This window comes from Niallia sp. Kr1 (assembly GCF_050389805.1).
In the GTDB taxonomy this organism is placed as follows: Bacteria; Bacillota; Bacilli; order Bacillales; family Cytobacillaceae; genus Bacillus_BD.
The window spans coordinates 37,501-95,171 of sequence record NZ_CP130945.1 but is presented as its reverse complement, the minus strand read 5'-3'; the positions used below and the strand labels follow the sequence as shown (position 1 = coordinate 95,171).

General features: G+C 37.8%; 49 protein-coding genes and 1 pseudogene (2 of these 50 only partly in view). 4 read left to right on the top strand and 46 right to left on the bottom strand.

Going from position 1 to position 57,671, the window contains the following annotated elements; all coding sequences use genetic code 11:
• The 38 genes and pseudogenes from folP to Q5760_RS00230 form a co-directional block, all read right to left on the bottom strand.
• Window positions 1-645, bottom strand: the 5' portion of a protein-coding gene (gene folP / locus Q5760_RS00415; RefSeq protein ID WP_428912464.1) for a dihydropteroate synthase. It extends 126 nt beyond the left edge of the window; 645 of the gene's 771 nt are visible here — the first part of the coding sequence; it begins with the start codon at window positions 643-645; its stop codon lies off the left edge, out of view.
• Window positions 646-946: 301 nt separating this feature from the next.
• Window positions 947-2,245 (bottom strand): group II intron reverse transcriptase/maturase, encoded by a 1,299-nt coding sequence (gene ltrA, locus Q5760_RS00410; RefSeq protein WP_428908596.1) that lies wholly within the window; start codon window positions 2,243-2,245, stop codon window positions 947-949.
• Window positions 2,246-2,819: 574 nt separating this feature from the next.
• Window positions 2,820-3,746, bottom strand: coding sequence for a cysteine synthase A (gene cysK, locus Q5760_RS00405; RefSeq protein ID WP_428910352.1), 927 nt, complete (start codon window positions 3,744-3,746; stop codon window positions 2,820-2,822).
• A 110-nt stretch (window positions 3,747-3,856) separates the two neighbouring features.
• A complete protein-coding gene (gene hslO / locus Q5760_RS00400) occupies window positions 3,857-4,735 on the bottom strand; it encodes an Hsp33 family molecular chaperone HslO (protein WP_428910351.1) in 879 nt (292 codons plus the stop codon).
• A 97-nt stretch (window positions 4,736-4,832) separates the two neighbouring features.
• Window positions 4,833-5,618: a type III pantothenate kinase gene (locus tag Q5760_RS00395; protein WP_428910350.1), complete on the bottom strand. Its 786-nt coding sequence runs from the start codon at window positions 5,616-5,618 to the stop codon at window positions 4,833-4,835.
• 315 nt (window positions 5,619-5,933) lie between these two features.
• A complete protein-coding gene (gene ftsH, locus Q5760_RS00390) occupies window positions 5,934-7,904 on the bottom strand; it encodes an ATP-dependent zinc metalloprotease FtsH (protein ID WP_428910349.1) in 1,971 nt (656 codons plus the stop codon).
• 126 nt (window positions 7,905-8,030) lie between these two features.
• Window positions 8,031-8,579 (bottom strand): hypoxanthine phosphoribosyltransferase, encoded by a 549-nt coding sequence (gene hpt, locus Q5760_RS00385; RefSeq protein ID WP_428910348.1) that lies wholly within the window; start codon window positions 8,577-8,579, stop codon window positions 8,031-8,033.
• A gap of 77 nt (window positions 8,580-8,656) precedes the next feature.
• Window positions 8,657-10,057: a tRNA lysidine(34) synthetase TilS gene (gene tilS / locus Q5760_RS00380; protein ID WP_428910347.1), complete on the bottom strand. Its 1,401-nt coding sequence runs from the start codon at window positions 10,055-10,057 to the stop codon at window positions 8,657-8,659.
• A 144-nt stretch (window positions 10,058-10,201) separates the two neighbouring features.
• Window positions 10,202-11,215, bottom strand: a complete 1,014-nt coding sequence (locus Q5760_RS00375; protein ID WP_428910346.1) for a serine/threonine protein kinase — start codon at window positions 11,213-11,215, stop codon at window positions 10,202-10,204.
• Window positions 11,184-11,918: a VWA domain-containing protein gene (locus Q5760_RS00370; protein ID WP_428910345.1), complete on the bottom strand. Its 735-nt coding sequence runs from the start codon at window positions 11,916-11,918 to the stop codon at window positions 11,184-11,186. The genes Q5760_RS00375 and Q5760_RS00370 overlap by 32 nt, the downstream gene beginning before the upstream one ends.
• Window positions 11,919-11,978: 60 nt before the next feature.
• Window positions 11,979-14,453: a stage II sporulation protein E gene (spoIIE, locus tag Q5760_RS00365; protein WP_428910344.1), complete on the bottom strand. Its 2,475-nt coding sequence runs from the start codon at window positions 14,451-14,453 to the stop codon at window positions 11,979-11,981.
• Window positions 14,454-15,102: 649 nt separating this feature from the next.
• Window positions 15,103-15,594, bottom strand: a complete 492-nt coding sequence (locus Q5760_RS00360) for a S1 domain-containing RNA-binding protein (protein WP_428910343.1) — start codon at window positions 15,592-15,594, stop codon at window positions 15,103-15,105.
• An 85-nt stretch (window positions 15,595-15,679) separates the two neighbouring features.
• Window positions 15,680-16,105, bottom strand: coding sequence for an FtsB family cell division protein (locus Q5760_RS00355; RefSeq protein ID WP_428910342.1), 426 nt, complete (start codon window positions 16,103-16,105; stop codon window positions 15,680-15,682).
• Window positions 16,106-16,119: 14 nt separating this feature from the next.
• Window positions 16,120-16,751 (bottom strand): annotated as a pseudogene (gene yabQ, locus Q5760_RS00350) (spore cortex biosynthesis protein YabQ).
• Window positions 16,748-17,050, bottom strand: coding sequence for a sporulation protein YabP (gene yabP / locus Q5760_RS00345; protein ID WP_428910341.1), 303 nt, complete (start codon window positions 17,048-17,050; stop codon window positions 16,748-16,750). The pseudogene yabQ and the gene yabP overlap by 4 nt, the downstream one beginning before the upstream one ends.
• A gap of 89 nt (window positions 17,051-17,139) precedes the next feature.
• Window positions 17,140-17,406 (bottom strand): RNA-binding S4 domain-containing protein, encoded by a 267-nt coding sequence (locus Q5760_RS00340; protein ID WP_428910340.1) that lies wholly within the window; start codon window positions 17,404-17,406, stop codon window positions 17,140-17,142.
• A 15-nt stretch (window positions 17,407-17,421) separates the two neighbouring features.
• Entirely contained in the window at window positions 17,422-18,879 is a 1,458-nt protein-coding gene (gene mazG, locus Q5760_RS00335) for a nucleoside triphosphate pyrophosphohydrolase (protein WP_428910339.1), read from the bottom strand.
• Window positions 18,866-20,494, bottom strand: a complete 1,629-nt coding sequence (locus Q5760_RS00330) for a putative polysaccharide biosynthesis protein (RefSeq protein ID WP_428910338.1) — start codon at window positions 20,492-20,494, stop codon at window positions 18,866-18,868. The genes mazG and Q5760_RS00330 overlap by 14 nt, the downstream gene beginning before the upstream one ends.
• A 289-nt stretch (window positions 20,495-20,783) precedes the next feature.
• Window positions 20,784-21,320: a stage V sporulation protein T gene (gene spoVT / locus Q5760_RS00325; protein WP_428910337.1), complete on the bottom strand. Its 537-nt coding sequence runs from the start codon at window positions 21,318-21,320 to the stop codon at window positions 20,784-20,786.
• Window positions 21,321-21,488: 168 nt separating this feature from the next.
• A complete protein-coding gene (gene mfd, locus Q5760_RS00320) occupies window positions 21,489-25,025 on the bottom strand; it encodes a transcription-repair coupling factor (RefSeq protein WP_428910336.1) in 3,537 nt (1,178 codons plus the stop codon).
• Window positions 25,026-25,145: 120 nt separating this feature from the next.
• Window positions 25,146-25,376: an anti-sigma-F factor Fin family protein gene (locus tag Q5760_RS00315; protein WP_428910335.1), complete on the bottom strand. Its 231-nt coding sequence runs from the start codon at window positions 25,374-25,376 to the stop codon at window positions 25,146-25,148.
• 89 nt (window positions 25,377-25,465) lie between these two features.
• Window positions 25,466-26,023 (bottom strand): aminoacyl-tRNA hydrolase, encoded by a 558-nt coding sequence (pth, locus tag Q5760_RS00310; protein WP_428910334.1) that lies wholly within the window; start codon window positions 26,021-26,023, stop codon window positions 25,466-25,468.
• Window positions 26,024-26,252: 229 nt separating this feature from the next.
• The gene (locus Q5760_RS00305; RefSeq protein ID WP_428910333.1) at window positions 26,253-26,897 is read right to left on the bottom strand and encodes a 50S ribosomal protein L25/general stress protein Ctc; all 645 of its coding nucleotides are present in this window, start codon (window positions 26,895-26,897) and stop codon (window positions 26,253-26,255) included.
• Window positions 26,898-27,100: 203 nt separating this feature from the next.
• The gene (locus tag Q5760_RS00300; RefSeq protein ID WP_428910332.1) at window positions 27,101-28,057 is read right to left on the bottom strand and encodes a ribose-phosphate diphosphokinase; all 957 of its coding nucleotides are present in this window, start codon (window positions 28,055-28,057) and stop codon (window positions 27,101-27,103) included.
• A 17-nt stretch (window positions 28,058-28,074) separates the two neighbouring features.
• Window positions 28,075-29,448, bottom strand: a complete 1,374-nt coding sequence (glmU, locus tag Q5760_RS00295; RefSeq protein WP_428910331.1) for a bifunctional UDP-N-acetylglucosamine diphosphorylase/glucosamine-1-phosphate N-acetyltransferase GlmU — start codon at window positions 29,446-29,448, stop codon at window positions 28,075-28,077.
• A gap of 222 nt (window positions 29,449-29,670) precedes the next feature.
• Window positions 29,671-29,961, bottom strand: a complete 291-nt coding sequence (gene spoVG / locus Q5760_RS00290; protein WP_428910330.1) for a septation regulator SpoVG — start codon at window positions 29,959-29,961, stop codon at window positions 29,671-29,673.
• Between the two features lie 222 nt (window positions 29,962-30,183).
• The gene (locus tag Q5760_RS00285; RefSeq protein ID WP_428910329.1) at window positions 30,184-30,558 is read right to left on the bottom strand and encodes a RidA family protein; all 375 of its coding nucleotides are present in this window, start codon (window positions 30,556-30,558) and stop codon (window positions 30,184-30,186) included.
• Between the two features lie 35 nt (window positions 30,559-30,593).
• A complete protein-coding gene (gene purR, locus Q5760_RS00280) occupies window positions 30,594-31,418 on the bottom strand; it encodes a pur operon repressor (protein ID WP_428910328.1) in 825 nt (274 codons plus the stop codon).
• 61 nt (window positions 31,419-31,479) lie between these two features.
• The gene (ispE, locus tag Q5760_RS00275; RefSeq protein WP_428910327.1) at window positions 31,480-32,349 is read right to left on the bottom strand and encodes a 4-(cytidine 5'-diphospho)-2-C-methyl-D-erythritol kinase; all 870 of its coding nucleotides are present in this window, start codon (window positions 32,347-32,349) and stop codon (window positions 31,480-31,482) included.
• A 344-nt stretch (window positions 32,350-32,693) separates the two neighbouring features.
• Window positions 32,694-32,873, bottom strand: a complete 180-nt coding sequence (locus Q5760_RS00270) for a small, acid-soluble spore protein, alpha/beta type (protein WP_428910326.1) — start codon at window positions 32,871-32,873, stop codon at window positions 32,694-32,696.
• A 353-nt stretch (window positions 32,874-33,226) separates the two neighbouring features.
• Entirely contained in the window at window positions 33,227-33,490 is a 264-nt protein-coding gene (gene veg, locus Q5760_RS00265; RefSeq protein ID WP_428910325.1) for a biofilm formation stimulator Veg, read from the bottom strand.
• 415 nt (window positions 33,491-33,905) lie between these two features.
• Window positions 33,906-34,775 (bottom strand): sporulation peptidase YabG, encoded by an 870-nt coding sequence (gene yabG / locus Q5760_RS00260; protein ID WP_428910324.1) that lies wholly within the window; start codon window positions 34,773-34,775, stop codon window positions 33,906-33,908.
• 88 nt (window positions 34,776-34,863) lie between these two features.
• Window positions 34,864-35,742, bottom strand: coding sequence for a 16S rRNA (adenine(1518)-N(6)/adenine(1519)-N(6))-dimethyltransferase RsmA (rsmA, locus tag Q5760_RS00255; protein ID WP_428910323.1), 879 nt, complete (start codon window positions 35,740-35,742; stop codon window positions 34,864-34,866).
• Entirely contained in the window at window positions 35,735-36,295 is a 561-nt protein-coding gene (gene rnmV / locus Q5760_RS00250) for a ribonuclease M5 (protein ID WP_428910322.1), read from the bottom strand. The genes rsmA and rnmV overlap by 8 nt, the downstream gene beginning before the upstream one ends.
• 226 nt (window positions 36,296-36,521) lie before the next feature.
• The gene (locus Q5760_RS00245; protein ID WP_428910321.1) at window positions 36,522-37,700 is read right to left on the bottom strand and encodes a ubiquitin-like domain-containing protein; all 1,179 of its coding nucleotides are present in this window, start codon (window positions 37,698-37,700) and stop codon (window positions 36,522-36,524) included.
• 394 nt (window positions 37,701-38,094) lie between these two features.
• Window positions 38,095-38,862 (bottom strand): TatD family hydrolase, encoded by a 768-nt coding sequence (locus Q5760_RS00240; RefSeq protein ID WP_428910320.1) that lies wholly within the window; start codon window positions 38,860-38,862, stop codon window positions 38,095-38,097.
• A gap of 161 nt (window positions 38,863-39,023) precedes the next feature.
• Window positions 39,024-40,988, bottom strand: coding sequence for a methionine--tRNA ligase (gene metG, locus Q5760_RS00235; RefSeq protein ID WP_428910319.1), 1,965 nt, complete (start codon window positions 40,986-40,988; stop codon window positions 39,024-39,026).
• Window positions 40,989-41,436: 448 nt separating this feature from the next.
• A complete protein-coding gene (locus Q5760_RS00230; RefSeq protein ID WP_428910318.1) occupies window positions 41,437-41,595 on the bottom strand; it encodes a YvrJ family protein in 159 nt (52 codons plus the stop codon).
• A 159-nt stretch (window positions 41,596-41,754) separates the two neighbouring features.
• Here Q5760_RS00230 and Q5760_RS00225 point away from each other — a divergent pair, with 159 nt between their 5' ends.
• The 3 genes from Q5760_RS00225 to Q5760_RS00215 all read left to right on the top strand — a co-directional run bounded on the left by Q5760_RS00225 (window position 41,755) and on the right by Q5760_RS00215 (window position 43,189).
• The gene (locus Q5760_RS00225; protein ID WP_428910317.1) at window positions 41,755-42,345 is read left to right on the top strand and encodes a sigma-70 family RNA polymerase sigma factor; all 591 of its coding nucleotides are present in this window, start codon (window positions 41,755-41,757) and stop codon (window positions 42,343-42,345) included.
• A 3-nt stretch (window positions 42,346-42,348) separates the two neighbouring features.
• A complete protein-coding gene (locus tag Q5760_RS00220; RefSeq protein WP_428910316.1) occupies window positions 42,349-42,564 on the top strand; it encodes a hypothetical protein in 216 nt (71 codons plus the stop codon).
• A 331-nt stretch (window positions 42,565-42,895) separates the two neighbouring features.
• A complete protein-coding gene (locus tag Q5760_RS00215) occupies window positions 42,896-43,189 on the top strand; it encodes an AbrB/MazE/SpoVT family DNA-binding domain-containing protein (RefSeq protein WP_428910315.1) in 294 nt (97 codons plus the stop codon).
• Window positions 43,190-43,215: 26 nt separating this feature from the next.
• Here the strand turns inward: Q5760_RS00215 and rsmI are convergent, their stop codons facing one another.
• The 6 genes from rsmI to holB all read right to left on the bottom strand — a co-directional run bounded on the left by rsmI (window position 43,216) and on the right by holB (window position 47,505).
• Window positions 43,216-44,091, bottom strand: a complete 876-nt coding sequence (rsmI, locus tag Q5760_RS00210) for a 16S rRNA (cytidine(1402)-2'-O)-methyltransferase (protein ID WP_428910314.1) — start codon at window positions 44,089-44,091, stop codon at window positions 43,216-43,218.
• 147 nt (window positions 44,092-44,238) lie between these two features.
• Window positions 44,239-44,514 carry a GIY-YIG nuclease family protein gene (locus tag Q5760_RS00205; RefSeq protein WP_428910313.1) on the bottom strand — a complete coding sequence of 92 codons (276 nt, stop codon included), beginning with the start codon at window positions 44,512-44,514 and terminating at the stop codon, window positions 44,239-44,241.
• On the bottom strand, window positions 44,504-45,247 hold the full coding sequence (locus tag Q5760_RS00200; protein ID WP_428910312.1) for a tRNA1(Val) (adenine(37)-N6)-methyltransferase: 744 nt from the start codon (window positions 45,245-45,247) through the stop codon (window positions 44,504-44,506). Before Q5760_RS00200 ends, Q5760_RS00205 begins: the two co-directional genes overlap by 11 nt.
• A 55-nt stretch (window positions 45,248-45,302) precedes the next feature.
• Window positions 45,303-45,665, bottom strand: a complete 363-nt coding sequence (gene yabA, locus Q5760_RS00195; protein ID WP_428910311.1) for a DNA replication initiation control protein YabA — start codon at window positions 45,663-45,665, stop codon at window positions 45,303-45,305.
• Window positions 45,666-45,678: 13 nt separating this feature from the next.
• A complete protein-coding gene (locus Q5760_RS00190; protein WP_428910310.1) occupies window positions 45,679-46,506 on the bottom strand; it encodes a PSP1 domain-containing protein in 828 nt (275 codons plus the stop codon).
• On the bottom strand, window positions 46,507-47,505 hold the full coding sequence (gene holB / locus Q5760_RS00185; protein ID WP_428910309.1) for a DNA polymerase III subunit delta': 999 nt from the start codon (window positions 47,503-47,505) through the stop codon (window positions 46,507-46,509).
• A gap of 502 nt (window positions 47,506-48,007) precedes the next feature.
• Between holB and Q5760_RS00180 the strand changes: the two genes are divergently transcribed.
• The gene (locus Q5760_RS00180) at window positions 48,008-56,224 is read left to right on the top strand and encodes a GH36-type glycosyl hydrolase domain-containing protein (RefSeq protein WP_428910308.1); all 8,217 of its coding nucleotides are present in this window, start codon (window positions 48,008-48,010) and stop codon (window positions 56,222-56,224) included.
• 52 nt (window positions 56,225-56,276) lie between these two features.
• Here the strand turns inward: Q5760_RS00180 and tmk are convergent, their stop codons facing one another.
• Together tmk and Q5760_RS00170 are read right to left on the bottom strand one after the other, a co-directional pair.
• Window positions 56,277-56,912, bottom strand: a complete 636-nt coding sequence (gene tmk / locus Q5760_RS00175; protein WP_428910307.1) for a dTMP kinase — start codon at window positions 56,910-56,912, stop codon at window positions 56,277-56,279.
• 21 nt (window positions 56,913-56,933) lie between these two features.
• On the bottom strand, window positions 56,934-57,671 hold the 3' portion of the coding sequence (locus Q5760_RS00170; protein WP_428910306.1) for an aminotransferase class I/II-fold pyridoxal phosphate-dependent enzyme. The gene runs 723 nt beyond the window's last position; 738 of the gene's 1,461 nt are visible here — the last part of the coding sequence; its start codon lies beyond the right edge, outside the window; the stop codon is at window positions 56,934-56,936.

Sequence of the window (57,671 nt, the reverse complement as noted above, 5' to 3'; positions counted from 1 at the left end):
TGTTCCCTCCATCCGTTCATTTACCGGAAGATTTAGTACATTACCAATCATTCTTTTACGTGATGGTCCAAGTAAAACCGGATAGCCAAGACCTACAAATTTATCTAAACTCCTCATCATTTCTATGTCATACGCATCCTTTGCAAATCCGATCCCTGGGTCTAAGATGATTTGTTCATCTTGGACACCTGCTTTTTTTACAATGGAAATACTTTCAAAAATGTCATTCACACAATCCCTGAAGAAAGACTGATATTCCTGATTATCACGATTATGTTGAAGAATAATCGGTACTTGTAACTCTGCAGCTACCTTTCCCATATCGGCGTCTGCCTTAGCTCCCCAAATATCATTGATAATATGCGCACCAGCCTTTATCGATTCCCTAGCTGTTTCTGCCTTAAAGGTATCAATGGATAAAGGTACGCTAACGGCATTTGAAACAGCTTCAATAACTGGAATTACACGGCTAAGCTCTTCATCTACAGAAATAGGTGTGTAGCCTGGGCGAGTAGATTCTCCACCAATATCAATCAAGTCTGCCCCATTTTCAACCATCTCTAACGCATGTTTAATTGCTTGATCGATTCCATTATATTTACCCCCATCTGAAAAAGAGTCAGGGGTTACATTCAAAATTCCCATAATTAATGACTTTCGTCCATAATCAAGTGTATAAGACCCGCATCGAATTATTTGTTCTGACAATATGAGCTCCTCCAAATTTCTACAAATTTAGTCATTATCTTTATTCTTATTATGATAATATAAATAGGTTTAAAAAAACAATTGGTTATATTATGGAATTGTAGAGTAAGAAACTGATTTCAAAGGGATAGCTTTTGCTATCTCTTTTACTTTCAGCTCCTCCTCATCAAACCGTACGTGAAGTTTTCCTTCATACGGCTTTCCGACGTTCTTCTTTCCTTGGCTTTACAGCGTCTAACTAGCTAATTTTCACTAATATATGTTTCACTTCTTTTCTTACATCCTTTAAATTTCCATGTTTCTTACGATTATTTCTCTTTTTGTTATGAAATAAGGTAAGTCGTTCTAATACATACCAGTCGATTCTATTTAGCCATTTCTTTGCGTGAGCCGAGATAAGATAGTAATTCTTGAAACCTTGCAGTTTCCTATTTAGCCCTTTTACTAACTCTCTGATATCCAAGTATAATTTATTCCTTGGTTCTGTATAGGCTTTAATCTTAGAACGCATTTTCTTCATCGCATTCCTCTTAGGTATATGTGACATGACATATAACGTGTTTCCACCTTTTCGTCTGATTGGAAACTTCCGATTATGAAATCCTAGAAAATCGAAACCATCTATGTCATTCCACAGATTAACTAGTCTCGATTTATTTCTATTAATAGTAAGGTCAAGTTTCCTCATTATTGATTGGATGACCTTTATACTTTCAAGTGCTTGTTGTTTGGTTTTACACATAATGACGAAGTCATCCGCATACCTTATGAGTTCACCCAAGTCTTTGAACTTCTTCTCCCAAAGCATATCCATTGTATTTAGGTAGATATTAGCTAAAAGAGGTGAAATTACACCACCTTGCGGTGTACCAGTAATTGGATTTCTTATTTTGCCTTCCTCCATTATGCCTGACTCTAGCCATTTTCGAACAAGCTTTAAAACCCGTCGATCACTAATCCTTTGTTCTAATATTTTCATCAACTTGTATTGATTAATATTATCGAAATATCCTTGGATATCGACGTCTACTACCCAAAAACATTTCTTACTGGCTTTTCTTATCTTTGCCATCGCTTGATGGGCATTTCGCTTTGGACGAAAACCAAACGAACAGTCATGAAAGTCAGCCTCGAATATTGGTTCAATAACCATTTTCGTTGCCATCTGTACGACCCGATCTTTAATAGTTGGAATTCCTAATGGACGTTTCTTTCCATCATCCTTTGGAATATAGGTTCTTAGGACTGGACTAGGGTGATAACGCTTCTCCTTTAGTTCCAAATAGAGCTCGTTCATAAATTTCTTTTCCCCGTACTCCAAGACGATTTGTTCAATCGTCTGTCCATCGACACCTCCACTTCCTTTCTTTCGCTTCACACGTTGCCATGCCTCCCATAGAATATCAGGACGATAGATTTTGTCATATAAAGCGTGAAATCTTCGAGTTGGACATTCCTTGGCACAAAGATATAACGTCTTCCAGAGTTCTTGAGCTTTTACTTTATTGGTGTAGTTAGTCATTTTCCTGACATTCACTGACTCTTACCTCCTTCTGACATATGAACGAAGTAGGGTAATGGCTTGCGCCGTCCTTCCCTAGACAATGTTGTGTTGTCATTGTCATTAATGGTACTATGACCCCCTCCGACTCCCTCTCATCCATCCACCACTTCGTTTGCACTTATAGGTTTCTGCTTTACTTTCGTTAGAAAGTGACAAGGAGGGTATCCCCAGTTCCGCTAACTACTTTACTAACATGTCGCTCCCCATACCCCGAGAGATTCATCGGTGCTGCTATTCCAAGATCTTCACACCTTCCATGGTCTTCGCCCATTATCCCAAGGCTCGACTTCTCTTTGGCTACCGTAGGTAGGTTCTTTTGACGAGACGGCAGGATTCACTTTATGTTACAACCTGTTAGTTTGCTCGCACTCCGCTAGGGAGTTACTTTGTCACAGGGCTTCAACCTTAGAATTTCTTCACCAGTTGCCTGTCAGCTACTGAGCGTCTTGGTACTTACTCAGGTTGGACTTTCACCAACTAGCAATTAACGGCTTGCTGGGCACGCACATAAAAAAAGACTCTCTGTAATAGAGAGCCTTGTAATGAATTAGTTTTCGAATTGGAATAATGCTGTACTTAGGTAACGTTCACCGTTATCAGGGATAATCGCCAAAACCTTTTTACCTTTACCAAGTTGTTTTGCAACTTGTAGGGCAGCGTGAACAGCAGCACCTGCAGAAATACCACCTAAAATTCCTTCTTCTTGACCTACGCGACGGCTAGCTTCAAATGCCTCGTCGTTGGTTACTTTAATTACTTCTTCATAAACTTCTGTATTAATTACTTTTGGTACAAAACCCGCACCAATTCCTTGAATTTTGTGACCTCCTGGCTTACCACCAGATAAAACTGGCGAATCAGCTGGTTCAACAGCATAAACTTTAATTCCAGGGAACTTTTCTTTTAAAACTTCACCAGCACCTGTAACCGTTCCGCCTGTACCAACACCTGAGATAAATGCATCTAAACCATCAGGAAATTGTTCGACTAGTTCTTTACCTGTCGTTTGACGATGGATCTCAGGATTTGCAGGGTTTTCGAATTGTTGTGGCATAAAATATCCATGCTGTTCAGCAAGTTCATTCGCTTTCGCAATTGCACCTTTCATTCCTTCTGCTCCAGGAGTTAAAACAAGTTGTGCTCCATAGGCACGTAAAAGGTTACGACGCTCTAAACTCATTGTATCTGGCATTACTAAGATAGCTTTATATCCTTTTGCAGCAGCAACCCAAGCTAGACCAATTCCAGTGTTTCCACTAGTTGGCTCAACAATCGTATCGCCTGCTTTTAATTTTCCGCTTTGTTCTGCAGCTTCGATCATTGCTAATGCAATACGATCCTTTACACTGCTTCCAGGGTTCATATATTCTAATTTCAAATAAACGTCTGCACTATCAGTATCCACAATATGATTTAACTTAACAACAGGAGTTTCCCCAATTACTTCTGTAATTGAATTGTATACTTTTGCCATGCGAAAAAGCACCCTTTCTATTCCGAGTATTTATATTGGTTTAATTCAAATTTAGCAGTATTTTTATGAATTGTCAATCAAATAATTGGGAAAATGTTCATATTTCAATACTACTTTGATTCGTCTTTAAACGCTACTAACTCTTCAATAGAATATAAATACTTTTCATTACAAAAATGACAGTGAGCTTCTGCTTGGCCATCTTCATCAATCATCGCCTGGATTTCCTTTTTACCTAGACCGATAATCGCATTACCAAACCGCTCTTTAGAACAAGTGCATGTAAAGGAAACAGGCATCTTCTCAAGAAATTTAATTTCTTCCTTACCTAACACCTCAAGTAGAATATCTTCAGGAGACAAACCCTTTTCAATTTGCTTTGAAATTGGTGGAATTTCGCTAAGTCGTTTTTCAATTTTTGAAATGGTTTCATCCTCAGTACCTGGCATTAATTGAATGATAAAACCACCAGCTGCTAATATAGAATTATCAGGATTAACGAGTACCCCTACACCAACTGCTGAAGGTGTCTGCTCTGAAGTAGAGAAATAATAGGTAAAGTCCTCACCTAATTCTCCTGAAATAATGGGAACTTGCCCTGTAAAATAGTCACGCAATCCAATATCCTTTACTACGGATAAAGTTCCATCAGTTCCAACTGCTCTACGGACATCTAATTTCCCATGCGCATTTAAATCGAAATGAGTTTGTGGATTAGAAACATACCCACGAACCTCTCCTTTTGCATTACTATCCACTAAAATATGACCAATAGGTCCGCCACCTTCTATTTTGACTGTCAGTTTGTTATCATCTGTTAGCATGGCACCCATCATAACCGTAGCAGTCATCGCTCTCCCTAGGGCAGCAGAAGCAGTCGGCCATGTATAATGGCGACGTTGCGCTTCTCCTACCGTATCTGTGCTTCGGACCGCATATGCACGTACCTGTCCATTATAGGCAAGTGCTTTTACTAAGTAATCTCCCATCAAATAACTCCTTTCAAATAAAAACTGGCACTGGAGCTAGACATCAGTCCAACTTCAAAGCCCTTTCCTTCTTAACGTAGTTCAAAAATAAAAAGACTTATTTATTTTTTAGGGTTTCCATATTCCTTTTATAAATAAGTTGTAAGCCCTTTAAAGTTAGAAAAGGATCTACAATATTAATGACACTGGATTCTTCTGCAATTAAGCTTGCCAATCCGCCTGTCGCAATAACAGTCGGTGTCTGATCACACTCTTCTGTCATTCTTTTGACAACCCCTTCAACTTGTCCTACATATCCGTAAAATATTCCTGACTGCATCGCTGAAACGGTATTTTTCCCAATGACACCATTTTCAGGTCGAGCGATCTCAATTCTGGGAAGTTTCGCTGCACGAGTATATAATGCCTCAGTAGAAATACCCACTCCCGGGGCAATAGCACCGCCCATGTACTGTTTATGCTCATTGATATAACAGTATGTTGTAGCTGTACCAAAGTCGACAATGATAAGAGGACTGCCATATTCATGAATAGCGGCAACAGCATTAACGATTCGGTCTGCACCTACCTCACGAGGGTTGTCATATTTTATATTTAATCCAGTCTTCACTCCTGGTCCAACAATTAATGGATTTATGTGAAAATATTTCTCACACATACTTTCTAAAGCGGTCATGATTGGAGGAACAACTGAAGAAATGATAATTCCGCTAATATCTGAAAAAAGAAGATTTTCATGTTCAAATAAACTTTTAATCGTCATAGCATATTCATCTGCTGTTTTGCTTCGATTTGTTTCAATTCTCCAATGATACTGTAATTCATCTTCCTCATAAACGCCTAGAACTGTATTGGTGTTTCCAACATCAAATACAAAAATCATACTATTCACCACATTTTCTAGATTGATTCAAATACTGCAAACATCATATCATAAAGAACACTGAATTGTATAATTTAGGGCACAGAAAAGGGGAGCGTCTTTGGAATAAAAGACCTTTTGTTCCTGTGAAGAATATTCAAGGAAGCATTTCCTTAGCGCCCCCCGATAAAGTAAACTCAAGCCATACGGCGGTGACCAGGAGTAGTTACACTTATACCGGTACGATCAAGAACAGGGCAAGCATGTAACGAAAATAGGGGGTAGTCGCTGGAGCTAGACACACAGAAAAAGCGCTCAAACATGAGCGCTTTTCTCTTACGAACGATCATTATTCTGATCTTCGTCCTTTTCTTCCTTTGATTCTGATGAAGATGGATTGTCTATTGCTTGATCCTCATCTTTTTTTGTAATATTTACTTTCATATTATCATTAGAAGCATTTATCACATCTTTGTTACCACGATCCGGAAGTGTCCCATGATCTGCTAAGTGTCTAATTTGTTCTGCATCTAACGTTTCTACTTCTAATAATGTCTTCGCGATAACGTCCAACTTATCACGGTTCTCTGTAAGAATCTTACGAGCCTTTTCGTAACATTCTTTAATGATTCGTTGAATTTCAAGATCAATTTCATAGGCAATCGCATCTGAATAGTTTTGCTCATTATGGAAATCGCGACCTAAGAATACTTGACCTTGTGATTGACCAAATTGAAGCGGTCCTAATTTATCACTCATACCGAATTCTGTTACCATTCGTCGCGCAATACCTGTAGCACGTTGGAAGTCATTATGAGCTCCTGTACTTACTTCACCAAATACAATATCCTCTGATACACGCCCACCAAGAAGTCCTGTAATCTTATCAAGAAGTTCAGGCTTTGTCATGAAGTAACGATCCTCTTTAGGTAGCATAACGGCATATCCACCAGCTTGCCCACGAGGGACAATCGTAACTTTTTGAACAATTTCTGCATCATCGAGCATTAATCCAATCACAACATGTCCTGCTTCATGGAAGGCTACAATATTTCTTTCTTTTTTCGAGATCACACGGCTCTTTTTGGCTGGCCCTGCAATGACACGGTCTGTTGCTTCATCAATATCGGTCATATCAATTTTCTTTTTGTCTGCACGTGCTGCAACAAGGGCCGCTTCGTTTAGTAAATTTTCAAGGTCTGCACCAGAAAAGCCTGGTGTACGTTGAGCAATTGCTTTTAAATTTACATCATCTGCGAGTGGTTTGTTACGAGCATGTACTTTTAATACCGCTTCACGACCTTTTACATCTGGACGGTCTACTGTAATTTGACGGTCAAAACGACCAGGACGTAAAAGAGCTGGGTCTAGAATGTCAGCACGGTTTGTCGCAGCAATAATAATGATTCCTTCATTGCCACCAAACCCGTCCATTTCAACAAGCAATTGGTTTAATGTCTGTTCACGCTCATCATGTCCGCCACCAAGGCCTGCACCACGTTGGCGACCAACAGCATCGATTTCATCTATGAAAATGATACATGGCGCATTCTTCTTAGCTGTTTCAAATAAATCACGTACACGAGATGCACCGACACCAACAAACATTTCAACAAAGTCCGAACCACTTATTGAGAAGAAAGGAACGCCAGCTTCTCCTGCAGTTGCCCTAGCTAATAATGTTTTACCGGTACCTGGAGGTCCCACTAGTAATACGCCCTTAGGGATTCTAGCCCCAAGTTCAACGAATTTCCGAGGGTCCTTCAAGAAGTCAACAACTTCAACAAGTTCTTGTTTCTCTTCATCCGCCCCTGCAACATCTTTAAAGCGGACCTTTTTCTTATCTTCGCTGTAAAGTTTTGCCTTACTTTTACCAAAGTTCATTACACGACTACCGCCGCCTTGAGCTTGGTTCATGATAAAGAAGAAGAAAATTATAAGAATGACAAATGGAATAAAGGATGTAAAGATTGTTACCCATACACTTGTTTCTTTTGCAGGTAATTTTTCAACCTTTATATTGCCAGCTAATCCATTGATTCGTTCATTCTCGCTGTCTGTATTGGAAACATAGGTAATAAACTGCCTACCTTCTTCATATCCTTCAAGCACTCCACGAACCTCTAACACACCGCGTTCAGGTTGTGTGGTCAGGCTTGTTACCTCACCATTTTCCAGTTTTTCAATAAATTCATTGTAAGATAAAGTTTCATTTGGCTGATTTCCGCCATTAAAGAAACTTACAACTCCAATGATGACTAAAAAGATTAATAAATAAAAGATGGTATTACGGAAGATCCGATTCATCCCTTACCTCCTCCCACGGTCAACAAACTATACTGTATAGTACCATAGAAAATCGAATTATTACAAGAATTTGCACTTCAATAGACTGTAAAACACTTTTTTAATATATATAAGATAAAAATGCCATTATTCTTCTGTACTGCTGTATATTTTAGGTTTTAACACTCCAATATATGGTAGATTACGATACCGCTCAGCATAATCTAGACCATAACCTACAACAAATGCATCTGGAACCTCAAAGCCAACATAATCTGCTTTAATATCAGCCTTGCGTCCGGTAGGTTTATCTAATAATGTAACGATTTTAACGGACTTTGCTTTTCGATAATGAAATAATTCAACTAAATAACTTAAGGTTAAACCGCTATCAATGATATCTTCTATGATGAGAATATCACGACCTTCAACCTTTGTATCCAAGTCTTTAATAATCTTTACTTCACCAGATGAAACGGTTGATCTTCCATAACTTGAAACATCCATAAAATCCATTTCAAGGTATGTGTCCATTCTTTTTAAAAGATCACCCATAAAAAGGGTTGCACCCTTTAAAATACCGATAGCAAGTGGAAAACGATCTTTATAATCATGTGACAGTTGCTCTCCTAGCTGTGCTACCTTTTGCTGAATTTCCTCTTCTGAAATTAATATCTTTTCAATATCATTTATCATCTTACGTAAAACCCCCTAAATCATCACTGCTATTATATGTACTTGTTAAAAGAATAACCTTGTCAATTATACATTCTTTATTCACTGGGGCTATTACCATTTGACCTTTTATGATAAGTCAGCAATAGATACTCCTCTTCATCACTAAAAACGTCTGCATCATGGTATTTTTTTAAACCTGGTAGCCAAAGAATGCGATTGTTGCGATCTGTTATTACAGGCCAGCTTTCTCTATCAAGGATCGGAACTTTATGGTCTATAAAAATTCCCTTAAGCTTTTTCGTCCCTTTCATCCCTTTTAAACTCATTCGATCTCCCTGTTCTTTTGTTCTAATGATAATAGGGAAATCAACATCCCTTCTCATCAATAGGATGCTGTTAGAATTTGTTTTAACAGGTGTTTTCATACATTGAATTGAGATACAGTTGCCATTTGGTAATACACACTCTCCAGGCTCTGTAAATTCAAAACGGTAACTTGTACAGGGATCTAACGAATATTGAAAGTGGCATAATCGGTAGGAACGAATAACCTTTAGTCCTAAGGGGAAGTCCAATTTCCCAGAGGGATTCGTACTATCAATCAGCGTAAAAATGGAATCAATATGTACAGCGGATAGCGCTTGTGGCTTTTCTAGATAAAGGTAGTTTAATATTAGTTGAATCCCTCTTCTTTGTAAAGACAGTGGCATTCTCTGAAATTCGTCAATATCAATCGTTACCCTATTAGGTTTCTTCTCTTTCCATACTGTATTCATTTTTTCCTTTGTTAATTCCTGAAGATATTCCTCGTCTTGCTGCAAGTCCTCGCTAAAACGCCTGAAATGCTCATGAACATTAGCGTTTTCCTTTTTTAAAAATGGTAATACATATTTTCTGAACCGATTACGAAGATAAATGTCTCTATCATTACTAGGGTCATAACGAGGTTTTAAGTTATGCTCTTTACAATACTGTTCTATTTCATCACGACTAAGACATAAAAACGGTCTGATGATCGTTCCATTGTGGAAAGGTCTAGTGAATGGGATCCCTGCTCTCGCAGCACCAGAACTTCCTCTCGTTAATCTCATAAGAACCGTTTCTATTTGATCATCACCATGATGGGCTAAAACTAAATGAGTTAACTCATATTCCTTCATAACCTCGGCAAAAAATTGATATCGACATTCCCTTGCTGCTACTTCTGCACTTTTTCCAGTCTCCTTCATATATTTAGGGACATTCATTCTTTTCATTGTAAATGGAATCTTATTTTTTTGACAAAATTCCTCTACAAATTTTGCATCTTGAAAAGACTCCTCTCCTCTAAACATATGATCTACATGACCTACGAATAAGAAAAAATCCTGTTGTTTTTTCAAAAGATAGTTTAACAGCGCTAGGGAATCTGGTCCACCTGAAACCCCAACAAGAATCCTCTTTCCTGAAAATGCAAACCCTTTTTGTTTTAAAAACTGGTCAACCTTGACTTCCATTTTATTCTTCTTCCTTAAAATCAAATTAACAATATTTTATTCCCTGTTAATAAGGATAACAGTTTCTTATCAAAAAACAAAAGATTAATGGTGATTTTTCTTAATATCTTTTAAGGAAATTTAAGAACCACCATAAACCTTCATCTATATTAACTCTCCAAAAATATAAAAGGCATAAAATAACATGACAATTACAAGAATTAATACGGTTTCCATCGAGCGCCCTTTCCTTTTCCTTTGCCCATGCCTTACCTGACTACCCCTTACATGATTATTTGTTGCGGCTTGTACGTTACTCCTTTTTCCTGTATGTCTTGTTTGTCTTGAACCTGTCTTCGTCCTTGATTGGGCGGTTCCATGGTGAATGTGCTGCAGAAATTCCTGCCTCATTTCCCCAGCACTTTGATAATGACCTTGTAAGGCTTTTAAAATAACCGGCTCAAATTTACTTAATAGCTTACTTTGCTCGATTTGCTTTTGTAATTGAACCAAACCACCTTGAGTTTTATTAAATCGTTTTGGATAGGCTGTGTTAATCATAACCATAGCAACAGCAAATAAATCATAACTGGGCTCAGCTTTCCTTGAACCAAGTCCCCAATACCCTCTGTCATAAAATTCAGTGAATTCCTTAATAGCTCTTCCTTGGAGTGTCGTACCCCCAACATCAATACATCGAATTCGTGGAGTGGGACCTGTAACAATTAAATTTTCTGGCTTCAAGTCGCCAAAGACCCACCCATTTTGATGAAGCTTCTCCAAATCTGCTAGTAATTGCAACATAAGGACAGGTAACCAAGAGTGTCCCTTTTGACTAATAAAGTCTAAAAAGTCAGGTCCCTCAATATATTCCATCACATAAAAGGAAATTTGACTGCCATTTACCTGCCAATCATCTACATCCAATAAAGAAGGTCCAAGGGCTGATCCTTGGACCTTTGCAAAGGATTTGAGCACATTTACCTCGGATGTAACGGACATCCCATTATCGCTCATTTTTAAAGCAACATGCCCATGGTTATTCCTTGCAAGAAAGACAATCCCATTTGCTCCAAATCCTAATTCTTTTAAAATGGTGTATCGATTTTTATGCCATTTCCCCTGGATGACAGTCCCCGGTATTACATTAAACGGATTCTTCGAAGAATTCATCATCACGAGATAGCAAGCTCCTTAATGAACGTTTTTTCTTGAAATAACTAATCGCTTCATTAATCGCTGGACCTGTTGGTGTAATTCCACCTGTTGTTAATTTAGAAAAAATTCCTGTTAATGATTCTAGCCTTGGAGTCCAATCTAATAATTTTTCAACTTCACTCTTTTTCCCAGGAAATACAAAGACAGAAAAACGATTTTCACCGCTTCTAGCATTTAAACTTAGAGATAAATCCAGTAGCGCTTCTTTAACGGTTGGAAGTTTCTCTTTCATACTTGCACTTGTGTCTACCAGAATGAGAACTTCTACTTCAACGGTTTCGCCAAGTTCATCGACGACTTCCATTACTTCGCCTCTTTTTTCTGGTGGGAGATCTTCAATGGTCTGTGATTTGCCGAGGATTTGTTGTAATTCTTTGTTTACAACACCTTGAAGGGTTTGTGTCATTGCTTTTCTTGTAACCATTTGAACGGTTTGCGATAATTTTTGGGCATATACCACTTGGCTAACTCCACCACCAGCCATCGCAATTCCTTCAATCTCTTTAACACCTTGCTCATCGATTACATCGTGTTCCATAACCCCAATGACATTCACCGTAATGCCCATCTCTTTTGCAAGAGCAGCCGCTGCAACAGGATCTTCTCCTTGATTCGAACACCCATCAGTTATTAACAAGATTTGCTTTAACGTTCCAGTCTTCATTGAGTTCCCCTCCAAATCTGAAATGTTACCATTTTCGACCATTAAGAGGGGATTTATACATTAATTTGCCTTTTGTCTAAACTGTGGTACTGGAATAGAAGTCCATTTTGGAATATTGTGTTTGATTTGGGCTACGACAACTGTCATATCATCTTCGATAAAGCCAGATCTTGAGCGAATAACTTCCTCCATGATTAAGTCAGCAATTTCTTGCGGATCATTGGTTTTAAGCTCTTTAATTTTTCGCTTCATCCATAAATCATAGTTTTCTACATGTTTCGGACCCTCAAACACTCCATCACTCATCATAATCAATAAATCGCCAGCCTTTAATTGTTCACTAACAACATCCACCTCAAAATCATCAATAATTCCCATAGGTAGATTACTTGCGTGAATCTTGATAACCTTATCTCCTCTTTTTACAAAGCTAGGAATAGAGCAAATCTTCAGGAATTTTGCCGATGCATTTTGTAAGTCGATCATTGCCAAATCTAACGTTGAAAAGATTTCATCTGTCGTTCGAAGGGATAACACTGAATTCACAGACTTAATTGCAACCTTTTCATCAATTCCTGACTGTAAGATTTTTTGTAAAAGTTGTAGCGTTTCCTGACTTTCAACATGTGCCCTTTCACCATTTCCCATTCCATCACTAATCGCAACAGCATATTTTCCGCAACCAATTTCATTCATTGAATAGCTGTCACCTGAAATAAAGCCTCCGTCCTTTGCTGCATGAGCCACTCCTGTTTCAACTGTATAGGCTTTTGCAGATCGGAAGGTAACATGATAAAACCCGTTTGGATATTCCGAGTATTCTTCTGAGCTAACTAAAATAGTTTCTCCTAAAATATCAGATAACATGGGTGCAATTAGTTTTTCACACTCACCGTGTCCTTCATAATTAGGAATGGTCATATCGATATCTATATTTCCTTGTTCAAGACTGTAAATCTCAATATTTTCTATTTCAATCCCAAACTCCTGTAGTGCCTCATGAATTTGTTCTTCTTGTCGGTAGTGATTCTCTCGTTCCTTTTGAATCTCATTCGCGAAATTACCCATTACCTCTGAAACTCCTAGTAATTGATCGGCAACAAGGCGTCTTGATTCCCGGACCTGCTTTTTCAATCTCTGATTAGCTTGATAGAATGTTAATTCCTGCCCCATTGTTTCGATTACTTTTTTCGGTTTAACACAATGGGTATCCCATTCTCTAAATAATACCTGTGAAATATTTCCTTCTTTTTGCTCCATTTCTAGCATAATTTCTTTCATATAGTCATAGGTTGTATTAAAGTTTCTTGTCCAGCATTGCTCCTTACGATGACAGAGTTGACAAGTTCTTTCGGTCACATTACTCAGGAAGTAATCTAACTCTCTTTCATCATCTCCCCAATCATTTGGTTCATTTTGATTAGAGAAACTATGCGACAATGCCTCAAAGACATTTGAAAATTGTTCCACCCTTTGAGCCGTTATATCGCGCATGTTCCGCATATATTGCTGTTGTTCTTGGGAATATTCTATCGTCCCTGGAATATACTTGGCTAATTTCGATGTAATGCCTTTCGGAGTAATTAATAACAGCAATACTGCTATAGTTGTTTCTAACAAAGTATTAACTAATATCGCTGTTCCATCTCCATACATGGCCATTAACAATGTGGCAATATAGAGTCCAATGGACACACCTATCTTTTTCCCCTCTTTTAAAAGACCTCCTAGCAATCCCGCAAAAGCTAATAAACTCATATGAGTAAAACTAGCAACCGTAGATAAACTAAAAATAAGGCCTGTAACAACCCCAACTGTTGATCCTACCGTTGCCCCCGCTACAAAGGCAAATAGAATGACAAGATAACGAGAAAATATATGGTCAATTGATAAGTCATACACGGTCCAGCCAATTGTGCCCGTCATGACAGACGCTAATAAAATAATTAAACAAACAATTTCTTCCGTTTTAAAGGATTGTCTTCGTTTTGAGATGGTTAAAAGTGGTAGACTTTGTATGAAAATGAGGGTTAATATAAAGCCTAAACTTGATTCGACGCCAGCCATCATCAACTCATACATCGTAAATGAATCTGAGAACAAATATCCTTCTGCTAAACCTCCCAATAATAATACAACTAATACATAGTAGGGAATCATCCTTACCTCATTTGTTAGCCACCTCTTCGTCCCTCGATATAATAATAAGAAAAGGATTGTGACGACAAATGTGGATATGGCAGCTTGAATCGATAGAGTTGCTGCCCCCGCAATCAACCCAACTAGGACAAGTGGTGCTTTATCCCTTCTAATTAAATAGACTGCCGCAAAAAACGGCACACTAAATGGCGTTAATTGTGCAAGAATAAGGGATCGTCCAAGTAAAAAGGATAAAAAAAGCAGGATATAGCCCTTTTTTAGAAAAAAGTTTTCCATCTTCGCCTGGAAGTTTTTAAAGGGATTCTCTATTTTAAATGGTTTTATAAAATCAACTTCCCTGATTGGTTCAATGAAGTTCCGTTCCACCTTTTCCACTATAGCTACACTCCTTATACTGGTATTTTTAATCATTATATAGTTGTCCACTTCAAAAATTTGTCAAAATGGCAGACAAGCCCTTCAGTTTCGTTCGACTCATTTCTAGTAAAAGCGGAAAAATGCAAGCTTATTGTAGAAATATAAACATAAAGTGAGTAAGAAAAGCGCAAGCGCCTTACTCACCCCCGATAAAGAAAACTCTCCGACTGGCATGCTGTAAGTCGGAGAGTAGGAGTAGTTGGACTTATGCCGGTACGGTCAAGCACAAGACAAGCAAGCATGAAGATTGTTCTTTAATCTTCTTGACGGATTGACAGAAAAGTATAGACGACTGCCCAGGAACTCAGGTCTAGACGATTAATTCTAGAAGCGTTCTTTGCCTTCAGAATTACTTGACTTTTGACCCTAGTCCCTAGAAGCCGACACTAGACAAGCTTGTGACCTCGAGGGGGATGGCTGCTTGCGCTAGACACCAATCTAACTTCAAAAACTTATGCTTTCTTAATATTAAAAAGGGTGACAGGCATCTCCCAGTGTATGAAAGATTCCTGTCACCTTAAAAAAATAAGGCAAGCTCTTCTTTAGAGCTTGCCTTTAGTGGGAATACCTGGATAAATCCTGCTTATATGATTAAATCAGCAACAAGTTACCCTCTTCTTGCGCCTCTTCCTCCACGCTTCGATTCAGTATGACGCTTCAGAGAAGATAATCGGTCTTCGCTATCTTTCAAAAAGCGTGCCATTTTCGATTCGAAATTTTCCTTTGGAGCACGGTTGTTATCGTTTGATCTTCCCGAACCATGGCGTGGACGACCTGAATGGCCTCCTCTTGAATCACCGCGATCGCCTCTGTCGTTTCTAAAAGATCTTTCAGGTCGATCAGATCTTTCTGGTCTTTCTGGGCGATCTTTTGCCTTTTTAATAGATAGACCGATTTTCCCGTCTTTTTCTACATTAATGACCTTGACTTCAACAACATCGCCAACCTTTAAGTGATCATTAATATCCTTAACATAATTGTCTGCGACTTCACTAATGTGAACGAGTCCGGTTGAGCCTTCTGGCAGCTCCACAAATGCTCCAAAATTAGTAATACCGGTTACCTTTCCTTGTAACTTGCTGCCTACTTCGATTGACATAAAAAAGTGCTTCCTCCTTAAAAATATGCAGAATAATACCTATACTATATTATACAGAATGAAAAGAAATAGTGCAATACAGCGCCTAATTTGTAGGTTTTTCCTTTTTTTCTTTTTCTTCCTTCTCTTCATCCTCTTCCTTTTCATTTGGAAGGGTAAAAATAATTTCATCTTCATCCGATAGGAAATATTCTTTCCTCGCTAGCTTAGCAATATAATCATCATCATTTAATTTAACAATTTCCTCTTTTAAAAGAACCTCTTCTTTCTTTAAAGAGGAAAGCTCTTGTTGGACTCTTTCTCTTTCAGCCTTTTTTTCAGCTAATGTCGAGTGTTGTGAAATGAGTGTGGAAACCATAATATAGGTTATGATGGCAGCAAGAATAAAAAATACGGTTAAACGTCTATATAAAAACTTTTTTCTCCTTGCCACACTAATTTTACTCTCTTCATGCTGTAAAGCGAAGTCTGTTTGAAGTTTTGCAATATTTTGGTCCTTGTTCTCACTCACCCCTACAACCCTCCCTACTCTTTTTTCTTTCTCCATCTAGAAATGATCTTATTAATAGAGTTCTTGATTGATTGTAAAAATCCTGCCAATTTATTATATAACTTCTCGACGGATTTTTTAAGAGGTTTTGGGGATAGTTTCCAAAAAAGCAACAAAAACCACATGATAATCTTTAGAACTTGTCGTATAAGCCGCCAAATCACCCATAAAATCCATTTCAATAACTTATAAACCCCATTACCAACCATAACAATAATAGATATAAGCATCGTAATAAGTGATTGGATCGGTCTATAAATTAATGCTAAGAAAAGTCTTACGGTAAATTTATATGAAGATATAGCAAAAGTGATTAGTTTCTCTAGTATCTTTAAATACAGTCTCTTGAACAGACTCTGATAAGCGGCAAAACCACACAATAAAGCTAGGATATATAAAATCTCCATTCACCCTGGTTTACATGGAATAACACAAAAAAAATGAGCAGCCCCTGAAAGACCCAGAATAATATATCGTTCATAAAGGTTAGCCAGTTTTTCCTTTTACTCCTTTGTAAAAAACGATTATAGGTATCCAAGGCTGCACCAAAAAAGGTTCCCATGCCGATCATTACCAACATGGTCAAAAATTGAGTACTAAGTGTCATCGAAATAACTTGCTAAAGAAACCTTTAGCCTTTTCTCCGCTATGGTCATCAATATAAACCAGGTCAAATATCTTTCCTTTAATGGAGACAACACCCTTGTCCACATCAAGATTTTTCATCGTCAGATTTTCACCTTTAATGGCCAGAAATCCCATAACGGTTTCTAAAAGGAATTCTTCATTATCAAAACTTTCGACTTGTTTGACCCCAGTAATTTCTAAAAGTCGTCTACCCCTCATCACGACATCGTGTTCTTGAACAGTACCCTTCGTAGAATTACTTTCATAATATTGACTCATGTATTCATCCCTCACAATCACATTGTACAACCCTTTGTAAAAGTTTATGAGGGACACGGAAAAATAGAACAAGAAATGAGTTCGCTACCCTATGACTCTGCTGGTACACGTTCTTCCTTTACAATGGAGTACATCTCTTGAGCTTCATCCTTTTTAGTTGTTTCTTGGAGTTTTTCTACTTTGACTGTAACCACTTTTTGTCCAAACCGAATTATTAATTCATCCCCGACTTTAATGGTTGTGCTTGCTTTGGCTTCATTTCCATTTACGAGAATTCTTCCTTGGTCTGAAACTTCCTTTGCCACCGTTCTCCGTTTAATTAATCTTGATACTTTTAAAAATTTATCTAATCTCATTCCTTCACGTCCTTCCTAATAACCTAGCCTCTTTGCCTCATCCCAATAGGAGTCAAGCTCCTCTAATGTAAAGTCTTTGAAAGACTTTCCGCTCTTCATTACTTTTTGTTCTACGAAGTGGAAACGATTGGTGAATTTTTTGTTCGTCATGAATAATGCTTCGTCTGGATTGATGTCATAAAAACGAGCAATATTAACAAACGCAAATAAAATATCTCCTAATTCTTTTATCGCATTCTCACTAGATGGATCATGAGAAATTTCCTCTTTAAACTCTTGAATTTCTTCTGTTAATTTTCCCCAAGCCCCACTAACATCTTGCCAATCAAACCCTACCTTTGCAGCCTTTCTTTGAAGTTCAAAGGCACGAATTAGGTTTGGAAGAGATTTTCCTACGCCATCTAAAATCGATTCCCGTTTAACCCCTTTTTCCTCTTGTTTAATCTCATCCCAGTTTTTCACGACGTCCTCTGCTGTATTTGCGACTGCGTCACCAAAGACATGGGGATGACGCCGTACCATCTTAGCAGAAAGACCTTCAATCACATCTTCAATCGAGAAATAACCATCATCTTGTCCGATTTGTGCATGCAAGAGAATTTGTAATAAGACGTCCCCAAGTTCTTCAACTAAATGGTCAATATCCTCTTCTTGAATTGCTTCAATCACTTCATACGCTTCTTCAATTAAGTACTTTTTCAGTGACTCATGGGTTTGCTTTAAATCCCATGGACACCCATTCGGACCTCTTAATTCCGCAATGATCTCTTTTAATTTATAAAAGTCTTTATAAAGAATCATTTCCTCTTTTACAGGTGGAATATAAACAGTTGTTAAATTGTTTACCTCCGCTTCCCGATCGAGATCAACAAGTTGGATCTTTTTGATTTTTTCTTCCTTACTGCCTGCTGCTGTTACAAGATAAATTTCATAATCATACGGGAGCTTTTCCATAAATGTCAATTTCACATTGGAAGCCACAAAGGAATCGTAGACTTGACCTACTAAAATATGTTGTCTTAATCTAATCTCATCTTGTTTTAAGTCGGTTGCATCGAGAAGTTGAAAGCCTTCAATGGGATCAATACGTAAAGCGCGGAACATATCGTCCAAAAAGCTCTGACCACCAATCACTTCAATGGTAACCCCTCGTTCTTCAGCCATTTCGAATAATAATTGAACGGTTCTTTCTGCTACGAGCGGATGTCCAGGTACCCCATAGATCAATTCGTCCTCATGAACAGAAAACAAGGTTTCACATATTTTTTGATAAACCATCTCAAACTGGGGCAGACTCTCATAAATTCCATCGAACGATTGATAGGTAAAGCCTTCCTTCTCTAATTGTGACACAACAGGGTGTTCCTTTGTTCTTAAGTATACAGGTAATCCGCTCTTTAGCGTTTTATAAACGCCTAATGGAAGTTGGTTTAAATCTCCCGCACCAAGTCCAACAATTTTAATTTTTTTCATCCACTCTTCCTCTCCTACTTTTCTTAGGTAAGAAAAACATTAACTTACTACCAAAAGGCAATAAATATAGGTCCTTTTCGGTTAGTAATTGGGTTTTAATCATCAAGGCAATATAAACCAAACCTCCGACTATTAAAGCTGTTATCGCTTGGATACTAGACATCAGCCGCTCTGAATAGCCGAAATCATAAATAAAATCACTGGATATTAGATATAGCTTTAAGACGACTACCATTGCAAAGGCAGAAAGGACATTCATTACATAAAATCGCATATCAAGCATAGGCTTTCCCATTATTTTATGTAATTTAACGATAAACAAGACTAAAATACTTAATAAGGAAAGCACAGATGCGATTGAGGCACCAAATGTCCCGAAAGCAGGTACTAGAATGGCATTCAAGCCATACTTCAATAGAAATGCTACAAGGACCATCATGGCTGGAAAGTAAGTATGGCCTAACCCTTGTAAAACCGCTGTCGCAGTCATAATAATGGATGCCAGTAGGATAACCACCGTTAGCATCGCCAAAACTTGCGACCCTGCATTATCCTCAAAAAGCATCGTATTTGTAGGCTTAATAATGCTGTATAATCCCATTGTCGCCCCAACACCAACAAGTATACTTGTTTTTAACGCTAATTGAATTTTTTCCCGTAACACGTCTACATTCTTATGCATCTTTTCTTTCGTAATCAACGGTACAAGTGACAAGGACATCGATGTCGCCACGACAGTACCCAATTGAATGAGAGGCTGACCACGGTCATAGACTCCTTTTAACTCTTTAGCATAGGTAGTATGTATTCCTGAATCGATCAATAATGAGTATAAGTTTAATGAATCTGCTAATTGGATCAACACTAGTAGCATACTGCTGATACAGATAGGCAGTCCTTGTGTAATCAATCGCTTGAGTATGTTTCGGGTTTGTTGAAATTGAATTCTACCGACAAGCGGTACCTTTCTCCGTAATTTGTATGCAAAAGTGAACAAAATGATCACAGACGTTATACCACCTGTAATCGAGCCAAATACAGCGCCCGCGCCAACCGTATACAACGAGGCGTGTTGATTGACTAAGATGAAGGCTGTTGCAAGAATTGTAACGACCCTAATAAGCTGTTCACTGACTTGCGAAACAGCTGTTGGCATCATATCCCCATATCCTTGAAATACGCCTCGAAATAGGGAAATAGCAGGCATAATTAAGAAAACAATCGAAACAAGCCTCAACAACGGAGCTAATTGGGGATCTTGCATAGACTGAGCTAATGAATTAGACAATCCGTATAAAAGGGCTGAGCCTATAAATCCAAAACTGTATAAGAATATAATCGAAGTTCCTACTAATTGTCTAGGATTCCCTTCTTTCCCTTTTTCAATTTCCTCAGCATATAGCTTGGAAATCACCACTGGAAACCCATATGTCGATAAGGCAATGGCAATACCATAGAACGGGTAAACTTGTTGATAAATATAAAAACCAACATCCCCCACAATGTTTTGGAATGGAACTCGGTAAATGGCACTTAAAATTTTGGTGAGTAAGGCTGCAACGGTTAGAATTAACGTTCCTTTGAATAAAGTTTTCGACTGTCCCGTCAGTTCCATTTCCCATCCCCTTCCAAGTATGAATTCCAAGGTATTATAGCATATTTGTGAAGTAATTAGGGTTTTCATTTGTGGCGGAGCGGTTAAGGGTTTACAGATTTTCACAAATGGCACATTACGACGCCAGAACGCAAAACCTAATCACCGTCCCATTCCTCATCGAGAATGACCATTACTTGATAAAAATCATGCTGATCTCCTAAAATGATCCATAATACGTTTTAAACTTTTTAAATAACCCCCAAAAATAAAGAGACAGCCTTATGCTGTCTCAAAATAAACGCGATTATTATGATTCCATCTGTCTAGCTAAAAAGCCTGCTGCAGTTTCAACAGCTTTTTGTTCTACTTCACCTAGGGATGCATCTTTTGAATAAATGATAACGGCTCCGATTGGATCACCGTTTGCAATGATAGGTCCAATCGTATAGGAGGAAATCTCTTCGCTATTGCCATCAACTAATGCGGTTTCGCCCTTCTGATTCATTAAAATAGAAGAGCGCTCCTCCATTGTCTTTTCAACTAAATTGCTAATATTTTTATTTAAATAATCCTTCTTAGAACCACCTGCTGTAGCGATATAGCTATCTCTGTCACAGATAAGTACAGGGTGACCTAGACTATCAAATAAAGCCTCAGCATATTCTTTTGCAAAATCTCCTAATTCACTAATAGGGGAGTATTTCTTTAAGATTACTTCTCCCTCGCGGTCTACAAAAATCTCCAATGGATCCCCTTCTCGAATACGTAGGGTTCTGCGGATTTCCTTTGGAATAACGACACGACCTAAATCATCGATTCGACGAACAATACCAGTTGCTTTCATTCAACGTTGCCTCACTTTCATCAGATGATTTTACATGTGGCGAATGTTTGTCACTTCTATATGTAAAATGTAAACCTTCACCATATTTGAACTTAGTATTTTACAAATGGAAAGTTCTATGCATATAGAAATACTTTTTCTTTATGTGGTAATTTTTTCCCGTCGACTCTATAAAGCCGATTCAGCCTTATCTTTCTTTTCCTCCGCTAACCCTTTTAAGATGTCATAGATCGCGTTTAACCATGTATCAATTTCAACCTTCTTAATATAAAAGGCCATTTTAAACTTCTGGCCTTCCATTCCAAGACCAATCATACGACCATATGAATTTGTTAACTGGAATACCTTTTGCCCATCTACTTTACCGCTTGACTCCTCTGATAATAAAACCGTTACTTCTTCTTTTGCTTGCTTAATGCTCTCAATTCCTAATTGGAGCGCGAAGACTTTAATTTCAGCAATTCGGAATAAGTATTTCAATTCATTCGGATATTCGCCAAAACGGTCAATCATTTCATCCTGTAACTCTTCAATTTCCTCTATACTTGTAATGCCTCGGAACCGTTTATACATTTCAATTTTCTGCTGTCCATCTGCAATATAAGCATCAGGAATATAGGCATCGATATCTAAATCAATTTCGACCGTCTTCCGTTTTGTTTCTTCAATTGAACCTCGTCTCTCTTCTATCGCTTCTTTTAACATTTGCGAATACAAATCAAAACCAACAGAGTCAATAAACCCATGTTGTTGAGCTCCTAATAGGTTACCCGCTCCACGAATAGATAAATCGCGCATAGCAATTTTAAAACCAGAGCCAAGCTCTGTAAATTCCTTCATTGCTTGAAGACGTTTTTCAGCAACTTCGGTAAGAACCTTATCCTTCCGATACGTAAAATAGGCGTACGCCACTCGGTTCGAACGACCGACACGACCCCTCAATTGGTAAAGTTGTGAAAGACCCATTTTATCAGCATCATTTACAATTAAAGTATTAACATTTGGAATATCAACACCTGTTTCAATAATGGTGGTGCTGACAAGCACATCAAATTCACCCTCTAGGAAACTTAACATGACAGACTCTAATTCATTTTCTGTCATCTGACCATGCGCCACGGTTACTCTAGCATCGGGAACAAGCATCGAGATTTCTTCTGCTTTGCGCTCAATATCCTCCACTCGATTATAGAGGAAGTAGACTTGACCATCTCTCGCTAATTCACGCTCAATTGCCTCTCGAACTAACGTTCCATTGTATTCCATCACATAGGTCTGAATCGGAAAACGATTCTCTGGAGGTGTTTCAATAACCGATAGGTCCCTTACCCCTAGCATGGACATATGCAATGTTCGCGGAATAGGTGTTGCTGTTAGGGTTAATACATCTACATTTGTCTTTAACTTTTTGATTTTTTCCTTATGGGTAACGCCAAAACGCTGCTCTTCATCAATGATTAGTAACCCTAAATCTCGATAAATAATGTCTTTTGACAAGAGTCGATGAGTTCCAACAACTACATCAATCGTTCCATTTTTTAATCCTTTTATCGTTTCGGTTTGTTGTTTTCTAGTACGGAAACGACTAAGCAATCCAACTTTCACAGGATAATCCTGAAATCTTTCCATCATGGTTTGATAATGCTGCTGAGCAAGAATCGTTGTCGGTACAAGAATAGCCACTTGCTTCCCATCCGCAATAGCCTTAAATGCCGCACGGATCGCCACCTCTGTTTTTCCATAGCCTACATCGCCACAAAGAAGCCGATCCATTGGTCGTTCTTTTTCCATATCTTTTTTAATTTCTTGAATCGACCTTAGCTGATCTTCCGTTTCTTGATATTGGAAGGATGCCTCGAATTCACGCTGTAAGTCTCCATCAGGACTAAACGCATATCCTTTTGAAGATTCTCGTTCTGCATATAGCTTAATCAAATCATCTGCAATATCTTCAACAGAGGATTGAACCTTTTTCTTAACCTTTTTCCACTCATTGCCGCCCAATTTGTAAATTTTAGGTTCTTTACCTTCTGCTGCAACATATTTCTGGACAAGTTCAATTTGCTCAACTGGAACATAGAGCTTATCGCTTCCTTGATAGCGTAAATGAAGATAATCCTTGTGAACCCCATTGATCACCAAGGTTTCAATTCCTAAATATTTACCAATCCCATGATTGACGTGAACAACATAGTCGCCCACTTTCAATTCTGAGTAATTTTTAATTCTTTCAGCATTTGATAATTTCTGTTTTCGATTTGTCCGTTTCACCCTTTTGGTAAACAGCTCTTCTTCTGTGACAACAGCAACCTTTTGAATCGGCAGTTCAAACCCTGTAAGTAAATTACCTTCCATAATCTGGACTTTCCCTGTTACTAAATCACTTTGAGCATCCACAACATCGGCTTCAATTTCATAATCTGCTAGAATTCTTTCTAATCTCTCAACGCGGTCCTTATCAGCACCGAGAAAGACAATCGCAAAATTCCCCTTCTTCCAACGCTCGATTTCCCCTTTGAGCACATTCATTTGACCATGGAAATTTTGCATTTGCTTGTATGTTAAATTAATAATGTTCTGTGGATTCGTATTTGGAACATGCCGCAAAAATAAGGATAGATAAATAATCGGTATTGACCTATTCGAAATGATTTCGGTTAAATTATGAGACACTTTTATCCCGTGAATCATATTCCCTTCACTGATTAGGCTGGTGTACCACTCAGCCTCTTCTTTTTCAAGGGTCTCATTCATTTCAAGAACTCTACTGATTTCATCTACAATAAGAATGGTATCCTTTGAAAAATAGTCTATTAAACTATGGGACTCCTCATAGGCAATTGATAGATATTTAAAAATTTGTTCTGGCTTTTGACCGTTTTTTAACTGTTCCAATTCATAACCAATGTTTTGGACAAGTTGCGTCTTAACTTTTTCATCCTTAATTTTTTTGAGGCTCTCTTTACGACCTAATTCTAGCTTTTCTACTAGACGAACATAATCCCCTTGGCGTAATGGCATCTCTGTGGCTGGTCCAATTGAAACTTCATTCCGCTTTTCAATTGAACGTTGGTCATCTAACAAGAAGGTACGGATGGAATCTATTTCTGTATCGAATAATTCAATTCGAATCGGATCTTGCTCCGTTAAAGGAAAAACATCAATAATTCCGCCTCTTACGCTAAATTCACCCGGTGCACTAACCATGTCAGAACGAACATACCCCATCTCCACGAGCTGTAGGAGCATTTCATCAATATCGACCTCATCTCCCAGCTTCAATCGATGCTGATATCGTTTCCATACACTTGCCGGTGCAACCATTTTCCTCATTCCCGCAATTGGGACAATGATTATACTTCTTTCTTGTTTACTTAATAGATTTAATACCTCAATCCGTTGGGCTTTTAATTCAGGACTCGCTACACTAATCTCAGCCCCGATTAATTCGTTAGCTGGATAAAGTGCAACATTTTCATCACTCATCACATGAACAAGATCATCATACAATTTCTGAGCTTGCAATAGGTTATACGTAACAATGACAATAGGTTTGTTCACTTTTTCATAAATAGAAGCAATATATAGGGTACGAGCTGAGCCCGACAAACCCGCTACTAGTTGTTCCCCTAATCCCTCGTCAATACCTGCTATTAAATTGTTAACATCCTCTTGTTGACTAAAAAGGCGCTTTAATCCTAACATAAATGCCCCTCCCTTCCATTTTCGCTGTATGTTTTATATCTATTATTAATTCATTTGATTAATAGCTTTACTTTTATAGTTTTATTCAATAGAAAAATGCTTTGGAGCGCTCCAAAGCTTTTAATGGATAATAAAATCATTTTGATAATTATCAGGATTTCTTAAAAAGGATTCCTGACAATCCTCACAAATGGACTTAATTTGAATATCGCCATTTGAATCGTATGAAACGATTGCCTGTCTTTCCTCCACACTTAAAGTATGAAGACCGAGACGTTCAGCATCCACTCTTGTTTGATCAAGAGTACCTAGTTTTACACCACAATGGCGACATTGGTAATGAATGGACATGCCCATTCCCTCCTAATAACATCTATTTTTACAACCATCGATTTGTTAATGTTATTATTTCCTAAAAAGGGGCTTTCCATTCCATTATATTAGTTATAAATATTCATCACTTGTATAAAAGGTTTTTTTATCCATTCTTCGCATGCATCTACACTTTTAACAACAGCTATCTGTACCTGTTCCATTTCTTCTTGTTGAAAACGCCCAAGCACATAATCAACAATGGGCATTCCATTGGATGGGCGATTAATCCCTACCCGAATTCGATTAAAATCAGAGGTTCCTAAGTGAGAAATAATGGATTTTATCCCATTATGTCCTCCAGCGCTTCCCTTTTGTCTGAGGCGAATTTTGCCCACAGGTAGATCTAAATCATCATAAATCACTACGAGATCTTCTACATCCATTTGATAATAGTTCATAAGAGCACTAATGGATTCCCCAGATAAGTTCATATAGGTTAATGGTTTTAGTAAAAAAACTTTCTCACCTTCAATCGTTCGATAACCAAAGATTCCTTTAAATTTAGCTTGATCAAGTGATATGTCAAGTTTTTCAGCCAGTGCATCTACCACTTCAAAGCCTATATTATGCCTTGTATGTTCATACTGTTTCCCCGGATTTCCCAAACCAACAATAAGTTTCATATTCCCCACCTTATCATTACATATCTTATTTTTGTATGACTCTGTTAACCTTGATTGTAGATGTCCGATTCAGATACTTCTCTTTCTGCTCAACTATGCCTGAGTAATTCTGACTCTAACACTACGTGTCTAAAATCAACATGAATCACTCATATAGTGTTTATTCAAGATAAACTCTTAGCAGCTCTTTCCCTTTTGAAAGAGCTGCTGTAGATAAATAAACTATTTATTATTCGTTCGACTTACTTTCGTTACTTGCCTTTGTTTCTCTTCCTTCTTCGTTTTCAGGAGTCCCTTCTTCTTGCTTTTCTCCACTACTAATTTCCTCTTCTTGGCGAGGCGCAAGGATGGATGCAATTACTACATCTTCATCATGATTGATGGTGTACGGAACATTCAAATCACTTATAGTTATGGTTTCACCCACTTGTAAATTGCTCACATCCACATCAATGGATCCAGGAATATCAGCAGGTTTTGCTGAAACCGAAACTTCAAATAAGGATTGCTGCATAACTCCACCATCTTTAACCCCGGCTGCATCACCAACTAACGTAACATTAACATCTGCGGTAATTTCCTTAGTCATGTCCACCGCTAGGAAGTCAACATGAACAAAGCCATTTTTTAATGGATCTACTTGATAATCTGTCAGAATCACATTTTGTTTATTTCCATTAATTTCTAAAGAAATAATTCCGTTTCTACCGACATCTTTAATCGTTTTTTGTAAATCAGACTCACTGAGGAAAATAGACATATTCGGCTTTTTCGGACCATATACAACAGCTGGAATATTTCCTTCTTTACGAATCTTTGTTAATGTCTCGCGACGTTTATCTTTTCTTTCCATCGCTTGTAATACAGTAGTCATAACTATAATCACCTTCCAAATTTTATTGAAGCATCTATATAAAAAATGCCCCAAAAAGGGAAGGTCTAAACATTTTTGTTCATAGAGATTAAAATAACACTTAAACTTAATTATATAAAAAAATTAAAATATTCTAAACAGTTATTTCGTAAATTCTCATGATTTCAAGGCTTGCTAGCGAACAGCAAGCCTTGAAGGCTATATTAATCAAATAAAATACTTACAGATTGTTCCTCATGTACACGAATAATGGCTTCTCCAATTAAAGAGGCAACAGATAAGTTTTTAATTTTATCCATTTTCTTTTCCTCAGGTAATGCAATTGAATTCGTAATGACAAGCTCTTTAATTTTCGAGTTCTGAATTCTTTCAATTGCTGGACCTGACAATACCGGATGTGTGCAGCATGCGTAAACTTCTTTTGCACCGCTTTCAGCAAGTGCATTTGCCCCAATCGTAATCGTACCAGCAGTATCGATAATATCATCAATGATAATACATACTTTTCCATCAACATTCCCAACGATATTCATTACTTCTGCTACATTTGGACGAGGTCGACGCTTATCAATAATGGCAATTGGAGCCTTTAATCTCTCTGCTAATTTACGAGCACGGGTTACTCCACCATGGTCTGGGGAAACAACCACAACATCCCCGTCAAACTCCTTATTCAAAAAGTACTCAGCCAAAATTGGTACACCCATTAAGTGATCGATTGGAATATCAAAGAAACCTTGAATTTGCGGAGCATGTAAATCTAATGTGATCATACGAGTTGCACCAGCTGTTTCAAGCAAGTTCGCCACTAACTTGGCTGTAATTGGTTCACGAGCACGAGCTTTTCTGTCTTGACGAGCATAGCCATAATATGGCATAACCACGCAAATTGATTTTGCCGAAGCTCTTTTCAGAGCATCAATCATGATTAAAAGTTCCATTAAATGATCATTAATCGGAGTATTTGTGGATTGAATAATAAATACATCACAACCACGAATACTTTCTTCAATATTAATTTGGATTTCCCCATCACTAAAACGCGAAACAGTACATTTACCTAGTTCGACTCCAATCGCCTTTGCAATCTGCTGGGCAAGGTCGCGATTTGAGTTTAGGGAAAACACCTTTAAATTTGGGTCAAGATATTGATTTGACATGACGGCCTCCGATTCGTTTATTTATTAATATCAAGATTTTTAACATAATCTTCTTTGTTGATTTGACGTGCACGTGCGAGAGCTAATGCATCTCCTGGTACATCTTCTGTAATGGTTGAACCAGCCGCTACATAGGCTCCTTTTCCAATTTGAACAGGAGCAATTAAATTAGAATTACATCCAATAAATACCCCATCTTCTATTTTGGTTAGGAATTTATTTTTCCCATCATAATTAACCGTAATCGATCCACAGCCAACATTCACATCTTTTCCTACTTCGGCATCACCGATGTAACTTAAATGAGACGCCTTGCTACCTTCACCAAAATCAGCTTTTTTAATTTCAACAAAGTTACCGATTTTTACTTTATCATGAATATGGGATAGCGGACGAATATGAGCAAATGGTCCGATGTTTACATGAGATCCGATTTGACTTTCATGTGCAACAGAATGCTTAATGACAGTAGCATCACCAATTTTGCAGTCTTTTATTTCGCTGTTAGGTCCAATTTCACAATCGGATCCGATCGTTGTTTGACCTGAAAGTACGGTTCCAGGATAAATGATCGTATCTGATCCAATCTCAACATCTGCACCAATATACGTACTAAGTGGATCTACAAGGGTAACTCCATTTCTCATATGCTGCTCATTGATTCTTTTTTTCATGATCTGCTCAGCCTCTGCAAGGGCAACTCGATCATTAACCCCAAGGGTTTCACTAAAATCTGCTGTTTTGAATGCTGTTACAACTTTACCCTCATTCTTCAGAATTTCAATCACGTCAGGTAAATAGTATTCACCTTGTGCATTCTCATTGGTTACATGATTTAAAGCTTGGAATAAAGCTTGATTATCAAAACAATACGTTCCTGTATTAATTTCGGAAATCAACTTTTCTTCATCCGTTGAATCTTTATGCTCAACAATTTTCTCAACCAGACCTGCATCATTTCTAACAATACGACCATATCCTGTTGGATTGTCTGCCTCAGCAGTTAATACCGTAACACTCGCTCCTTTTTCTTCATGATGGTTAAAAAGAGCCTCCATCGTTTCTGCTTTAATAAGAGGAGTATCGCCGCATACGACAAGTGTTGTCCCTGAGGCTTTACTTAATATATCCTTTGCCTGCATGACTGCATGACCTGTTCCCAATTGTTCTGCCTGTAGAACATATTCTGTTTGTTCGCCGATCTTTTCTTTTACCTTCTCGGCACCATGACCGATAACGGTTACGATTTTTTCTATTTTTAACTGTGATATTTGATCAACTACATGTTGAACCATTGGTTTTCCGCAAACAGGATGAAGAACCTTATAAAGCTTTGATTTCATTCGAGTCCCTTTGCCTGCGGCCAATATGATTGCATAACGTGTGAGCATGAATCGGCCTCCAATTATTACGTTTTTATCCATTAAAAATATATCTCAAATATGCATTCATTTCAAGAAGAGATGCAAGAAGACTTTAAAACAGCGGGGATTATTTGATCTTCTGTTAAGAATAATTGTTAAAAACGAGGCTTTTTTTTGTGGGTTTCATCATTAAAAGGAAAAAGAGCCTACTCTTTGAAGAAGGCTCTAGTTGGATATCTTATTTAGTTTTTATGAAGCACCAGCTTCTTCAAATTCTACTTCCGTTTCTCCTAAACGGTGGTACTCTGTTAAAACGGCTTCTTGAATCTTGCCGCGAGTTCCGGAATTAATTGGGTGGGCGATATCGCGAAACTCTCCATCCGGAGTACGTTTACTTGGCATTGCAACAAACAAGCCATTGTTTCCATCAATGACGCGGATATCATGAACAACAAACTCATTATCCAACGTAATAGATGCAATCGCCCTCATGCGGCCATCCGTATTCACACGGCGTAATCTTACGTCAGTTACTTCCATTTTGTTCACCACCTTTGCTGTAGTATCAAATCTATTGGTTATAATTCAACAGAATTTTCTTAATTCCTTCTTAATAATTAAAATTTTTTAAAAATATAGCTAAATGTTTAAATACCCTAATAATCATAAACGAAAATATTTGAATTTATACATATTTAAATGTAGTTTTACTAAAAAAGCGAAAGATCCGATTTATAGGACCTTTCGCTTTTTTCATTTTTATTATTTTACTAAGGCAATAACCTCAATTTCAACTAGTACATCTTTAGGTAGACGTGCGACTTCTACGCAAGAACGAGCAGGTTTATGCGTATGGAAGTATTCTCCGTACACCTCATTTACTTTACTAAAGTCATTCATATCTTTAATGAAAACTGTTGTTTTTACAACTTCCTCTAAAGAAGATCCTGCTTCCTTTAGCACAGCTTGTAAATTTTTGAAAACTTGGTGTGTTTGTACTTGTACATCACCAGTCACTAATTCTCCTTCGGCAGTCAAAGGAATTTGTCCTGAACTATAGAACAAATTATTCACGATAATACCTTGTGAATACGGTCCAATTGCTGCTGGTGCTTCTTTTGTACTTACTACTTTCATGCTAATTCCTCCCATGTATATTAAATTAATTATACCTAATCTCTCTTTGTAAAATAGTTACCCTCTGTTACGTTTATTTGCTTTTGCTTTACATCAACATCGGATAATTTAATTAATGAGAGGTAATCTTCTACCAGCCGTTCTTCTGCTTTCTCAGCTTCAACCAATACGGCAATTCCAGCCAATTGTGCCTGAAATTCTTCTAATAAATTGATCATCCCGTTGATCGTTCCGCCAGCTTTCATAAAGTCATCAATAATTAACACTTTAGAACCTTGAGCTAAACTTCTTTTTGATAGTACCATCGTTTGAATCCGCTTTGTCGATCCAGATACGTAATTAATACTTACCGTTGAACCTTCTGTAACAATATTATCATTTCGTACGATTACGACCGGTACATTCAAATAATTGGCTACTCCATAGGCAAGTGGGATGCCTTTTGTTGCTATTGTCATTACCACATCAATCTCTGAATCGGTGAAAGCTGTGGCAATCATTTTGCCAACCTTTTGAACGGTTACAGGATCCCCTAATATATCCGTTAAGTACAAGTATCCTCCAGGTAATAAACGTGCTGGATCTGATATGGTTTCACAAAGACTACTTATAAATGAACGTGATTCCTCAATCCCAACCTGCGCCTGATATTTCACCCCACCAGCTGCCCCTGCAACCGTTTGCAATGTGCCAATTCCTCTTTCTTCGAAGACCTCTTTGATAATGGCCAAATCCTCACTAATAGATGATTTGGCGGAACTGTATCTATCTGCAAAAACAGTCAGCGGAACTAACTGTCTAGGGTGATTTAATAAAAAGTTCGTCATGTCTACTAAACGTTCACTTCGACGAAATTTCAAAATGTAACACCTCTCATCAAATCCGAATATTTTAATGTTAATATAACACTAACATACGGGTCTAATCAAGAGTATGTTGCTCCCCTAACATTCGAACCGCAAAAACCTGGTCACAAAAGCCTCTTAGCCCGTTACAAACCCGCTGCATCCTTGAATCATGTTGAACAAGTCCAAATACAGTCGGTCCACTTCCGCTCATTAATACAGCATCTGCACCAAACCGTTTCATTTGTTCTTTAATCAAGGCTACCTCTGGGTGAACCTTTAGAGTCACATCTTCTAGCACATTACCAAGGTTTGCACACACACTTTGGAAATCAGATGTTTCTAGTGCGTGGATCATTTTGTCTGTTTCAGGATGCCGTATATCTGTTAAATTTAAGCGCCGATAGACATCTGCAGTTGAAACTCCAATATAGGGCTTTGCCAATACGACCCAACAAGTGGGAGGTGCTGGGAGATGCGTAATTTTCTCCCCTCTTCCTTTCGCTAGTGCTGTACCGCCATAAACACAAAAGGACACATCCGAACCAATCTCTGCACCCAACTGTGCTAATTCGTCCATGGTCAACTGTAGATTCCACAGTTTATTTAGCCCTCTAAGGGTTGCAGCAGCATCACTACTTCCACCTGCTAAACCAGCTGCTACCGGAATTGTTTTTTCAATTCGAATGATAACCCCTTTATTCACCGAAAATCTCTTTTTTAGTAACACAGCTGCTTGATAAGCTAGATTACGTTGATCATCTGGTACAAAACGGTTATGTGATACGATATGGATTTCATCTTTTTCTAATAACGTTAATTCTAAACGATCTGCTAAATCAATGGTCGTCATGATCATTTCCACTTCATGATAACCATCAGGTCGTTTATGTAGTACATCTAAAGACAAATTTATTTTCGCCGGCGCTTTTACTAAAAGCTTCAAAAATTCCACCTACTTTAATCAATCAATAAAGATGCTTCCTCTAAAAGACCTTATACACGGGTATAAAGACGAGGAGACAAAATACGACTACATTTTTGTCCTATTTTACCACAAAATCACTAATGTAAGACATGTCATTCCTAACAAACTTATAATAGGTGGAATTTTTGTTTATTTAAGGGCATTTTATCACATAAAAAAGCCAGGGAGCATTTCCCTGACCTGCCGTGATGAATCCATTTTGTTTGAAATAAGTTTCTATCAAATTCGCCCTGAATTTGTGCCCGTATTTTATCGAATTCGAAAAAATACCTTTAAAAAACTTATATGGCAGCTAAAGAGTCTTAACGTCTTTCATTTAAAAGGTTTTGTTCAGCGATTTCTATCGCCCTTTTTACCATATTGCCTGCATCTCGGGCTTTAATACCGCCCCAACCTTCTTTTTGAACGACATCATAAAACCCAAGTTCTTTTGCAAGCTCTTCTTTTAACCCTTCAGACATAATCCCTCTTCGTCTGGCCAATTGTAACACTCCTTTCATCATCTCGGCATTTACTAGTATGGAGGCTTTGTGATTCATTTATTTATTCCTTTTCAAGGAAAAGCAGAAGCGCCTGCTTACCTTTAAGTCTGCACAAGACGAGCCGGCATGAAGATTGTTCTTTAATCTTTTTGACGGATTGTAAGAAAAGTATAGGCGACTGCCCAGGTCCGAAACTAGACATGCTTGTGACGAAAAGAGGAGGTAGGCTGCTTGCGCTAGGCATTAATCTAACTTTAAAAACCGTCCTTCATAACTTTAAAATAAAATGAGCCGATGAGAAGGTGTAGACCCTCTTCTCATCGGCTCATCTTATGAATGGCTGCTAACCTATATTAACTTAAAGCAACTTGTCCTGATGTGTCTTCGTAAAATGTAATTTGTACCGTTTCTGTTAAAATGTCAGCGTAGCTATATGAAACACGTTCAAAAGCATTTTCATCCTGATCTAATTCAATTACAAATACTGATGGATATGTTTCCGCTAAAACGCCTGACCGTTCAATAGTCTTTCTTCTTCCGCCGTTTGCCTTAAGCAATAGCTTCTTTCCTAAATTTGAATCAAGAGCTTTTTTAATATCCGTTAGTGTTTTTGTCATTACGAACCACCTCACTAAATATTAGTATACACTTAGAAAGGAAAAAAGTCAACAAAATTTATAATTATATATTTGTATAATATAAAAGTCAATATTTTTCCTTCTACAAATTTCTCTTTTTCTCAACATCAATATCTTTTCCTTAATATAGGGAATTATGTAGGCTTTTCAAATATATTTAATATATTAATTTTCAAATATAAAAAGAAAGCACCTTGCTAAAATTGGTTATTGATTTCCGTTCCCCGCCTTCCGCCTTCCAATCATCTACATCTGAAGCGACTTAATACTTCTTACTATTTCTCCTCTCCTGCAGGGGTACTCGTGCCTTTCAAACCATAGTCTAAAATCAGCATAAACTTTTAACAAAGCCAAAACAGAAAAAATAGCCGATGTCTAAATCAACGGCTATTTTTTAGTCTTTATTAAATGGCATTCCTGTTCTTAAAATACCTCTTGTTTCGATTCCACCAAGACCCTTTTCACCTGTTAATGTATTTCGCAGCACATCCCAAACATTAACGGTTTCTATAAATGGGGTGAAGCTGACTTTTGCAACGATATAGACAGGATCTAGTGCATGTATATTAACACGAGACGGCGAACTGGCAAAATTTGCACCCGCTCCAATTAAGGATTCAAAATGGGACTGGCAAGCCCCAGCGAAAATAACAAGTTGATCAAGACTAGGAACCTTTTTTCTCGCCTCTTTAACGGTTAACACAAAATCCTTTGAATGTCGGTAGGCATCAATATCTGTTTTTTCACCTTTTGATTTTGAATAAGCATCATGACCTGTAATAACAAGGATATCAGGGCGATAATAATCAATTAACCCCCCAATTTTATGAACCATTTCCTTTTCATTACAATGAATTCCTGTAACAGGGATTCCAATCGTTTCATAAAGGGTAAGACATTTTTTCAAATACAAGGGATCACCATCTAAGTGAAGGACTCTGCCAGGCATTTGAAAGTAATTACTGGGTTTCTGATAACCTTCTGTTGTTTCGTATTCTCGTCTTTCCTTTAAAAGGTGAAGATCTTGTCGAAATAATTTCAAGGACTGTTCTTCTAAAGATCGAAATTGTTGTGACTTTTTAGCTCTTTCAGAAGGATTGATTTGAACTAAATCATGAAAAGGAGCGTCGGCAATTAAACGAACGTCTTCTCCATACAAAACCGCAATCTTGGATTTCCCCTGTTCCCGAATATCGATCACTCTGAATAAAATATCACAGTGATAAGATTTTCTGCCAACAATGTCCATTCTTTTTATCTCCATTGGCAACACTCCATATCTCCCGGAATACATCTTCTCCCTAAAATATGCAAAAATAAGTCACCCTGTGAATATAAAGTGAAATGAGTTATTAATGGAAAAATGGATAGAGGGTATCACTCAATTTGGCAAACTCCTCAATGGACAGTGACTCACCTCTCCGTTTTGAGTCGATTCCGGTCTGAGTTAGAGCCGTTAAAATCATATCCTTTTTCTCCTTGCCATTTGGCAAAGAGCTCATTAAGTTATTAATAATCGTCTTTCGTCTTTGAACAAAGCTTCCCCTTGTGACAGTAAAAAAGAACTCTTCACTAATAACCGGATACAGAGGTTCCTTTCTTCTCGTTAGGCGAATGACTGCTGAATCGACATTGGGTTGCGGCATAAATACCGTTTTTGGAACAACCATAACCGTTTCTGCCTCTGTATAGTATTGAATGGCGATGGAAAGAGAACCATACTCCTTCGTACCTGGTTTGGCCGCAATTCGGTCTGCTACCTCTTTCTGTAACATGACGACAATTCCACGAATGGGTAAACGATCCTCTAACAATTTCATAATAATGGGAGTTGTCACATAGTAGGGCAGATTCGCCACCACCATAATATCCTCTATCCCAGAAAACTCATCTTCAATAACCTCTTTCACATTTGCCTTTAATACATCCTGATGAATAACTTTTGTATTAGGATAGGGAGCCAATGTATCTTCTAAAATAGGCAGGAGACGCTGGTCTATCTCAAAGGCAACGACTTTTTTACAGACCTTTGCTAATTGTTCTGTTAAAGCCCCAATTCCAGGTCCTACTTCAATTGCCGCTGAATCGCTTGTTAAACCTGCATTCTCAACAATATTTCTTAAAATATTGGTATCAATTAAAAAGTTTTGCCCTAAGCTCTTCTTGAAGGAAAATCCATATTTCTCAAGAATCATTTTTGTTCTTACGGGAGTTGCTATATCTTTATGCATCCTTTTCCTCCTGACGAATCTGTTTTACAGCCGCTGCAAAAGCCTCTTTGCTAATCTCAAATACCATCAATCTTTTATGCAGCTGTTTTCCATTTGTATATCCAATTTTAAGTAATTTCCCGATTTTCTCTCTTCTTTCCTTTGAACCTGATCCACCAATCAGGCCAGCCGCGATTAAATCATCATGGGTAATTTCCTCTTTGAATTCCTCCTGCATCATCTGAGCACCTTCTAATGCCTTTCGAATCACGTCTGGAGATGCATGTTCCACACCTACGCCTTTTCCGTGCTTGTGAATGGCCTTATCCTTTTCAATAAAGGCGTGTTTGCAGCCCGGTACTTTCTCTGAAATGATATGACGTATTCGCTGCCCTGGATAATCTGGGTCCGTTAAAATAATGACTCCTCGTAATTCTTGAGCCAATTTTATTTTTTCAATGGTTTCCATATTGATGGCCGAACCATTTGTTTCAATCGTATCTGCTTGAACTGCTTGTTGAATCGCTGTAGTATCATCTTTCCCCTCAACGACAATAATTTCTTTAATCTTCATTTGACCTCCAAAAATAATAAATAAAAAATATAATAAAAATTTACGAAATAAATGAAACCTTTTTGTAATATTAAACGTCTATATTAATATGAATAGGATAAGAAAGGTTTTACCTACATCCTTCCATTTTTAGCACAGTACTGGCGTCCATCAATTGATATTTCCCTTTCACATTATAAGCCTATATAAGAAAAAAGAAAAATGCAGCGGAAATCATTCCACTGCATCAATCTAGAACTGTAATTTTAACTGTTTTTCTTCCCCATTTAACCGCATCTTGCTTGGAGGGGAAAAACACATCAATTTTATTGCCTTTAATAGCGCCGCCAGTATCTGCTGCAACTGCATACCCATACCCTTCCACATGAACCTTAGAACCGAGTGGAATGACATTTGGGTCCACTGCAATCACTTTAAGATTCGGGTTAGCACGCAAATTGATTCCAGTAGCTGTTGTGCCAGAACAGCCGCTGCAATGTGCTGTGTAGGCAGTAGAGGTCACATGGATATCTCTTCCGCTCTCGCTGCCACGAGAAGCTATTTGAGCTACCTCTTTAGGTCCTACTGCAACAACCCGGTCTTGCTTTTCTTTTATGACATTTTCATTTAAAACCTTTCGGGAAACTTCTTTCCCGTTCTCTAGTATAATTTCATATGTTTTTTCTGTTATTCCTTCTTTACCAGGGGTAATGACTTTTTCTGATCCAACGCCTAAAGAATCGTCCTTTTTTGTGACAGTGGCAAATTGGATTGGTTCTTCCACTACATCGGTGACCTTTTCTACTCGAATAACATTAACCGTGCTATTTTCTGCGACAGTTTCGTCTAAGCTTGGCTCAACCCGGTCTAAATCCGTTATGTTGATTTCCTGTTGTTTTAAAAAGTCAGCGACCGTAGTCGAAGTGGACCACACTTCTTTCTCTTCCCCTCCATTAACTAAGGTGAGTGGAAAAGCTCTTTTAACACTTACATTCATACCCTTTCGCAAAGCTGTTTCTAATCCTGGTTCTATTTGATCATGCTCGTTTAGTGAAATTTTTTGCTCCTTCAAGAAATCCTTAACTGTAACAGATGTTGTCCATACTGTCTTTTCTCCAGATTCTTGCGTTAATTGTACCTGTTTCGCTGGTCTCCAAACAATTTTCATATCATTTGAGATTTTCGAGTCTTTTGCAGGTGTAACATAATCTTGTGACTTTATCGAAACTTCTAATTCTTCGAATAATTCCTCAACTGTTGTTGCACGAGTCTTTATGACCTTCTCTTGGCCATCTAGGTAGAGTGTTACATTTTTTTTACTAGTTTCATATGTAATAAACCCCGCCGAAGTAAGTATTACTATAAAACTTGCAATAACAATCAACCATTTTTTTTGTTTGAAAGACTTGGAAAACAGGTTTTTCATGGTCTTAATCCAAATGAAAAACGCCTCCTTTTCTCTTCGTGTGATTATATAGGACTATCTAGCCACCTGTCAACTTCCTCGACTTCTCCCAAATTTAGTTCCTATTATGCTTGTAGTTTTTGGAAAAAGTAAAGAGAAAGTTATCGACAAGGTTATCCTATGAAGAAAAGAAGACGTCTAGAACTCAAAGTGTAATTTCCATCAGCAGGAGGGCCTTTTTTCATCCCCCCTGATGGTTAGATGAACCCCTTAGATCATTACAGGCAGTTGACCTCCCACCACATTTCTTATATTATTTCGAATCTTAGGTTGGAATTCTCATTGCCCGTTAGGACGGGGTAAATATTTAAATAGATTTTGGACAAGCTTCTACAAAAAAATACAGCGTTCTCTATCAGTTAATGTCGAATAATTTTTTGGCATTTTCGGTGGTTGCTTTCGCTACTTCCTCTAGAGAAATACCTTTTAATTCAGCAATTTGTTCTGCAACTAGTTTCACATAAGCGGGCTCATTTCGCTTTCCTCTGTATGGATGTGGGGTTAAATAAGGACAATCAGTTTCAATCAATAATTTGTCTAACGGAACTTCTATTGCCACTTCTTTTGGCTTTTTTGCATTTTTAAACGTAACCGGTCCCCCAAGGGAAATATAAAAGTTCATTTCCATACATTCTCTTGCCACTTCAACACTCCCGCTAAAACAATGCATGATTCCACCGACCTCATCAGCGCCTTCCTCCCTTAAGATTTGAACAATATCCGCTGTAGCCTCACGATTATGAATAATGATTGGCAATTTCACCTTCTTCGCTAGGCGTATTTGCCTTCTAAACACCTCATGTTGGATTTCTTTTGGAGACTTATCCCAGTGATAATCCAGACCCATCTCTCCTAATGCTACCACTTTTGGATGTGCAGTCAGTTCTTCGATCCAAGCAAGATCTTCATCTGTCATGTCAATGGCATCAACAGGATGCCACCCAACACTGGCATAGAGAAAATCATATGTTTCTACTAGTTCCATTGCCTTTGTAATCGTTGGTCGATCAAATCCAACGACAATCATATTTTCAACACCTGTTTGCCGAGCTCTTTCGATGACTTCTGTTATATCTTCTACATATTGTTCAGCATTTAAATGAACATGGGTATCAAATAACATTTCATTCTCCTTTTATAACAAATATTATTTTTTCATTACAATTATTTCATACATATTATAGAAGAAACTAGAAATAAGGTAATTTTTCCATTATTCCAACCATGGAATAAATACAAAAAATGCTTCACGCGTTGTTTCACGTGAAACATTTTTCGACACCATTACTTAACTTTTGCACCAAGTGGTAATGACTCTGGTACGGTCGCCAATGCCAATTTTCCGTCTTGGCTACCCGCTAAAATCATCCCTTGTGACAATTCTCCACGCAGTTTTACTGGTTTTAAATTGGTTACACAAATGACTCTTTGACCGACTAATTCCTCAGGTTTGTAATATTGAGCAATCCCAGAAACCACTTGTCTTGTTTCATAGCCTAAATTTAATTGTAGCTTTAATAATTTATCCGCCTTTTTAACAGGTTCTGCTGCAATGACTTCAGCAACACGTAAGTCGACCTTCATAAAGTCATCAATGGTAATCTCTGGTAGTTCCTGTTCTGAGCTAGATTCTTCCTTCTTTTCCGCTTCAGGTTTTGGTTGGGACCCTTGCATTTTCGCTTTAATATATTCTACTTCTTCTTCAATATCTAATCTTGGGAATATCGGTTCACCCTTTTTCACCTTCGTACCCTCAGGGATCATTCCAAATTCCTTTATACTGTCCCAAACGGTTAAACTCTCACCTTCAATTCCTAGTTGAGAGAAAATTTCCTTTGGTGCTTTCGTTAAAAATGGCTGTAGCATAATTGAGATTCTTCTTAAAGATTCTGCTAGGTGAACCATAACATCTTTTAATTGTTCTGTTTTGTTTTCATCCTTCGCTAATTGCCATGGTTGCGTTTCATCAATGTATTTATTGGTACGGCTAACGAGCTGCCATAACACCGATAATGCAACAGAAAATTCCATATCCTCCATTGCATCTACATATTTTTCAACGGTTGATTGATTCATCTTCAATAGGGATTGCTCAAACTCACCCTTTGAACCATTATAAGCTGGAATCACACCATCAAAATACTTATTAATCATCGCTACTGTACGATTTAGGAGATTTCCGAGATCATTTGCTAAGTCAAAGTTTAAGCGTTCAACAAAGCTCTCTGGTGTGAATACCCCATCTGACCCAAAGGGAACTTCTCTTAGTAAATAATAACGTAATGAATCTAGACCATAGCGGTCGATTAATGTAACAGGGTCTACTACATTCCCTTTGGATTTAGACATTTTTCCATCTTTCATTAATAACCAGCCATGTGCAAATACCTTTTTAGGCAATGGTAGGTCTAATGCCATTAACATAATTGGCCAGTAGATTGTATGGAAGCGGACAATTTCCTTTCCTACTAAATGAACATCTGCAGGCCAATACTTTTGATATTTCGAGTCATTGTCAGAACCATAACCTAAGGCTGTAATATAATTGCTTAGGGCATCAATCCAAACATAGATGACATGCTTTGGATTACTAGGAATTTTAATCCCCCAATCAAATGTTGTTCGGGATACTGCTAAATCCTCAAGTCCTGGTTTGATAAAGTTATTGATCATTTCATTTTTTCTTGACTCTGGTTGAATAAATTCAGGGTTTTCCTCATAATATTGCAATAGGCGATTAGCGTATTTGCTAACTTTAAAGAAATAAGATTCTTCTTTTACTTTTTGAACCGGTCTGCCGCAATCAGGGCAATTGCCCTCTTCAGTTAATTGAGTCTGTGTAAAATAAGATTCACATGGTGTACAATACATTCCTTCGTATTCACCTAAATAAATATCCCCTTGCGCTAATAACTGTTCGAAAATTTTTTGAACCACTTCTTTGTGGCGTGTCTCTGTTGTCCGGATAAAATCATTATAAGATATATCCAATTTTTCCCAAAGATCTTTGATTCCTGAAACAATTTCATCCACATAGGCTTGCGGGGTTACACCCTTTTCCTCTGCCTTCTGTTGGATTTTTTGCCCATGTTCATCCGTTCCTGTTAAATACATGACATCGAATCCACGCATGCGTTTATATCTCGCCATTGCATCTCCTGCAACGGTTGTATAGGCATGCCCAATATGTAAATTACCACTTGGATAATAAATAGGAGTGGTTAAATAAAAAGTTTTCTTTTCTCCCATTCTCATTTCCTCCTCTATAAATTAGCTTCAAGCAAAGTACGCTACCTTTCATTATATCCCTTTATATAGAACTGGCAAAATACTTCCCACAAAATTTTTATAAAAATTGGTTAAAATAGCTCCCTCAGGATAGCATTAAGAAAATCAGGATTAACAATGCTAAGAAATTTCTAGTATAAAAAAGCCCGATTTCTGCTTTACATGAAAGAAAATAGGCTTTAGCTACTTCAGCAAAACCCTAAAATCTCCTTTTTTCCGAAATACTAGAATTAAATCACTTACCTTCATACAGAAAAAACCAATAATACTGTGCTGTTAACCTATTTATTCTTATTATTAACTAATTGATAAAACTCAAACTTAGCAACTTCAAAAAGAACACAAATCACAAAAACTATTAAACCTAACATCTTAACAATTCTAAAAGAACAACTTTGTTTTATTTGATCTACTTTTTATTTCCTTCTGTTTCAATTAACTTTTCTATTACCTCAGTTAATTTTTCAATCTTCGCTTCAAATTTTAGCAATAAATACAAAGAAACCAACACCGGAAAACCAAAGTTCCCTAAAATTGAGGTCCACGTTGAAATATCCGTTATATTCATAACCATCACTTCCTTCACTTGGTAATCAATATTATTAGTGAATCCTTTAACTAAAAAATCAATATTTTAATATTTATTTTATAGAAACAGAACAAATGTTCGATTATAATTGATTTATAACGATGATTCTTCACTTTATAAAAAGAGGAGGGATTGATTATGAATTTAAAGGCATCTATCTTTGTTAAAGAATCACCCCATTTGAAATCATTTTATAACCAACCAATTATTAAAAATTTCCTAAAAGATGAAGAAAACCAAAAGGTTTTTATGGCTGCTCACGAAAGACCAACTAAAAATAACCTTTCTGTGCTTAATGAAAAGTTTAAGTCATTCTACTATCACGCAAAGATTTATAAATACCTAACCTCATTAATTCAAATTTATTCAATAGACTTTGACAAAAGAGAGCGCAGAAGAAAAGAGAGAGTCAACCTCATTTTAGATAGACCTATAAGTGATTCGGATCATTCATCTGCGAGTCTAGTAGATGTACTTAAATTTGAAGACCACGGAGTAGAGGATCGTATTATGCAAAATAACTTAGCGTCCATAGTTAGTGATGAAAAGCTTCTTAAGATATTAGCTAAATTAACTCCTAAGCAAAATCAAGTCCTTACAATGATCTATATCCATGGACTAACAAATAAAGAAGTTGCCCAATATTTTGGGGATTCACCACAAAATATCTCTAGTCTTCATAAACAAGCTCTTAATAAAATTAGAAAAAACTATAGTAAGGTGAAATAAACGATGAAGAAATCCATAACAAAGGAAGAATTGATGGAGATAATTGATTACTTGGATCCTAAAATAAAGCAATCCTTACGAAATACTCATTTTCAAGAAAGAGAAGACCTTGAACAAGAAATTAAATTAAAAATGATTGAAACATATGAGAAGGTTTCTGAACTGGATGCACCAAATTTTGAGGAATTCTTATTAGAGTACTTAAAAAAACAAATTTGAAGCGGCTAAGTTTTCTATTGGAGTACTGCAAACATTTTTCAAAGATAATTAAAAACTAGGGAACTGCTAGGGAAATTAGCATGTCTACAATCACCATATTTTCCTGACGGCAACCCTATTTACCCGTATAGAAATTGCTTAATTTGTCTCTTATTTTCACCAAATTGGAATAATTTTCTAGCGCCATACTAAGTGCTCCTAATTGACGTTTATTGGAAAAATTGATAATATGAAACTATCAGTTATTGTCGAAAAATGACGAAAAGTAGAAATAGATAATAGAAATTTTTCATCATGGGGTAAATAGACAATCGGGGAGTGAGGCTAAAAGATGAAATCAACAGGTATTGTTCGTAAAGTTGATGAGTTGGGTAGAGTAGTGATTCCTATTGAGTTAAGACGTAATCTTGGAATTGCAGAAAAAGACTCATTGGAAATTTATGTAGATGATGATCGTATTATTCTAAAAAAACATAAGACAAGCATGACTTGCCAGATCACTGGTGAGGATTCGGAAGAGAATATGACATTAGCCGGTGGGAAATTAGTTTTAAGCCGTGAAGGCGCACAACAAATTATAAAAGAAATTCAAGAAAGCTTTGATTTAAACACTAATAAAGATTAACAATTAAGGGGCTTAATAGCCCCTTTTTATTTTTCTACATGGAATATATGATAGACATCTCTTTTATTCATCTGGCGATCCTTTGCTACATGTTTAATCGCCTCTTTTGACGAAAGACCTTGACCGATATAATGGGTAACATGGTCGATAACAGATAATTCAACCCACCATTGTTCGGTTTCGATGGAAGGAGTGGATTCCCCTTTTTCAATGATGATGCAAAACTCTCCGCGTACTTCACCCTCTGCTGCCCATTCAATCAATTCAGATGTGGTTCCCCTAATAAACTCTTCGAATTTCTTCGTAAGTTCTCGACAAAGGGCAACTTTTCGTTCCCCTAACACTTCCTTCATTAAGATTAGCGTTTCCTTTAAACGATGGGGGGCTTCATACAAGATTATCGTTGAAGGGATATAAAGCAGCTCCTCTAACTGCTTTCGCTTTTCCTTTTTTTGACGATCCAAAAACCCATAGAAATAAAATGGCTGGGTTGAAATCCCTGAGGCAATTAATGCGGTTAAAGCTGCATTCGCACCTGGTAAAGGGACAACGGTTATTCTTTCTTCTGTTGCTGTCACGACTAACTCATATCCTGGGTCTGAAATAGTGGGAAGACCAGCATCACTAATTAGCGCAATTTTTGTCCCTTCTTTTAATAATTCAATGAGTTTCTTTCCGCTTGTTTCTTTATTATGTTCATGATAACTTATTAACGGTGTATCAATCTCGAAATGGTTACAAAGCTTCTTAGAATTTCGTGTATCCTCTGCCGCAATATAATCCGCTTCTTTTAACGTTCTAATCGCGCGATAGCTCATATCCTCTAAATTTCCAATCGGTGTTGGAACAAGATATAAAATCCCTTTTGTTTCTTCACTTTCAAAACTTTTCTGTTGCCACATATGTACCTCCTAATCAAATTCGCCTGCCGAATTTGCGCCCGGATATAATACCTGAGCTCGCTTGATATACATCAGTGGGGGATCCCTTGCCCCCACTGATTCAGCTGTACATCTTCCTTCTATCAGAATACAACATGTACTTTTCCACTACTTAAAAAGATGTGGAGGCTGCTCGGAAGTCAGATAGTTTAATTTCTCTTTACGATCCCATTGTTTGAATGCATATTCTGCCTTCAGTGCTTCACTCTTAGTGGGAAATTTTTTTGAATACACTAATTTGACAGGTCGTCTGCTACGCGTATATTTTGCCCCTTTTCCCTCATTATGTACCTTAATTCTTCTCTCTAAATTATTTGTATAGCCAGCATAAAGGCTGTTATCCTTACATGATAAAACATAAAAATAATGTTCCTCATTCTCCATATAAAATCTTCCTCATCTCGACAGTATATTCATCATTATCCTGATAAACAGTTAAAGGAGGTAAAATTTTCAGGTCTGGCTTTCCATCTTTTGTAGCTTCAATTAATAATGTGTTGGCTTCCTTTCCCTTTTTTGGGTAAATAAATTGTAGACGCTTAGGTTCTAGACGATATTTTCGCATTAAGGTAATGATGTCAATTAACCGTCCCGAACGGTGTACAAAAGCTACCTTTCCTCCCTGGCGAACAAGATGACTTGATGCTTTTACTGCATCCTCAAGTGTACATAGAATTTCGTGTCTAGCAATCGCTAAGTGTTCATTTTCATTTATTTCTTCATGAGAAGGAGTAATAAAATATGGAGGATTACAAGTTACTACATCGTACTTCCCATAACCTAATACATTCGGCATCTCTTTAATATCGCCATGAATCATCTGTATTCGATCACTTAACCCATTGTATTCAATGCTACGAATAGCCATACCATACAATCTTTCTTGTATTTCAACACCTGTTATTTTCCCTTTTGTTCGTAGGCTAAGAAATAACGGAATAACCCCATTTCCGCTGCATAAATCCAGTAAATTGCCTTTTTGGATAGGCACATATACAAATCTTGATAAAAGGACTGCATCCAATGAAAAGGAAAATACAGATGGACTTTGAATGATACGCATATTCTTTTCAGCTAGTAAATAATCGAGCCTTTCGTCTCCGATTAATTCGACCAATATTTATCCCCTCTTTCTAAAAAATAGCCTTCCCAATTAGTAGGAAGGCTGATCATTATTTTTTATTTAAAAAGGATAAACAAAACATACAATCCCCTTCTGTTCGTGGACTGCCAAACTGAAGATTGCATATATGAAATCCTTCTTGATATAGGCGGGCTAGGTTGTCATAGCCTTCCCCAATATCAACAGGTTCGATTCCATTTGTACTCGCCTGTTTCTGATTTGACTTCTTTCTCTCTTCTCTATTACTGATGTCTTCAAGGCGACGTCTTAAAATTTCATTTTCCAGCTTTAAAGAGTTGTTTTCTTCAAGGAATTCCGCGAAATGTTGTTTCAACTCACCTAGTTGCTGGTACAGTTGTCCAATCTGCTTCTCCATATTACTGACTGAATCAAAAATCTCTTTTTTATCCACCGCTTCCACCTCATTAATCTGTGGATTGTAACGAAACTGCACCCTCTTTAAGGATTTCATCTAATGTATATTCCACTACTCTCTCTAGTTCTGGAATATTTACTTGTAACACTCTTTCTAATATATTCAGCCCTACTACCTTCCCCGTACCAAGTGGTGTATCAATGATTTGACCAAGGTCTGGCAATTGTTGTTTCGCCTCTTCATACTCATCATTTTCATATTTTAAGCAACATAAAAGTCTGCCGCATAACCCAGATATTTTGGTTGGATTAAGTGATAAGTTCTGGTCTTTTGCCATTTTGATAGAAACAGGCTCGAAATCACCTAAAAAAGTAGAACAACATAACATTCTTCCACATGGGCCAACCCCACCTAGCATTTTAGCTTCATCTCTCACACCAATTTGGCGCAGTTCAATTCTTGTACGGAAGATAGCTGCTAAGTCTTTTACTAATTCTCGGAAGTCGACTCTTCCATCCGCTGTAAAATAAAAGATGATCTTATTTCGATCAAATGTATATTCAACATCTACTAATTTCATATCTAGTTGATGTGTGGTTACCTTTTCATTACATACTTGATAGGCTTCTTTTGCAGCAGCTCTATTTTCCTCTACAATCAAGCGATCCTTTTGATCTGCAATTCGTAAAACCTTTTTTAAAGGAAGAACAACATCATTTTCATCAACCTGTTTAGGACCAATGACTACTTTACCATATTCAATACCTCTTACGGTTTCAACGATGACATAGCTGTCTTTTTGAATTGAGAGATCACCGGGATCAAAATAATAGATTTTCCCTGCTTTTTTAAAGCGTATTCCTACTACGTTATACAATTAAGATCCCTCCTGCAATTTAAGCACTAGCTCCTCCATTAACAATTGTGTATTCATATTAGCCTGAAGTTTTCTTTTCGCTTCTAAGATATCTGTCATCTGTGCTGCTAATCGCCGCCCTGAAATTTTAAAAGCGTACTGTTCTAGTTTTTGGACCTCATGTACAAATACAGTCTGTTCCTGTTTTCCGATTTGTATATATAATAAATCCTTAAATATAAGTAGTAAAAGATCTAAACCACGATCGATTTGTTCCTTATCTTTAAAGTGCATAAACCATTCATCTTGAAGAAAAGTCATCGCCTCCAAGGAATTTCGTCTAAGCATTTCATATAATTTTACCACTATCTTTCGAGCTTGTGCAAACCATTCATCATCATTTAACCCAAGTGCTTCATCGATATTATTTGTTAGTTGGGCAATAAGTGGTGCCTTTTCTACCCTAACCCCCATATCAACCTGTCTTTTCACAAATTGTTTCGTTGATAATGGCTTAAATGAAAGTACCTGACAACGTGAAAGAATGGTCGGTAACATTCTTTGTATCTGTTCGGTAATTAAGATTGCATAGGTCTGTTTATGAGGTTCTTCAAGAAATTTTAGCAAACTATTTGCTGCATTCACGGTCATTCGATCTGCATGATGAATGATATATAACTTTTGGTTTGTTTCTACTCCTGTTTTTGAGAACTCTTCCTGCAATTGCTGTATTTGTTGTTTTTTGATCGACAATCCATCAGGTTCTACTATATGAATATCAGGATGATTCCCATGATTAATTCTTTTACAATTTATACATTCCTCACATGGAATAACGTCTTCTTGAGGGGACATACAAAATAAACTTTTTGCAAGTAATAGCCCTATTTCCTTTTTTCCAGTCCCTCTTAGTCCCTCGAACAGGTAAGCGTGGGCAATTCGTTTCTTTATTAAACTATTTCGAATCATTTTTAAGACAACTGGCTGCATTTTTTCAAGTTCTTCCCACGTATTTGCCACACCGATCACTCACTAACCTATTAATAATGAAAGACATATTAAACAATCAATATGTAGTTCTATTATAACAATAATTCCTTGAAACAAACACCGTTAACGAGATTGTTACTACTTTGAAAAATCTCCCTCTTTTAATGTAACTCCTAAATATTCCCATTTTATGCATAATTTACTGCAACCTAGGGAACATTTATATAATGCAATCTTATGCAATTGAAACTTCATTCAGCAAATGCCTTTGAACCGAAAGCCTGCGACAGGTACAGAAGTCTCCCCTTTTATATGTGGGGGATGAATATCAAGGGGTTACCATTTAGTAGGATTCAAAATCTTGCCCAATGAAGTTAAGCCTACGACGGAAGCCTCGGATTTATTAAATGTATTTTACCGAGAAAGCTAGACGTCCTAGTCAGGCTAGACATGCGGATGTAGAGCTTTGAAGCTTGATAAAAATCCGGGTATAAATTCGTCGGGTGAATTTGATTATGAGGGGGATATCAGTGTGATTTTAAATAAAGAACAGCTGAAAGAGGAAGCACATAAATCTGCATTGAACCATGACCCTTACATGAAACGTAAATCATCTAAATTAATAGGGGGATTGGGTCAATCAGACATAGAGAATTTACGTTCCTTTGTCGAAGTTTTACGGGAAAAAAGATCCTCTTGTGCACAACCTGCTGAGGAATGGCTACTCGATAATGCTGAGTTTTTAGAAGAACAAGCGCTTGTGATTAAACAGGAACTGAATAAACAAATTGTTAATGCATTACCGCATTTATCAAAAGCGAAGGAAGCTAGAGTTTATGCCATTTGTAAGGATTATATAAAGTATACCGATGGACAACTCAGTATGGATGGCTTTATTTCCTATGTTCGTGCCTATCAGGAAGTTTCTGTATTAACCATGTCTGAGGTATGGTCTGTTCCGATGTTTTTGCGAGTTGCATTGATTAACCGATTAGCTGAAGTCATGAATACACTTAAGGAGCGTCATGAGACCTGTACTCTAGTTGATAATCTCCTTTCAAATATGGATACAAATGAGATAACACCTGAGAGATTGAATCATGAGTTAGAAGCGGCTGGACAGGAATTCCCACTATCTGGACCGATGATTGTCCACTTAGTCACACATTTACGTGAACGGGCTGATTATACCGCAACAGTCGGAGAATGGTTAGTTTGCAAATTAGAAAATGGACCTGAGAGCTTGGATCAAATCCTGTCTTATGAGTATCAACTACAAGCTTCATTCGGTATCTCCACTGGAAATCTTATCACAAGTTTACGTAAATTAAATAGATGGAATTGGCATGAAACCTTTGAACAAATTTCTATGGTTGAACAAACCTTACGCAAGGAAGCCACGGATACATATGCAAAGTTAGATTTTTCTAGCAGAGAAACGATTCGAAAAAGAGTTGAACATTTAAGTCGCCGTTTTAAGCTTCCTGAAAACTTAGTAGCCACTCAAGCCATAGAACTAGTTGAAACCTATGTGAAGGATTTGGAAAAAGAACAATCAGAGCCTCTGCCTCGAAAAGCCTATGTCGCCTACTATTTATTTGAACCAGATGGAATGAAAGCATTACGAAATTCATTAAAAAAATGTGGCAAACCCAGGTCAGTACCTGAGATCCATATCATGCAACGACCTACAACGACTTATTTTAATACACTTGGTGGTATTTTTGCCATTTTCTTGCTGCTATTTGCTTTCATTATAGGCTGGGGCACATTCTTATCTCCGCTTCAGTGGTTTGCTGTATTCATCGTGCTCTCCATTCCTGCATTGGAATGGGCGATCACTGGGGTTCATTGGTCTATAGAAAAGACAAAAAAGCCTACGCTTTTGCTAAAATATGATTTTTCGAAGAAAATTCCAGCTGAAGCCGCAACAGCTGTGGTGATTCCCGTTATCTGGTCATCTATTAAAGAAGTGAATGAATTAACGGCACGACTAGAGTTACATTATTTAGCAAATAAACATCAAAATCTACATTTTGCCTTACTAGGTGATTTTGCGGATTCAGATTCTCAGCATAGTCCAGAGGATGAAATCATTGTAAAAGCAGCTAAGAAAAAAATAAAACAATTAGCACAAACCTATCCAGAAGGATCTTTTTCTTTATTTCAAAGGAAAAGAAAATGGAATCCATCTGAAAAGAAATGGATGGGATGGGAAAGAAAAAGAGGAAAACTCGTTGAATTTGTTGAGTTAATAAAGGGCAGTCAAGATACAAGTTTCACGGTTATCGAAGGAAATCTATCAGGTATAAAAAATGCCCGCTATATCATTACCCTTGATGCAGATACACAGTTGCCACTAGAAAGTGCCCACAGAATGATTGGAACGATACATTATCCTTATAATCAACCAAGATTAAACCAATTGGGGACAAGAGTAATTGAGGGCTATGGCGTTCTTCAACCCCGAGTGGCAATCAGTCACGATGCAACCACTAGATCAAATTTAGCCTATTTATGGTCTTCGGATCCAGGAATTGACCCATACGCCTTTGCCGTATCCGATGCCTATCAAGATGCCTTTGGTCAGGGGATTTTTACTGGAAAAGGGATATTTGACATTAATGCCTTTTATGAAGTCCTTTGTGATCGAATACCAGAAAATCGTGTTTTAAGTCACGATTTATTAGAAGGGGGATTCCTCCGTGCGGGGCTTCTTTCCGATATTGAATTAATTGATGACCATCCGGCACTCTTTAGTTCTTATCAAAGAAGGCTCCATCGGTGGGTTCGTGGAGATTGGCAGTTGCTTTTATGGCTATTTCCAAAAGCCCGTAATCGAAATGGAGAACTAGTGCCCGTTGATTTATCAATTTTAACTCGTTGGCAAATCATTGATAATTTACGGAGAAGTTTACTTTCACCGTCCCTATATTTCATTATGCTCTTGGGTGTAACTGTGTTGCCTGGTTTTCCATTAAAGTGGGTGCTTATTTCCCTTGCAACTCTATTTTTACCTGTCTTCCGTTCCCTATTATCGATTCAAAATGTTTTTCAAAACATAAAAGGGCTTCTTTATACGATTGGACAGGTAATGGTTGAAGTCATCACACTCCCTTTTCAAACCATTTTATTATTAGATGCGATTATAAGAACTCTTTATCGTTTGACCGTCTCAAAAAGACATCTGCTTGAGTGGGTACCTTCTGCAGAAGAAGAACGCAAGGGTTCACAAAAACGCAAATCTATTTATGGGTTGTTTGGAGGCTATATCTTAGTTGGGCTTTTTGCTGCCGCTACCCTATTTAATGGGAATATGACGGTTGTCGTGATTGGATTATTACTAGTGGCTTTATGGGCATGTACACCTCTCATTGTCGGATGGTTAAACAAACCGATACAACAGGAGAGCATTTCCTTCTCAAAGGAAGAAAAAGAGGAGCTACGATGCCTGTCTAAGGAAATTTGGTCTTTTTATGAAGACTATGTGACCGAAGAAGATAACTGGTTACCTCCAGATAACGTACAGATGGATCCGCCAAATGGGATTGCTCATCGTACCTCACCGACCAATATCGGGTTGTACTTAACTTGTTCATTAGCGGCAAAGGATTTTCATTTTATCGATACTCAAGGTTTGATTCAAAGATTGGAAAGAACATTAGACACAATTGACAAAATGGAAAAATGGGAAGGTCATCTATACAATTGGTATGACACAGTTACACTTAAGCCATTATCCCCAATCTATGTATCAACCGTTGACTCCGGAAACTTTGTTGGCTGTCTTATCACGGTAAGAGAAGGCTTAGTAGAGTTACTAGGTTGGAATGATTTAGAGATGGGCGTTGACCTTAACTCATCTTCATCTGATTCACTCCAAACCGCCTTTTCCGAAGAGTTAACACCTGTTGGCTCAGGAAAACTACTTCGAAATCCAGTAAGTGAGGAATGGATTGAAAAAGGGAAAAGGCTAATTAAGCGAATTGATCGGATGATTAAAGAAACAAATTTTGTCCCATTGTATGACCATGATGCAAAACTATTTACTCTAGGCTACCATGTGGAACGTAATGAACGGGATGATATTCTATATGATCTAATGGCTTCAGAAGCTAGAACAGCAAGTTTTATTTCCATTGCCTTAGGACAAGTTTCCGTATCGCATTGGAAGGCACTTGGTAGAACCATGACCAAGGCAGGGAAAAGACCTGTACTACTTTCTTGGTCAGCAACGATGTTTGAATATTTAATGCCTTGGCTCTTTATGCGTACCTATAGAAATTCCTTATGGGAGAATACCTATAAAGCGGTTGTGGATCGCCAAATACAGTATGCAGAGCAAAGAGGCGTCCCCCACGGTATTTCAGAATCAGGCTTTTATGCTTTTGACTACCAAATGAATTATCAATATCGTGCATTTGGTGTACCTGGATTAGGTTTTAAACGAGGTCTTGAACAGGATTTAGTTGTTGCACCGTATGCTACAATCCTCTCTCTCCCTTTTGCAAAGGATAAAGCGTTCCAAGCTTTAAAGGAGATAGAAAAATTAAATGGTAGAGGGAAATACGGTTTTTATGAAGCCATTGATTTTACAAAAAGACGTTTACCAGAAAATCAGAAACATATGGTGATTCGTAGTTTCATGGCTCATCACCAAGGAATGAGCTTTTTAACCCTTGCTAATCTATTGTTGCCTACTCCCATTTATGAGCGATTCCATCGTAACAAACAGGTTCAGGCAACGGAGTTACTCTTACAGGAACGAATTCCGAAAAAGGCAAGGCTAATTAAACATCCAGCTATGACACAAGAACATGTTTTAGATTCTACACAAAAACAAGACCATGTGTCTGTAAGAGAATATCGTTCTCCAAATACGCATACTCCTGAGGTCAATATTTTATCAAATGGAACTCTTACGACCGTTATAACCAATAGTGGCAGCGGATTTAGTTCGTATAAGGGACTTCTTGTTTCGAGATGGCGCCCAGACCCGGTGATGGATCAATGGGGGAACTATATTTATATTCGTGATATGTCAAATGACGAGGTATGGTCCCCTTCGTACCAGCCTTGTAAGGTGATATCGACTGATGGGCTCGTTTCATTTGGACTCGATAAGGCTTCCTTTATGCGTAAAGATGGAGAGATCAAAACCACGATGGAGATTAGTGTTTCTCCAGAATGGAATGCAGAGATACGTCGAATTACTTTAAGTAATGTTAGTAAAGAATCAAAAGTTTTAGAGGTCACTACTTTTACCGAATTGGCCCTGGCAAATCCTATTGCGGATGAGGCCCACACCGCTTTTAGTAAATTGTTTATTCGAACAAGTTTTGACCAGGATTCTGGGTGTCTTGTTGCTGGCAGAAGACCACGTGAAAAAGAAGATCAAACCTTATGGGCAGCACATGCTTTACTCCTTGAAGGCAATCAAGTTGGAACGATTGAATACGATACAAGCCGGTCAAGCTTTATTGGACGTGGCTATCGTTTATCCGAACCACAATCGATTCGTTCTCGTTTACGTGGTAAAGTAGGTTCGGTTGCAGATCCTGCTTTTATTATGAGAAGAAGAATCTCTATAAAACCCGGACAACAAATTCAATTATTTGCGATTACCTCTGTCAGTGAAAACAGAGAAGAGGCAATTGATATTGTTCGTCGCTTTGCACCTGATCAATCGGTGGAAAGGGCGTTCCAAATGGCTTGGAATCGCGCTCAAATTGAATTAAGAAATTTACATCTATCCAGCAAGGAAGCGATAGAATTTCAAAAGTTAGCCGGTCAAGTTTTATATCGACCACCTCTTCGTAAGGACAGTGAGGAGAGCATTTTAAATAACCGCAAAGGTCAATCTAGTTTATGGTCCTACGGAATTTCGGGGGACCGCCCTATTTTGCTTGTCCGAATCGAGAATGAAAGCCAGATGCCTTTTGTGGTGAAAATCCTGACAGGACATGAGTACTTACGGAGATTGGGCATTTTGTTTGATTTAGTTCTACTCAATGAATCTGCAGGTGGTTATCAGCAAAACTTACAAGAATCCTTACAACGAGCAGCTGAGCATGGAGTAGATCGTTTTGGTGTAGGTCTATCTGGTGTATTTGCAATCCCAGCTAATCAATTACCCGATGAGGATAAAAACCTGCTAATGGCTGTATCGCGTTTAATCTTACATGCCGGTGGCGTCAGCTTAAAAGCACAAACCCGCATTCCAAAAGATAAAATGGAAGTCGCAAATCCAGAAAAACTGATTCCCATTTCAACGAAAATTTCCTATCCTCCCTCTTCTGATCAATTACAACTAGAAGATACAAGGGAATGGCAATTCTTCAATAGTTGGGGCGGTTTCTCTAAGGATGGGAAAGAGTATCATATTCTGATTAAGAATGGGCACCATTTGCCAGCACCATGGATTAATGTCATGGCAAACCCTAAATTTGGGACCTTTGTTTCTGAAATGGGAACAGGCTACACATGGTGGAATAATAGCCGTGAATTTAAACTGACCCCATGGTCAAATGACCCAGTCTTAGACCCACCTACTGAAACAGCCTTTTTAAGGGATGATGAAACAGGGCAAGTATGGTCTATGGCACCTAGCGCAGTTCATGCAAAAGAGCCTTATAAAGTTTCTCATGGACGAGGATACTCTCGCTTTGAGCATGAAAGAAACGGGATTTTCCATGAGATGATGGTCTATGTTCCAAAAGACGATCCGATTAAAATCATGCGGGTCAAGTTAAAAAATAATAGTGATCGAAAAAGACAAATTTCCTTGACCTATTATGCTGAGTGGGTGCTCGGTGTTATGAGACCTGCAAATGCCCCTTATATTGTGTCGGAATGGAATGAGGATGCACATATTTTAACGGCAAAAAACACGTATCAAGAGATTTTCCGTGAGGCAGTTGCCTTTCTAGGGATTTTCCCCGAAGAAAGTTCGTTGTTGGAAAAACAATCGTGGACGGCAGATCGAACGGAATTTATTGGCCGCAACGGGTCATTAGAAAATCCTGCTGCGCTTGAAAATGTCTCGCTATCTGGGCGTACGGGGACATTCAACGAAACCTGTGGTGCAATTCAGCAAAGTATCCTATTGGAACCGCATTCCGAGGAGGTTGTCTATGTATTATTAGGCTGTGAGGATAGCGATGAAGCTGTATGCGAATTGACTAGAAAGTATCGAAACCCATCTGTTTGTGAGTCCGCTTTACAAGAAGTATTGGATTTCTGGAATCACCATTTGGATCAAATTCAAGTTTCAACACCATCTATTGAAACCAATATTCTGTTGAATGGTTGGCTGTTGTATCAATCATTAGCCTGCCGTATGTGGGCAAGAACGGCATTCTATCAGGCTGGCGGTGCCTATGGATTCCGCGATCAATTACAGGATTCCTTAGCTATGCTACACACCTTGCCTGAATTAACACGAAAACAGATTTTACTGCATGCTGCTCACCAGTATGAAGAAGGCGACGTACAACACTGGTGGCATGAAGAAACTCAAAGGGGTATTCGCACTCTATTCTCGGATGACTTACTATGGCTTCCATATACAGTTTCGCGCTATATCGAACATACAGGTGATGCTGGAGTGTTAGATGAAATCATTCCATTTATTCATAGTGAGCCGTTAAAGGAAGGCGAGCATGAGCGCTATGAACCAACTGTACAATCATCTCAATCGGCAGATATTTATGATCATTGCCTGCGTGCGATTGACAAAGCTCTTTCTCGTATTGGTGAACATGGTCTACCATTAATGGGTGTTGGGGATTGGAACGACGGAATGAATCTTGTTGGTGCCAACGGTCGAGGAGAAAGCATCTGGCTTGGCTGGTTCATCTGTGATATTCTAAGCCGATTTGAGAGTATTTGTCAGAACCAAGGTGATTTCGACAAAGCTGAAAGCTATGTAGAAAGAAGAGAACAATTAATAGCCGCTTTAAACGAACATGGATGGGACGGTCAGTGGTACCGCAGGGCCTTTACTGATTCTGGCAATTGGTTAGGGACAATCAGCAATGAAGAGTGTCGAATTGATGCAATTGCACAATCATGGTCTGTTATTTCAGGAGGTGCTCCAAGTGAGCGTGCACAACAAGCAATGAATTCATTTGACCGTGAACTTGTAGATAGAGATTTGTCGGTCGTTCGCTTGTTAACACCTGCTTTTGATAAAACAGACCCAAGTCCAGGTTACATCCAGGGCTATCCACCAGGTCTACGTGAAAATGGGGCTCAATATACTCATGGAGTCATTTGGGGGATTGTTGCTTGGTCACAGCTTGGTAATGGTGAAAAAGCCGTTGAAATGTTCAACATGTTAAATCCAATGAATCATACTCGTACTGACCAAGAGGTTAAACAATATGTAGGTGAACCCTATGCGATGGCAGCTGATGTGTATACGGCTAAACCGAATGAAGGTCACGCAGGTTGGACATGGTATACAGGTGCTGCAAGCTGGATGTACCAGGCAGGGATTGAATGGATTTTAGGTATCAAAAAACGTGGTGAAAAACTTTATGTTAATCCGACTATCCCTCATGACTGGCCTGGATTCTCTGTAACTTATCGTTATGAAGAAACAATCTATTCCATTGAAGTAAAGAATCATACTGGAGCTACTGGTTTAGTACTTGATGGAGAAGAAATTGAGATTAGCACCAATTCTGGTTTTGTCTTTGGATTAGTCAATGATGGTAATGAACATACTGTAGAAGTTCGATTGTAGAAAAAGAACCTCCATTCTTTATCTTGAATGGAGGTTCTTTTTATTGTCTTGCTTAATGGAATATAGACTTTGCCCTATCCAATACGATTTCTTTAGTATCTGAAAATACCTTATCTAATTCCTGATTTGCATCTACTCTTACAATTCTCTCTGGAAACCTCTCTAAAATAGCTTCATACCCTTCTCGAACCTTCATATGAAAATGGATCTCCTCTAAATCTAGCCTATTTACCTCTCTTCCCTTATTATTACGAATCCGGTTTAAGCCGATTTGGGGATCTAGGTCCATGTATAAGGTTAAATCTGGCATAAAGTTACCAATTGCAAATTCATTAATTGTTAAGACCTCATCAATTCCAAGTCCTCTAGCGTACCCTTGATAGGCTAAACTACTGTCAATAAATCGATCACAAAGGACCACTTTTCCCTCTTGTAACAAAGGAATAATCCGTTCAACTAAATGCTGCCGTCTTGCTGCGGCATAAAGTAATGCCTCCGTTCGACCATCCATCTTTGTATTTCTAGTATCTAAAATAACTGAGCGTATTTGCTCAGATATATCAATCCCACCGGGTTCCCTAGTGACGATCACCTCTATTCCTTTCCTTTCAATAAAGTCCTTCAAATGTTGAATAAGCGTAGACTTTCCAGATCCTTCTACGCCTTCAAGTGTAATAAAATAGCCCATTCTTCCTTTTCCTCCAACCTACTAATTTTCAAAAATATATATTTGATGCTGATAAATCTCTAGATCCCCTTGAAATCTTGCACCCGTTTCGATTAAATCCATGATCTGAACAACAACTGCTTCAGTAACTCTCTCTCCAGGTAGTATGATCGGTATTCCAGGTGGATAAGGAGTTATTTGCTGTGCTGCAATTTTCCCTACTGCCTCTTTTAATGGTACTTTTCTTGTTGACCATTTATGAAATTGCCTTGGATGAACCTCTAAGGCTGAAATACGGGGATGATAATAAGAGTATTTTAACGTTCGTCTAACGGTTTTATAAACGTCCAATGAGTCCGCTATTGCCTCAGAAATCTCCTTTAAGGGATATTCCTGATTTCTTTTTAAAAGCGGCAGTACAAGTAGGACATTATTCGGATCGGCCATTTCTGTATAAATGCCTTTATCTTCAAATAGTGTTTGCATTTGAAAACCACTTAACTCATTTCTCGATTGGATCGTGACTTTAAGTAAATCTCCTTTTCTACTATCATTTAGCACATGAATTCTATCAAGTTGTTGTAGCTCATTCTTAAATATTTGTATTTCTTTTTCTAAATATGCATGATCCTCATTTTGATAAGAAGCTGCATAGCTTCTGGCTATATCAAGTGAAGCCATAATTGGATAGGATGGACTACTAGATTGTAGTATGTGAAGATACTTTTCCACTGCCACTAATGAAACATACGGACTATTAAAGTGCAAAAAAGAACCCAT

Excerpts from the sequence above, each read along its gene's own strand:
- cysK (WP_428910352.1), bottom strand. The coding sequence starts at position 3,746 with ATGGCAAAAGTATACAATTCAATTACAGAAGTAATTGGGGAAACTCCT.
- hslO (WP_428910351.1), bottom strand. The coding sequence starts at position 4,735 with ATGGGAGATTACTTAGTAAAAGCACTTGCCTATAATGGACAGGTACGT.
- Q5760_RS00395 (WP_428910350.1), bottom strand. The coding sequence starts at position 5,618 with ATGATTTTTGTATTTGATGTTGGAAACACCAATACAGTTCTAGGCGTT.
- ftsH (WP_428910349.1), bottom strand. The coding sequence starts at position 7,904 with ATGAATCGGATCTTCCGTAATACCATCTTTTATTTATTAATCTTTTTA.
- hpt (WP_428910348.1), bottom strand. The coding sequence starts at position 8,579 with ATGATAAATGATATTGAAAAGATATTAATTTCAGAAGAGGAAATTCAG.
- tilS (WP_428910347.1), bottom strand. The coding sequence starts at position 10,057 with ATGGAAGTCAAGGTTGACCAGTTTTTAAAACAAAAAGGGTTTGCATTT.
- Q5760_RS00370 (WP_428910345.1), bottom strand. The coding sequence starts at position 11,918 with ATGAAGACTGGAACGTTAAAGCAAATCTTGTTAATAACTGATGGGTGT.
- Q5760_RS00360 (WP_428910343.1), bottom strand. The coding sequence starts at position 15,594 with ATGTCAATCGAAGTAGGCAGCAAGTTACAAGGAAAGGTAACCGGTATT.
- yabP (WP_428910341.1), bottom strand. The coding sequence starts at position 17,050 with ATGAGTCAATATTATGAAAGTAATTCTACGAAGGGTACTGTTCAAGAA.
- Q5760_RS00340 (WP_428910340.1), bottom strand. The coding sequence starts at position 17,406 with ATGAGATTAGATAAATTTTTAAAAGTATCAAGATTAATTAAACGGAGA.
- mazG (WP_428910339.1), bottom strand. The coding sequence starts at position 18,879 with ATGAAAAAAATTAAAATTGTTGGACTTGGTGCGGGAGATTTAAACCAA.
- Q5760_RS00330 (WP_428910338.1), bottom strand. The coding sequence starts at position 20,494 with ATGGAACTGACGGGACAGTCGAAAACTTTATTCAAAGGAACGTTAATT.
- spoVT (WP_428910337.1), bottom strand. The coding sequence starts at position 21,320 with ATGAAAGCAACTGGTATTGTTCGTCGAATCGATGATTTAGGTCGTGTC.
- mfd (WP_428910336.1), bottom strand. The coding sequence starts at position 25,025 with ATGTTAGGATTAAAGCGCCTTTTTAGTCAACAAGAGGATGTTAACAAT.
- Q5760_RS00315 (WP_428910335.1), bottom strand. The coding sequence starts at position 25,376 with ATGTCCATTCATTACCAATGTCGCCATTGTGGTGTAAAACTAGGTACT.
- pth (WP_428910334.1), bottom strand. The coding sequence starts at position 26,023 with ATGAAACTTATTGTTGGTTTGGGAAATCCGGGGAAACAGTATGAACAT.
- Q5760_RS00305 (WP_428910333.1), bottom strand. The coding sequence starts at position 26,897 with ATGACTACTGTATTACAAGCGATGGAAAGAAAAGATAAACGTCGCGAG.
- Q5760_RS00300 (WP_428910332.1), bottom strand. The coding sequence starts at position 28,057 with ATGTCAAATCAATATCTTGACCCAAATTTAAAGGTGTTTTCCCTAAAC.
- glmU (WP_428910331.1), bottom strand. The coding sequence starts at position 29,448 with ATGCTCACACGTTATGCAATCATATTGGCCGCAGGCAAAGGGACTCGA.
- spoVG (WP_428910330.1), bottom strand. The coding sequence starts at position 29,961 with ATGGAAGTAACTGACGTAAGATTACGCCGTGTGAATACGGATGGCCGC.
- Q5760_RS00285 (WP_428910329.1), bottom strand. The coding sequence starts at position 30,558 with ATGAAAGTAGTAAGTACAAAAGAAGCACCAGCAGCAATTGGACCGTAT.
- veg (WP_428910325.1), bottom strand. The coding sequence starts at position 33,490 with ATGACAAAAACACTAACGGATATTAAAAAAGCTCTTGATTCAAATTTA.
- yabG (WP_428910324.1), bottom strand. The coding sequence starts at position 34,775 with ATGGAGATAAAAAGAATGGACATTGTTGGCAGAAAATCTTATCACTGT.
- rsmA (WP_428910323.1), bottom strand. The coding sequence starts at position 35,742 with ATGCATAAAGATATAGCAACTCCCGTAAGAACAAAAATGATTCTTGAG.
- rnmV (WP_428910322.1), bottom strand. The coding sequence starts at position 36,295 with ATGAAGATTAAAGAAATTATTGTCGTTGAGGGGAAAGATGATACTACA.
- Q5760_RS00245 (WP_428910321.1), bottom strand. The coding sequence starts at position 37,700 with ATGAAAAACCTGTTTTCCAAGTCTTTCAAACAAAAAAAATGGTTGATT.
- Q5760_RS00240 (WP_428910320.1), bottom strand. The coding sequence starts at position 38,862 with ATGTTATTTGATACCCATGTTCATTTAAATGCTGAACAATATGTAGAA.
- metG (WP_428910319.1), bottom strand. The coding sequence starts at position 40,988 with ATGGGAGAAAAGAAAACTTTTTATTTAACCACTCCTATTTATTATCCA.
- Q5760_RS00230 (WP_428910318.1), bottom strand. The coding sequence starts at position 41,595 with ATGAATATAACGGATATTTCAACGTGGACCTCAATTTTAGGGAACTTT.
- Q5760_RS00225 (WP_428910317.1), top strand. The coding sequence starts at position 41,755 with ATGAATTTAAAGGCATCTATCTTTGTTAAAGAATCACCCCATTTGAAA.
- Q5760_RS00220 (WP_428910316.1), top strand. The coding sequence starts at position 42,349 with ATGAAGAAATCCATAACAAAGGAAGAATTGATGGAGATAATTGATTAC.
- Q5760_RS00215 (WP_428910315.1), top strand. The coding sequence starts at position 42,896 with ATGAAATCAACAGGTATTGTTCGTAAAGTTGATGAGTTGGGTAGAGTA.
- rsmI (WP_428910314.1), bottom strand. The coding sequence starts at position 44,091 with ATGTGGCAACAGAAAAGTTTTGAAAGTGAAGAAACAAAAGGGATTTTA.
- Q5760_RS00205 (WP_428910313.1), bottom strand. The coding sequence starts at position 44,514 with ATGGAGAATGAGGAACATTATTTTTATGTTTTATCATGTAAGGATAAC.
- tmk (WP_428910307.1), bottom strand. The coding sequence starts at position 56,912 with ATGGGCTATTTTATTACACTTGAAGGCGTAGAAGGATCTGGAAAGTCT.